The sequence below is a fragment of the Kitasatospora sp. P5_F3 genome (genome assembly GCF_054049135.1).
In genome coordinates this window covers 1-47,156 of sequence record NZ_JBFUMY010000026.1, presented here as the reverse complement: position 1 = coordinate 47,156, position 47,156 = coordinate 1, and the positions used below count along the sequence as shown (strand labels likewise).

Sequence of the window (47,156 nt, the reverse complement as noted above, 5' to 3'; positions counted from 1 at the left end):
CCACCGCTTCGTTCTGCGCTGACCAGCCGTCAGGCGGTCTCGACCTTGAGGTCGCGGAGGAGCTTGGCGACGTGGCCGGTGGCCTTGACGTTGTAGAGGGCGCGCTCGACCTTGCCCTGCTCGTCGACGATCACGGTGGAGCGGATCACGCCGACGTAGGTGCGGCCGTAGTTCTGCTTCTCGCCGTAGGCGCCGTACGCCTCCAGCGTCGCGTGGTCCTCGTCGGAGAGCAGGGTGACCTTGAGGTCCTCGGCCTCGCGGAACTTCTCCAGCTTGGCCGGCTTGTCGGGGGAGATGCCGAGCACGTCGTACCCGGCGCCCGCGAAGACCTCCAGGTTGTCGGTGAAGTCGCAGGCCTGCTTGGTGCAGCCGGCGGTGAGCGCGGCGGGGTAGAAGTACACGATCACCTTGCGGCCGAGGTGGTCGGCGAGGGAGACCTGGTTGCCGTCGGCGTCGGGCAGGGTGAAGGCGGGGGCGGTGTCGCCGGCCTGAAGGCGCTCGCTCATGGTGGGGCTTCTCCTCGTGCGGACTCGTTGGTCGTACCAGCGGCCAACCTACTCCCGTTGGTGGGTGGTGCTGCGCGGGCGGGGCGGCGAGCTGACAGACTGACACCTGTCGTAACGGACGCAGACGGACGCAACCAGTGAAGGGGTGGCCCGAGTGGGCAAGGCCGGGACAGACAAGGCGGCGCGGACGACCGCCCAGATCGAGGCGGACATCACGCGGACCCGCACCCAGCTCGCGACGACCCTGGACGAGCTCGCGGTCCGGGTGCACCCGAGCACCATCGCGGCCCAGACCAGGGCGAGGCTGCTCGGTTCGGTCGAGGAGAAGGCCGGGCGGGCGTACGTCACCGCGAGCGGTGCGGTGGAGCAGCTGAAGGCGCAGTTCACCGACGAGAAGGGGCAGCCGCGCAAAGAGCGGATCGTCCCGGCCGCGCTGGTCGGCGTCGGGGTGCTGCTGCTGGTGGCCTCGGTGCGCAGGCGTCGGCGCGGCTGAGCGGGTTGTACGGGCAGGGGCCGGGCCGGTGGGTCCGGCCCTTCCGTATGCCGGGGCATTGTCACGCGGCCGGGGCCGGGCGGGTACGGTCGGAGGCGTGAACGAAGAGCGGAACGAACAGCACGAGGTGACCCGGCACGACCGGCTGGGCGCGAAGCTGCCGATCAAGATGCTGCACGACCGGGTTCTGGTGAAGACCGAGGGCAGCGAGGGCGAGCGCCGTTCGACCGGCGGCATCCTGATCCCGGCCACCGCCGAGCTGAGCAAACGATGCACCTGGGCGGAGGCCGTCGCGGTGGGGCAGAGCGTCCGGTCCGTGGAGCCGGGGGACCGGGTGCTGTACGACCCGGAGGACAAGCTGGAGGTCGAGGTCCGGGGCGCGACGTACGTGCTGCTGCGCGAGCGCGACCTGCACGCGGTGGCGGCGACGCGCTTCGGCGACGCGGAGGGCTCGACGGGCCTCTACCTCTGAGTCTCAGGCTTCGTCCGGCAGCAGTCCCAGCTGGCCGAGGAACTCCATCTGGTCGAAGTAGAGCCGGTAGCTGACGATCCGCCCGTCCCGGACCGTGGCGAGGTCGCAGCCCCTGAGCCTGACGTCACGCTGGGTGGCGGGCAGGGTGTCGCCGGTGGGCAGCGCCAGTGGTCCGGTGTTCTTCCCGGTGAAGAAGCCCTCGTCGATGGCGGTGTCGTCGACCTCGTACTTGTACTGGGGTTCGAACTCGGCGGTCGGAATGGCGTCGGTCATCTCCCGGAAGTACGTGACGATGTTCCCCCGGCCGCAGATCTCTCCCTGGTCCGGGGTGTAGGCGACGGCGTCCTCCGCAAAGCAGTCGGCGACGGCGTCCAGATCGGCCTTGGTGATCGCCTCGGTGTACCGGTCCATGACCTCACGTGCCTGTCCCATGATCCACACCTCCTGGTCCATGGCGTGACGCTTGCAGCCATTGTCCCACCGGCGCTACGGGCTCGGCAGTGCGGAGCCGCCCGGGCTCGGGCTCCGGCCGGGGGTGGGGGAGCCGCTGGGGGAGGGCGACGGTGAGGGTGACGGGGTGGGGGTCGGTGTCCGGAGCGGTGTCGGGCTCGGGCTCGGGGTAGGGCTCGGGGTCGGGGGCGGGGTGGGGCTGACGGTGGGTGAGGCGGGGGCGCTGGGCTGGGTGTTGCCCCGGCTGGGGCGGAGGTCGAACTGCTGGACCGGGGTGCCGCGGAGGGCGGTGGTCATGTAGCTGGTCCAGATCTCGGTCGGGAAGGCGCCGCCGTTGATTCGGCTGTAGCCGGCGGTGCCGGCCAGCGACAGCTTGGCGTGGGTCTTCGGGTCCTCGCGGAACAGGCCCACCACGGTGGTGAGTTCGGGGGTGTACCCGGCGAACCAGGCGGAGCGGTTGTTGTCGGTGGTGCCGGTCTTGCCGGCCGCCGGGCGGCCCAGGCCGAGGGCCCGGGCGCCGGTGCCGGCGGGGCTGATCACGTCCTCCAGCACGTCGGTGACGGCATCCGCGGTGCCCCGGCCGACGGCGGCGCGGGCCGGGTGGGCGGGGAGTTCGAGCAGGTCGGAGTAGCCGCCGGAGCGTTCCAGCTTGAGCACGGCCCACGGGGTGAACGCCTGGCCGTGGTTGGCCAGGGTGGCGTACGCCGAGGCCAGGTCGATCGCGCTCGGTGTGGCGGTGCCCAGGGTCATCGAGGTGTTGGCCGGGGCCATGCCCGGCACGGAGTCGGGGAGGCCGAGCCGGATCGCGGTCTGCCGGACGTGCTCGAGGCCGGCGTCCACGCCCTCCTGGGCGTAGACCGAGTTGACCGACTTCATCATGGCGAACCGCAGGGTCACCGAGCCGTAGTCGACATCGTCCTCGTTGGGAGGCGCGTACGCGGTGGGCCCGCCGACCACCGGGCGGCGGCTGCTGCCGTCGTACACGGTCTGGGTGGTGATCGGGCGGCCGTCCTGGGTGCTGTGCTCGCCGTCCAGGCCGGCCGCCAGGTCGATCGGTTTGAAGGTGGAGCCGACCTGGTTGTCCTGCCGGAGCGCGTCGTTGTACTGCTGCTTGGCGTAGTCCGGGCCGCCGTAGACCGCGACGATCCGCCCGGTGCCCGGTTCGACCGAGGCGCCGGAGACCCGGACGGCGGTGTCGGTCTCCGGCCGGGCGGCGGGGTCGAGTTCGGCGGTCAGCTCCTGCTGGACGGCCTGCACGAAGGCGTCCTGCCTGGGCTTGTCGAAGGTGGTGGTGATCTTCCAACCGCCGGCCTTCAGGGTGGCGGCGTCCAGCACGTTGCTGCTGGTCAGGTAGTCGTCGGCGATGTCCACCAGGTAGCCCGCCTGGCCGCTCAGGCCGGTGACGGGCTGCGGGTCGATCGGCTCGGGGAAGGTGGTGGCGGCCCGGGTGGCGGCGTCCAGGAAGCCGAGCTGGACCATGCCGTCCAGGACGTAGTTCCAGCGGGCCAGCGCCTTGGCCTGGTTGGCCGGCGTGCTGTTCTTCACGTCGTAGGCGCTCGGCGCCTGCAACAGGGCGGCCAGGTAGGCGCCCTGAGCGGTGGTCAGCCGGGAGACGTCCACGCCGTAGTAGGCCTTGGCGGCGGTCTGGATGCCGTACGCGTTGCGGCCGAAGTAGCTGGTGTTGAGGTAGCCGGCCAGGATCTCGTCCTTGCTCTGCTGCTGGTCCACCTTGAGGGAGATGAACAGCTCCCTGACCTTGCGGGCCACGGTCTGGTCCTGGGTCAGGTAGTAGTTCTTCACGTACTGCTGGGTGATGGTGGAGCCGCCCTGGGTGCCCTTGCCCGTGGCGGACGCGTTTCTGACGTTGTGCCAGGCTGCCCGGACCATGCCGCGCAGGTCGATGCCCTTGTTCCGGTAGAAGGTGCGGTCCTCGGCGGAGACCACCGCGTGCTGGGTGTCCAGCGGGACCTGCCGGATCGTCACGTCCTGCCGGTTGACCGAGCCGGTGCGGGCCAGTTCGGTGCTGCCGTCGGCGTAGTAGTAGACGTTGCTCTGTGCCACCGCCTGGGTGTTGGGGCCGGGCACCGGGACGATCAGGTAGAGCGTGACGAAGCCCGCCAGGGCGAGCAGCACCAGCCCGAGCAGTCCGCCGACCACCATCCGCCAGGTCGGCACCACCCGCCGCCACCAGGGCAGTGACCGCCGCCGGGCCTTGCGGGCGGTCCGCCGGGCCCMGCGGCGGTCACGTCGGGAGCCCTCGGCGCGGTCCTCCCACTCGAGGCTGTCGGGTGCGGGCGGCAGGTCCAGCTGCTGGCTCATGGGGGAATTATGTGGGATCTGATCCGCCATCAGATGGGTTTGACGAGGCGTGGCCACCGGTAATTCGGCTGCGCCAGAACCGGACCGGCGGTACTTTGAAAGGTGACAACCACATAGCGCAGCAGGACAGACGCAGCTCCGCCCGCAGTCCCCGGTACCCCCGGGGGTCAGCCGGTCGGGGCCGTTCGGGGCTGCCCCCGAGGTCTCTTCGGCTGTGCTCTCCGGCCTGCCCAAAAGTCGACAAGGAGACACAATGCAGCTCGCCCAGCGGCTCCGGCCACCAGAACGGAAGGCCGGGACCGGCTCGGTACGGCTCTACCTCGCGGTCGCCTCCGGCTCGTTCCGCCGCTACTCCACCTACCGGGCCGCCACCCTGGCCGGGGCCTTCACCAACACCGTCTTCGGGTTCATCCTGGCGTACACCTTCCTCGCGCTCTGGCAGGCCAGGCCGGGGGTCGGCGGCTACGACAGCAACCAGGCGGTGACCTACATCTGGGTCAGCCAGGCGCTGCTGATCACCGTCGCGGTCTGGGGCGGCGGCTTCCAGGACGACGTCCAGGAGCGGTTCAGGAACGGGGACATCGCCGTCGACCTGTACCGGCCGGTGGACTTCATGGGCTGGTGGCTGGCCGCCGATCTGGGCCGGGCCGCGTTCCACCTGATCGGGCGAGGCGTGGCGCCCACGCTGGTCGGGGTGCTGGCCTTCGACATCCGGCTGCCCGGCCACCCGTACACCTGGGCGGCCTTCCTGGTCTCGGTGCTGCTCGCCGTGCTGGTCAGCTTCGGGCTGCGCTTCCTGGTCTCGCTGACCGGATTCTGGCTGCACGACTCCGAGGGGGTGCGCTCGGTGATGGTGGTGGTCGCGCTGTTCTTCTCCGGGGCGCTCCTGCCGCTCACCCTCTTCCCGGGCGGGCTGGGCGAGTTGGCGCGGCTGCTGCCCTGGTCGGCGCTGATCCAGGTCCCCACCGACGTCTTCCTGGAGCGCCGCTCCGGCACCGCCCTGCTCGGTGCGCTGGGCTTCCAGGCGGCCTGGGCGGTGCTGCTGCTCGCGGCCGGCCGACTGGTCCAACTGCTGGCCACCCGCAAGGTGGTGGTGCACGGTGGGTGACACCTTGACGGTCCGGGCGGCCTGGGCGCTGCGCTCCTGGTGGCTGATGGCCGGGATGTGGACCCGCTCGACGATGGCCTACCGGGCCTCGTTCGTCCTGATGCTGGCCGCCAGCACCACGGTGACCGCGCTCGACTTCGTGGTGCTGCTGCTGATGTTCCAGCACACCGAGCAGCTCGGCGGCTGGTCGCTGGGCGAACTCGGCTTCCTGTACGGGACGTCGAGCTTCGCGCTCGGGATGGCCAACATGCTGGTCGGCAGCGTGGACGCGCTCGGCGAGCGGATCCGCACCGGCACCCTGGACACCATGCTGATCCGGCCCGCCCCGGCGCTCGCCCAGGTCTGTGCCGAACGGTTCTCGCTGCGCCGGGTCGGCCGCCCGGTGCAGGCGGCGGCGATCCTGGCCTGGTCGCTTACCCGGGTCGAGGTGCACTGGACGGCCGACCGGGTGCTGCTGCTGGCCGTGCTGCTGGTCTCCGGCAGCGTCATCTTCGGCGCGATCTTCATCGGCTTCGCCACCGTGCAGTTCTGGTGGGGCGAGGCGGGCGAGTTCCAGAACTCCTTCACCTACGGCGGCGCCACCATGCTCCAGTACCCGCCGACCGTCTTCGCCAAGGAGCTGGTGGCCGGGACGGTCTTCGGGCTGCCGATCGCCTTCGTGAACTGGCTGCCCGCGCTGCACATCCTCGGCAAACCCGATCCGCTCGGCCTGCCGGTGGCGTTCCGGTTCGCCTCTCCGCTGGCCGCCCTGCTCTGCGTGCTGGCCGCCGGCCTGGCCTGGCGGGCCGGACTGCGCGCGTACCGGGGCACCGGCAACTAGAGCTTCCAGAGAGGGAGTTGGACATGGCACTGATCGAACTCGAGGACGTCCGGCGGGACTTCACCATCCGGACCCGGGCCGGACGGCTGCGCCGGGAGAAGCGGGTGGTGCACGCGGTGGACGGGCTGAGCTTCACCGTCGGCGCGGGCGAGTGCGTCGGCTACATCGGCCCGAACGGCGCGGGCAAGTCCACCACGATCAAGATGCTCACCGGCATCCTGGTGCCCACCGCGGGCCGGCTCCGGGTGGCCGGGGTCGAACCGGCCAGGGAGCGGGTCGGGCTGGCCCGGCGGATCGGCGTGGTGTTCGGCCAGCGCACCACCCTGTGGTGGGACCTGCCGCTGCGCGACAGCTACGAACTGGCGCGCAGGATCTACCGCATCCCGCCCGACCGGTACCGGGCCAACCTGGCGCGCTGCGTCGAACTGCTGGACCTGGGAGCCCTGTTGGACACCCCGGTCCGGCAGCTCTCGCTCGGCCAGCGAATGCGCGGGGACCTGGCGGCGGCGCTGCTGCACGACCCGCAGGTGCTCTACCTGGACGAACCCACCATCGGCCTGGACGTGGTGAGCAAGGCGAAGGTCCGGGAGTTCCTGCGCGAGGTGAACCGGGCGGAAGGCACCACGGTGCTGCTCACCACCCACGACCTGACCGACATCGAGCAGCTCTGCGGCCGGGTGATGGTGATCGACCACGGCCGGGTGGTCTATGACGGCAGCCTGGACGGGCTGCACACGGCGGGCCGCAGCGAACGCACCCTGGTGGTCGACCTGGCCGAGCCGCGGCCCGCGATCACCGTGCCGGGTGCCCGGGTGGTCCGGGTCGAGGGCCCCCGGCAGTGGCTGGCCTTCCCGGCCGAGCAGAGCGCCGCCCCGCTGGTCGCGGCGGTGGCCGAGCGCTACCCGCTGGTCGACCTGTCGGTCCGGGAGCCGGCCATCGAGGACGTGATCGCCCGGATGTACGCGGAGGTGGCGATCGGCTGAGCCGGTCGGCCAGGGGTTCGACAGCCGTCACTCGCCCGGGTGGACCCGGTGACTCCGGGGTGTCGTGGACCGTTGACACTCCGGATCACCGGACAGGCTTGTGAGGAGTGCGCGCGGATGGCTCAGCTGGTCGGGGAGTCGGTGCCGACGGCCCGCTCCGGTGCCGGGGTGGCGGGCGCCGGGGTGGTGCCGGTGGCGCGGCCGGTGATCGGGGAGGCGGAGATCGCCGCCGCGGTCCGGGTGCTGCGCAGCGGGTCGGTCGTCCAGGGCCCGGAAGTGGCCGCCTTCGAGCGGGAGTTCGCCGAGCTGGTGGACGGCAGGCACTGCGTGGCGGTCAACTCGGGCACCTCCGCCCTGCAGTTGGCGCTGACGGCGCTCGGAATCGGGCCCGGCGACGAGGTGGTGGTGCCGTCCTTCTCGTTCGCCGCCACCGCCAACGCCGTCCGGCTGGTCGGCGCCGAGCCGGTCTTCGCCGACATCGACCCGGACAGCTTCTGCCTCGACCCGGCGGCGGTGCTGGCCGCGATCGGCCCGCGGACCGCCGCGCTGCTCCCGGTCCACCTCTACGGGCATCCGGCGGCGATGGCCGAGCTGACCCGACTGGCCGGCAGGAACGGGCTGGCCGTGGTCGAGGACGCCTGCCAGGCGCACGGCGCCACCCTGGACGGCCGCCCGGTGGGCTCGTTCGGCGCCGCCGGGTGTTTCAGCTTCTACCCGACCAAGAACATGCACGCCCTGGAGGGCGGCATGGTCACCGTCACGGACCCGGCGCTGGCCCGGAAGCTGCGGCTGCTCCGCAACCAGGGGATGGAGCAGCCCTACCGGAACGAGATCGTCGGGGCCAACCTCCGGATGACCGACGTCTCGGCGGCGGTCGGCCGGGTGCAGCTCGGGCGGCTGCCGGAGGCGACCGAGCGCCGCCGGGCCAACGCCGCCCTGCTGGACCGGGAGTTGGCCGCCACCGGTCTCGGCCTCCCGCCGGTGGCGGCCGGGGCCCGGCACGTCTACCACCAGTACACCGTCCGGGTGCGCGCCGAACGGGACCGGTTCCGGCGGGAGTTGGCCGAGGCCGGGGTGGGGTCCGAGGTGTACTACCCGGTGCCGATCCACCGGTTGCCGCCCTACCCGGGGCGGTGGGAGCTGCCGGAGACCGAGCGGGCGGCGGCCGAGGTGGTCGCGCTGCCGGTGCATCCCACCCTGTCGGAGGCCGAACTGGCCCTGGTGGTACGGGCGGTGCGGCGTGCGGTCTGATGGCAGAGGCACCGGGCGCGGGCGGCCGCKGCGGGCCGGGCTGATCGGCCTCGGCGCGATGGGACGCAACCACGCCCGGGTGCTGGGCGAGCTGGCCGGGGTCGAACTGGTCGGCGTGGTGGACCCGGCGGGCGGCACCGCGCCGGGTGGCGTCCCGGTGCTGGCCGACCTCAACGATCTGCTCGCGCTGGGCGTCGACTACGCGGTGGTGGCCTGCCCGACCGCCCAGCACGAGAGCATCGGCCTCCGGCTGGCCGTCGCCGGAGTGCCCGCGCTGATCGAGAAGCCACTCGCGCACGACGCCCGGGCCGCCCGCCGGCTGGTGGACGCCTTCCGGGGCCAGGTCGCCGGGGTGGGCCACGTGGAGCGCTACAACCCGGCCCTCCAGCAGCTCCGGGCCAGGCTGGCGAGTGGCGAACTCGGCGAGGTGTACCAGGTGTCGACCCGCCGTCAGGGCCCGTTCCCGCGCCGGATCGCCGATGTCGGGGTGGTCAAGGACCTGGCCACCCACGACATCGACCTGACCGGCTGGATCACCGGCCAGCCGTACGCCTCGGTGGCGGCAAGGACGGTGCGCAAGAGCGGCCGCCCGTATGAGGACATGGTGGCCGCCGTCGGCACACTGGCCGACGGCACCATGGTCAGCCACCTGGTGAACTGGCTCAGCCCGCAGAAGGAGCGCTACGTCGCGGTGACCGGCGAGCGCGGCTGCCTGGTCGCCGACACGCTGACCGCCGACCTGACCCTCCAGGTGAACGGCGCGGTGGCCACCGAGTGGGACACCGTCCGCACCTTCCGGGGAGTGACCGAGGGCGACGTGATCCGGTACGCCTTCCCGAAACGGGAGCCGCTGATGAGCGAGCACGAACAGTTCCGCGAGGCGGTGGCCGGGCGCCCGGCCGAGACCGTCGCACTGACCGAGGGCCTGCACACGGTCGAGGTGGCCGAGTCGGTGCTGGCCGCCGCCGGGCGGCAGAGCCTGCTGGGGGTGGTGGCCCGATGAGTGCTGGTCCGATGAGCACCCCCGACGTCACCGTGGTGATCGCGGTCTACAACACCATGCCGTACCTGACGGCCTGTCTGACCTCGCTGGTCGAACAGTCCATCGGCCGGGGCCGGTTGGAGGTGGTCGCGGTCGACGACGGCTCCACCGACGACAGCGGCGCCGAGCTGGCCCGGTTCGCCCGGGAGCATCCGGGGCTGTTCCGGGTCGAGCGGCAGGCCAACTCCGGCGGCCCGGCCGCGCCCACCAACCGGGCGATGGAACTGGCCAGGGGGCGCTACGTGTTCTTCCTCGGCGCGGACGACTGGCTCGGCACGCAGGCGCTGGAGCGGCTGGTCGCGATGGCCGACCGGTACCAGTCGGACGTGGTGCTCGGCCGGATGGTCGGGGTGGGCGGCCGGCAGGTTCCGCAGGGCATCTTCGACCGCACCGAGCCCTCGGTCGACTTCACCGACTCGGCGCTGGCCTGGGCGCTCTCGGACACCAAGCTGTTCCGCCGCGAGCCGCTGGTCCGGCACGGGCTGCGCCGCCGGGAGGACCTGCCGGTCTACTCCGACCAGCCGTTCACCCTGCAGGCGCTGCTGCGGGCCCGGCGGGTCTCGGTGCTGGCCGACTACGACTGCTACCACGCGGTGCTGCGCGCCGACCGGGCCAACGCGACGGTGCGCTCCGGGCACCGGGACCGGCTGCGCGGGCTGACCGAGATCCTGGCCGTCACCGACCGGCTCACCGAGCCCGGCAGTGAGGTGCGCAGGGCCCTGCACCGGCGTCATTTCGGCTGGGACGTACCGCAGTTGCTCCAGGCCGAGCTGCTCGGGCAGCCCGAGGCGGAGCAGCGTCACGTGGTGGCCGAGGTGGGCCGGCTGGTCCGCCAGCACTGCGACGTACTGGCTGAGCTGGCCGAGTCCGACCGGCTCCGGCTGGAGCTGGCCCGGAGCGACCGGTACCGGGCGGTCCGGGGGCTGATCGAGGACGAACTCGGCCGGGGCACACCACGGTTGGGGCTGCCCCGACAGCTCTGGCGCGACCTGGTCCCGGAACGGGCCAGGCGTGAGCTGCGCCGACGGCAGAGCTGGCGCAGGTTCGCCAACCGGATGACCAGGAGCTGACGTTGACGGTGGGACGGACGATCTGTGTGGTCGGTCTCGGCAAGATCGGACTGCCGCTCGCGGTGCAGTGCGCCGGGAAGGGGCACCGGGTGCTGGGTGCGGACACCGCGCCCTCGGTGGTCCGGCAGGTGAACGACGGCCGGCCGCCGTTCCCCGGTGAGGCCGATCTGCCCGAGCGGTTGAAACTCGCGGTCGCCGCCGGGCAGTTGACGGCGCGGACGGACACCTCGACGGCGGTCGCCGAGGCGGCGGCGGTGCTGGTCGCGGTGCCGCTGCTGACCGGTCCCGACGACCGGCCGGACTTCACCCTGCTGGACGCCGCCACCGCCGCCGTGGCAGCGGGTCTGCGCCCCGGCACGCTGGTCAGCTACGAGACCACCCTGCCGGTGGGCACCACCGCCGGACGGCTGGCCACCCTGCTGGCCGAGGGCTCGGGCCTGCAGCCCGGCGCGGACTTCGGGTTGGTGTTCAGCCCCGAACGGGTCTCCTCCGGACGGGTCTTCGCCGATCTGCGCCGCTACCCGAAGCTGGTCGGCGGGATCGACGAGCGCTCCACCCGGCAGGGCGTCGAGTTCTACCGCGAGGTGCTGGACTTCGACCCCCGCCCCGACCTGCCCCGCCCGAACGGCGTCTGGGCGCTCGGCTCGGCCGAGGCGGCCGAGTTCGCCAAGCTGGCCGAGACCACCTACCGGGACGTCAACATCGGGCTGGCCAACCAGTTCGCCCGGTACGCAGACCGGATCGGGGTGGATTTCGCCGAGGTGATCGAAGCCTGCAACTCGCAGCCGTACAGCCACCTGCACCAGCCCGGCGTCGCGGTCGGCGGCCACTGCATCCCGGTCTACCCGAGGCTCTATCTGTCCGGCGACCCGGCCGCGACGGTGGTCGAGGCCGGCCGGGCGGCCAACCTGGCGATGCCCGAGTACGCGGTCGGGCGGCTGGCGGCGGCGCTCGGCGGGCTGGCCGGCCGGGGCGTGCTGGTGCTCGGCGCCGCCTACCGGGGCGGGGTCAAGGAGACCGCGTACTCCGGCGTCTTCCCGCTGGTGGCCGCGCTCCGGGAGGCCGGAGCGCGGCCGTACGTCGCCGATCCGCTGTACGGCGCCGAGGAGTTGACCGCGCTCGGCCTGCCGCCGCACCGGGGCGAGCCGGTCGAGGCGGCGGTGGTGCAGGCCGACCACGCCGAGTACCGCACCCTGGGGGCGGCCGACCTGCCGGGCGTCCGGGTGCTGCTCGACGGCCGGCGGGTCACCGACCCGGCGCGCTGGGCGGGCGTTCAGCGGATCGTGCTCGGCGCGTGACGGGGTCTCACTCCTCGGGGTAGCGCACCCCGACCTGGGCCCGGACGGCGTCCAGCGTCCGCATCACCGCGAGGGTGCCGTCCAGCGGCACCAGCGGCGACTCGGTCAGGCCCGCCCGCAGACAGCGGACCACCTCGGCGGCCTCCAGCCCGAGCCCGTTCCCCGGGCCCCGGTCGAGGGTGAATTTCTGGGCGGGCTTGCCGTCCTGGTGCAGCACGAAGTCGGTGGCGTGGAAGAAGTCGGCGGGTAGCTCGATCCGGCCGGTGCTGCCGTGCACCGAGGCCCGTTGGCTGTACCCGGCCACCAGCGAGCAGCTGAGCAGCGACAGCGCACCGCCGGTATGGCCGAGCACGATACCGGTGTGCTCGTCCACGCCCTCCGGTGTCAGCGTGGCCACCGCCCTGACCTGCTCGGGCTCGCCCAGCAGCAGGTGCGCGAAGGAGACCGGGTAGACGCCGAGGTCGAGCAGGGCGCCGCCGCCAGCCGCCGGGTCGCGCAGCCGGCTGGTGGGGTCGGGCGGGGTCGGGAAGCCGAAGTCGGCGTGCACGGCCCGGACCTCGCCGATCGCACCGTCTCGGACCAGCTCGACGACCTGGCGGACCACCGGGTTGAAGTACATCCACATCGCCTCCATCAGGAAGCGGCCGTGGGCCCGGGCGGCGGCGACCAACTGCTCGGCCTGACGGACGTTCAGGGTGAACGGCTTCTCGCACAGCACCGCCTTCCCGGACTCCAGCATCAGGGTGGTGGCGGCCTGGTGGGCGGAGTGCGGGGTGGCCACGTACACCACGTCGATCCCGGGGTCGGCGGCCAGCTCGGCCCAGGAGCCGTACGCCCGGGGGATGCCGAACCGGTCGGCGAAAGCGCGCGCCGACGGCTCGGTCCGCGACGCCACGGCGGCCACCTCGGCACCGGGGACGGCGAGCAGGTCCGCGGTGAAGGCCGCGGCTATCCCGCCGGTGGCGAGGACGCCCCAGCGGATCGGTCGGTCGGAGCTGGTCATCGTGCGTGACACCTCTCGGTGGTCCGGTTCGAGCCCTGGAAGCGGTCAGTGTCCCTGATCTGTCCCGGAGAAGCACGTGGCATCGTCGGATGATCGGGCCGGGCGGGGCAGACTGTCGGAGTGAGCGTCGATCAGAAGGTCCGGCCGGGGGTCGGCTTGGGTGTGAGCTTCACGGCGGCCGACGAGGAGAAGCGCCTGGGCGTCCGGCGGATGAAGCTGTTCGCCACCGGGCTGCTCGGGCTGGCCACCGTGGTGTTCGGTCTTGCCACCTGGGCCGACGCGGCCGGGGCCGGGCCGTGGGCCGGGTATGTCGCGGCGGCGGCCGAGGCGGGGATGGTGGGTGCGCTGGCGGACTGGTTCGCCGTCACCGCGCTGTTCCGCCGCCCGTTCGGACTGCCGATCCCGCACACCGCGATCATCCCGACCAAGAAGGACGCCTTCGGCCAGTCGCTGGGCGACTTCGTCGGCGACAACTTCCTCTCCGCCCCGGTGGTCCGGGACCGGCTGGCCCGGATCGGCATCGCCCGCAGGCTCGGCGAGTGGCTGGCCGCGCCGGGCAGTGCCGAGCGGGTCACCAGCGAGGCGGCGGCCGCGCTGCGCGGGGTGCTCGCGGTGCTCAACGACGACGACGTGCAGGCCGTGGTGGCCGAGGCGGTCACCCGGCGGGCGGCCGCCACCTCGGTGGCCGAACCGGCCGGGCGGCTGCTCGGCAAGGTGGTCGCCGACGGCGGGCACCACGGGGTGGTGGACCTGATCGCCGTCCGGGTGCACGACTGGCTGACGGAGCATCACCAGGACGTGGTCCAGCGGGTCACCCAGAAGACCCCGGGCTGGACCCCGAAGTTCATCGACCACCAGGTCGGCGAGCGGGTCTACAAGGAGCTGATGCGCTTCGTCACCGACATCCGGGACGACCCGCAGCACCCGGCCCGGGGCGCGGTCGACAACTTCCTGGCCGACTTCGCCACCGAGCTCCAGCAGGCCCCGGCCACCATCGACCGGGTCGAGCGGGCCAAGGCCGAGCTGCTGGCCCGCCCTGAGGTGCAGGAGCTGATCGCCTCCTCCTGGTCGGCCGTCCGCACGCTGGTGCTGACCGCGGCCGAGGACGAGCAGAGCGAGCTGCGCCGCCGGATCAGGGACGGGCTGCGCTCGTTCGGCCGACGGCTGGCCACCGACGACAGGCTGCAGGCGAAGACCGACGGCTGGCTGCAGGACGCCGCCGGGTACGTGGTGAAGACCTACCGGGCCGAGATCACCGCGCTGATCTCGGAGACCGTGGCGGGCTGGGACGCCGACGACGCCTCCCGCAAGATCGAGGCCAACGTCGGTCGTGACCTGCAGTTCATCCGGATCAACGGCACCGTGGTGGGTGCGCTGGCGGGGCTGCTGATCCACACCGTGGCCGTGGCGCTGGGTGGTTGAGAGCGGGTTAGCATGGCGCGTCTGCGTCGTACGAAGGAGAACGAAGTGGTGACTCAGGGCAAGCGTGGCATCGAGGCGTTCATCGCGGGGATGCCCAAGGCCGAACTGCACGTCCACCACGTCGGGTCCGCCTCGCCGCGCGTGGTGGCCGAACTGGCCGCCCGGCACGCCGGTCAGAGCAAGGTGCCGACCGACCCGGCCGCACTGGCCGAGTACTTCGACTTCACCGACTTCGGGCACTTCATCGAGGTCTACCTGAGTGTGGTGGACCTGATCCGCGACGCCGAGGACGTCCGCTCGCTCACCTTCGGGGTGGCCGAGGACATGGCCCGGCAGAACATCCGGTACGCCGAACTGACCGTCACCCCGTACTCCTCGGTCAGCCGGGGCATCCCGGACGTGGCCTTCATGGAGGCGATCGAGGACGCCCGGCTGCGGGCCGAGAAGGAACTCGGCGTGGTGCTGCGCTGGTGCTTCGACATCCCCGGCGAGGCCGGCCTGGCCGCCGCCGAGGAGACCGCCCGGCTGGCCGTCGACCTGGCGCCCGAGGGTCTGGTCAGCTTCGGCCTCGGTGGCCCGGAGATCGGCGTGCCGCGCCCGCAGTTCAAGCCGTACTTCGACCGGGCCCGGGCGGCCGGTCTGCACAGCGTCCCGCACGCCGGTGAGACCACCGGGCCCGAGACGGTCTGGGACGCCCTGCGGGTGCTCGGCGCCGAGCGGATCGGCCACGGCACCCAGGCGGTCAAGGACCCCTCACTGCTGGACTGGCTCGGCGAGCACCGGATCCCGCTGGAGGTCTGCCCGACCTCCAACATCGCCACCCGCGCGGTGGAGCGGATGGAGGACCACCCGATCCGGCAGATGGTCGACGCGGGCCTGCTGGTGACGGTCAACAGCGACGACCCGCCGATGTTCGGCACCGACCTGAACACCGAGTACGCGGTCGCCGCCCGGCTGCTCGACCTGGACGAGTCCGGCGTCGCCGCGCTGGCGCGGAACGCCGTCGAGGCGTCCTTCCTGGACGCACCCGGCAAGGCCCGGATCATCGGTGAGATCGACCAGTACCTTGCCGGGTGGGACCAGGGCTAGGACTCTCCGGCCGGGACCGGTCGGAGCAGCCAGGCCCGTTCGGCCAGTGTCCAGGCGGTGGTGGTGAGCAGGTAGAGGGCGCCGGCCAGCGGCAGCAGGACCGCGAACAGCGCCGTGCCGTACGAGAGGTACGGCATCAGCGCGGCGCCCGGGGCGGTCGGGTCGGTGACGTTCCGGCGGGCCCGGCGGAAGCCGAGCCAGCCGAGGCCCGCGAGTGCCGCGAACAGGACGGCGAACGCGATCAGTTCGGCCGGACCGCTCGCGGCGCTCGGGTGCAGGTCGAGCGGGACACCGAACAGGGTCGCGCCGAGCAGGTCGTTCGGTGTGGTGAAGAGCCGGTACATCACCATGAAGAACGGCGCCTGGGCCAGCATCGGCAGGCAGCCCGCGAACGGTGACGCACCCTCGGTGCGGTACAGCTCGGCGGCTGCGGCACGCAGCTTCTCCGGCTTGTCGCGGTGCTTGCGGCCCAGCTCGGCGAGCTGGGGTGCGAGTCGGAGCCTGGCCCGTTCGCCACGCGCGGCGGAGCGGGCCAGCGGGTGCAGCAACAGGCGGACGCAGACGGTGAACAGCACGATCGCCAGGGCGGTCGGCAGCGGCTGGGCCAGGGCGGCGACGGCGTCGTGCGCCAGGCCGACGGCGGGGTCGAGCAGGGTGAAGACGGACATGACGGGGTGAGCCCTCCGGGGGTCTCGAGTACTCGGGTACGAGAGGTCGGCGGAGGACGGCCGGTGAGCCGGTGTTCGGTGGAGTGGTGCGGCGGGCTCAGGCGGCCGTCAGGGCCGCGCCCGGTGCCCTGGGGCGACGACGGCCCCGGGCGTCCGGATCACGCTGGGGCAGGAAGGCGGACCGGAACGCGCGCCTGCGCAGCGCCCGGTCCCGTACCGCCCGTGGAGCCTGCGCCCCGAGCAGCCGGGCGGTCGACAGCGCAGCCGCCGCCACCCCGGCCAACAGGACCAGGGTGGCTGCGGCGGCGACGACACCGAGGCCGCCGGAACCGGTCAGCTGATCACCCGTCAGCACCCGGACCAGACCGAGGAGTACGGCGAGCAGTGTCATGGCCGGACCTCCTTCGGTGCGGGGCTGAGAGCTTCGGGTCTTCCTACTTCGGGGTCATCCTACGCAGACCGGTCGCCGGTCAGTAGCCCTGGCCGGGCAGCTGCACGGTGCTGCCGATGGCCGCCGAGTTCCGGGCGGCCTCCAGCACGGCGAGGGTGGCGACGGCGTCGCGCGGGTCGACCGGGGGCGGGGTGCCGTCGGCGAGGGCGGCGGCGATGCCCGCGTAGTAGGCCGGGTAGTCGCCGGGGGTGGTGGGGTACGGGGCTGACGACTCGTCGGTGCCGAGCGTGCCGTGCGTGCTGTCCGTGCCCCAGGGGGTGCCGTCGTGCGGGCGGCGGCCGGACCGGAGGTCGGCCTCCTGCGGGTCCATGCCGAACTTCACGTACCCGGCGGTGTCGCCGAGCACCCGCAGTCGGGGGCCGCCGAGGGCGGCGATCGCGCTGGTCCACAGGTGCGAGCGGACGCCGGAAGTGTGGGTGAGGGCGAGGAAGGCGTCGTCGTCCACCGCCGCGCCGTCCCGGCGGACGTCGATCTCGGCGTAGACCGACTCGACCGGGCCGAACAGCGTCAGGGCCTGGTCCACCAGGTGACTGCCCAAGTCGTACAGGGTGCCGCCGACCTCGGCCGGGTCGGCCAGCTCGCGCCAGCCCGCCTTGGGCTTGGGCCGGAACCGCTCGAACCGGGACTCGAACCGGTGCACCCGGCCGAGCGAGCCGTCCTCGACCAGCCGACGGGCGGTCAGGAAGTCGCCGTCCCAGCGGCGGTTCTGGAAGACCGACAGCAGGGTGCCGGTGCGCTCGGCGAGCCGGCACAGCTCGGCCGCCTCGGCGGCGGTGGCGGCCAGCGGCTTGTCCACCACGGTGGGCAGCCCGGCGGTCAGCGCGGTGCGGGCCAGCGGCACGTGGGTGCGGTTGGGGGAGGCGATCACCACCAGGTCGAGCCGGCCGTCGGCGGCCTCGCCGAACAGCTGCTCGGGAGTGTCCAGCGGGCGGGCGCCGGGGTGTTCGCGGTGCAGCTGGGCGCGGCGGTCGGGGTTGGCGGTGACCACCGCGTCCAGCTGCAGTCCGGGGGTGGTGGCGATCAGCGGGGCATGGAAGGCGGAGCCCGCCAGGCCAAAGCCGACGAGGCCGACACGGAACGGGGGTCGGGGCGTGCTGCTCATGCCCTTACTCAACCACGACCCCCGCCCCGGGCGGGTACGGCGCGTACGAGGTGGCGGCCCAGGTCAGCGGGCGGACCGGCCCTCGATCCGGCGGCGGCGGTGCAGGACGGCGACGGCGCCACCGGCCAGCACGAACGAGGTGCCGACGGCGGTCATCAGGCCGGTGGAGCGGTCGGTGCCCGTTTCGGCCAGCTGCTTGGTGGTGGCCGGCGCGGCGGCGGGTACGGCGGCGGCAGCAGCGGGTGCGACGGCCGGTGCGGCCGCGTGGTCGTGGTGCGCGGAGGTGTCCGAGGCGGGGACCACGGCGGCCGGTGCGGCGGCCGTACCGGTGCCGTCGAAGGTCACGTCGGAGCAGGTGTAGAACGCCTCCGGGCTGTCCGAGCGCTGCCAGATCGCGTAGATCATCTGACGGCCGGTCTTACCGGTCGGGACGGTCACCGGGAACGAGTAGTAGCCGTTCACCACCACCGGGTCGGTGAAGCTGGCGAACGGGGTGGTGTCCAGGTTCGACCAGCTCAGCGGCAGGTTCGGGTTGTAGCTGCTGTTGGTCATGAAGAGCTGGAAGGTGCCCCGGTGCGGCGCGGTGGCCCGGAACTTGAACGTGGTGCTCGCACCGGCGGTCAGGTTGGTGGCCGGCCAGTCGTTGCGGGCCAGGTCGAGGCCGACGAACTCGGTGGCGTTGGCGCTGCACAGGCGGCCGTCCGGGATCAGCTGGCGGTGGCGGCCGGCGGCGTCGCCGATCCGGATGCCGTTCCAGTCGTACATGGCCTGGGTGCCGCCGTAGGCGATGGCGGCCTTGCAGGCGGCCGACTTGGGCTGCTCGGGGTTCTCCAGGTAACAGCCGTACACCCGGCTGAGCGGGTTCTGCAGGGAGCCGTGGGCGGTGGCGGTGCCGGTGCCGAGCGCGGTGGCGGCCAGGGCGGTGCCGGCGAGAGCGACGACGACGGCGGTGCGACGAACGGACATGGTGGGGGTACTCCTTCAGCGGTGGGGGTCGCTGAGAAGTACGCTAGCCAGGCGCTGCTTGGCAGTTGACGGACCCTCAGCTCTGTTAGGAAACCTTTAAGACTGTCTTGAGGTGGCCATGAGGATCGATCCGAGAGGCGGAGCGGGCCGTCCGGTGGGCGGGACGTGCTCCCGTCGGGCAGGCGTGCGGATTAGGCTGTGCCCCGTTGGGGCAGCGCAGTATCCCTGGTGGGGCTCTCCGGGGCACCACCGTCACCGCTATCCGCACGACCTCGCACGATTTCGGGAGACACGCACGTGGCAGAGCGCAAGCCCATCGAGTCCTGGCTGACCGACATGGACGGCGTCCTCATTCACGAGGGCACGCCGATTCCGGGCGCGGAGGAGTTCCTCCGTCGCCTGCGGGAGTCCGGCAAGCCGTTCCTGGTGCTGACCAACAACTCCATCTACACCCCTCGGGACCTCAGCGCCCGACTGGCCGGCATGGGCCTGGAGGTGCCGGAGGAGTGCATCTGGACCTCGGCCCTGGCCACCGCCAAGTTCCTCAAGGGCCAGCGCCCGGGCGGCACCGCGTACGTGATCGGCGAGTCCGGCCTGACCACCGCGCTCTACCAGGCCGGCTACGTGCTGACCGACAAGGACCCGGACTACGTGGTCCTCGGTGAGACCCGCACCTACAGCTTCGAGGCGCTGACCAAGGCGATCCGCCTGATCAACGACGGGGCGCGGTTCATCTGCACCAACCCGGACGAGACCGGCCCGTCCCCCGAGGGCGTGCTGCCGGCCACCGGCTCGGTCGCGGCGCTGATCACCAAGGCGACCGGTGTCGACCCGTACTTCGTCGGCAAGCCCAACCCGCTGATGATGCGCGAGGCGCTGAACAGCGCGGGCGCCCACTCCGAGACCGCCGTGATGATCGGTGACCGGATGGACACCGACATCGTCGCGGGCATGGAGGCCGGTATGGAGACCATCCTGGTACTCACCGGTCTGACCGCCGAGGCGGACGTGGAGCGCTTCCCGTACCGGCCGACCCGGGTGGTCAAGTCGATCGCCGATCTGATCGAGCTGGTCTGACGGCTGCTTGCGTTTCGTTTCGGCGCCCCTTCGGTCGGCTGGGTTTCCAGTGACCGGAGGGGCGCTGTCATGTCGGTCCGGGTGTGTAGCGTTCGGGGTGTCATTTCGGGTGTGCGGTGAAAGGCAGTGGGGCTGTGACTGAGCTGGTGGAGACGGTGGCCGGGTTCGAGGTGCCGGAGTCCTGGCAGGGGGCGCTGGCAGGGGAGTTGGCCAAGCCGTACTTCGGCGAGCTGGCGGCCTTCGTGGCCGAGCAGCGGGCCGAGCACCAGGTCTTCCCGCCCAGCGGGCAGGAGTTCGCGGCGCTGGCGGCCACGCCGTACGACAAGGTCCGGGTGCTGGTGCTCGGCCAGGACCCGTACCACGACGACAACCAGGCGCACGGGATGAGCTTCTCGGTGCAGCCCGGCGTGAAGACCCCGCCCTCGCTGCGGAACATGTTCAAGGAGCTGGACGCCGACCTCGGCATCCCCGCCCCCGACAACGGCTACCTGATGCACTGGGCCGAGCAGGGCGTGCTGCTGCTCAACGCGGTGCTGACGGTGCGGGCGCACGAGGCCAACTCGCACAAGGGCAAGGGCTGGGAGAAGTTCACCGACGCGGTGATCACGGCGGTCAGCGACCGGCCGGAGCCCTGCGTCTTCGTGCTCTGGGGCAACTACGCGAAGAAGAAGCTGCCGCTGATCGACACCTCCCGGCACGTGGTGGTGCAGGGAGCACACCCCTCGCCGCTGTCGGCCCGGCTGTTCTTCGGCAGCCGCCCGTTCTCGCAGATCAACGAGGCGCTGACCGGGTTCGGCAGCGAGCCGATCGACTGGCGGGTGCCGGACTTGGCCGAGCAGGGCTGACGGTCGGTCAGGCCGGCGACGGCGGCCGGGCCGCAGACCATCTAGGCTCTGCGGCCCGGCCGTCGTTGCGCGGTACGGGAGTCAGAGCAGCTTCGGGCCGGTGGCGGCCTGCACCTCGTCGAAGGTGTGACCAGGGGCGACCTCGACCAGTCGGAGGCCCTCGGGGGTGACGTCGATGACGGCCAGGTCGGTGACGATCCGGTGCACCACGCCCCGGCCGGTGGCGGGCAGTGACAGCTCGTCAACGATCTTCGGGGAGCCGTCCCTGGCGGTGTGTTCCATCACCACGATCAGCCGACGGGCGCCGTGCACCAGATCCATCGCACCCCCCATCCCCTTGACCATCTTGCCGGGGATCATCCAGTTGGCCAGGTCACCGGTGGCGGAGACCTGCATCGCGCCGAGCACCGAGACGTCGATCCGGCCGGCCCGGATCATGCCGAAGGAGAACGCCGAGTCGAAGTACGCGGCGCCGTCGGCGACGGTGACCGTCTCCTTGCCCGCGTTGATCAGATCGGGGTGCTCCGCGCCGTCGTGCGGGTAGGGGCCGACACCGAGGATGCCGTTCTCCGAGTGCAGCACCACGTGCACGCCGGGCGGCAGGTGACCGGGGATCAGGGTGGGCAGGCCGATGCCCAGGTTGACGTACTGGCCGTCGCGGAGCTCGCGGGCCGCCCGGGCGGCCAGGGCGTCGCGCGGGTCGAGGGTGGGGGTGGTGGCGCGGGTGGTGGCGGTGGTGGTCGTGGCGGCGGTCATGGCTCAGCTCCCCTGGCGGGTGGTGGAGTTGGCGGGCAGGGCCTGGACGGTGCGGCGCTCGATCCGGCGGTCGGCGGGGTCGGCGGCGACCACCCGGTCGACGTAGACGCCGGGCAGGTGGATCGCGTCCGGCGGGAGCTCGCCGGGCTCGACGATCCGGTCCGCCTCGACCACGGTGATCCGGCCGGCGGTGGCGCAGAGCGGGTTGAAGTTGCGGGCGGCGGCGTTGAAGACGCAGTTGCCGTGCCGGTCCGCCACCTCGGCGCGGACCAGTGCGAAGTCGGCGGTGATCGCCTCCTCCAGCAGGTACCGCCGGCCGCCGAACTCCCGGACCTCCTTGGGCGGTGAGGCCAGCGCGACACTCCCGTCGGCGGCGTACCGCCAGGGCAGGCCGCCCTCCTCGACCTGGGTGCCGACGCCCGCCGGGGTGAAGAAGGCGGGGATGCCCGCGCCGCCCGCCCGCAGGCGCTCGGCCAGTGTGCCCTGCGGGGTGAGCTCGACCTCCAGTTCGCCGGACAGGTACTGCCGGGCGAACTCCTTGTTCTCCCCCACGTACGAGGAGGTCATCCGGGCGATCCGGCCGGCCCGCAGGAGCAGGCCGAGACCCCAGTCGTCCACCCCGCAGTTGTTGGACACCACCCGCAGACCGGAGGTGCCGGCACCGACCAGGGCGCCGATCAGCGTGCTCGGAATGCCGCAGAGACCGAAACCGCCGACGGCGAGTGTCGCGCCGTCGGGGATGTCCTCGACCGCGCGGGCGGGGGAGTCCAGGACCTTGTCCAAGTCAGTCACCTCATGAGGGGGTTGGGACGGTGCCGCGGGAGCGCCGGGACCTTGCTGCGCCCACCACCTTCTCCGCAGCCGACCGGGGCTTCCATGGCGGCCGTGGCCATGGGGGTGGCCGGTCTCATGTCGATCAGGCACATGAGCCGGGGCGATGGCCGGGGATATGGCTGCCCGGCACATATCGACAGCTGACGCTGCGTCGTCCCGTCACATGTCGCCGGCCCGGTGCCGCACCTACGGTTCCGGAATCCACCACCGCCGTGTCGTCAGGAGTCGGCCATCATGCGCAGTTCGACCAGCACCCCCAGACCCGCAGCTCAGGCCGCGCGACCGACCGTTCGCCGAGGGAGCCGGCGCCTGCTCGCCGCTGCGCTGGGTGGCCTGCTCGCGGTATCCGTGGTCGGCTGCGCCAAGGCCGGCACGGCGGGCACCTCGTCGGACACGGCGGCCGACGCGGGCGGCAGCAAGGCCCCGGTGAAGGTCGGCCTGGTGTACTCGAAGACCGGTCCGCTGGCGGCCTACGGCAAGCAGTACCTGGAGGGCTTCAAGGCCGGTCTCGACTACGCGACCAAGGGCACCGGCGCGGTGGACGGCCACAAGATCGAGATCGCCGAGCAGGACGACGCGGGCGACCCGGCCAAGGCCGTCTCCGCCGCCAAGGACCTGATCGGCAAGGGGCACAAGATCCTGGCGGGGTCGACCGCCTCTGGCGTGGCGCTTCAGGTGGGCCCGATCGCGGCGCAGAACAAGGTGCTTTTCATCAGCGGCCCGGCCGCCACCGACAAGGTCACCGGGTTGAACAAGTACACCTTCCGCTCGGGCCGGCAGTCGTACCAGGACATTCGTACGGCGGCCTCGTTCATCGGGGACGCCAAGGGCAAGAAGGTCACGGTGCTGGCCCAGGACAACGCCTTCGGGCAGGGCAACGTGGCGGCCGTCAAGGCGGTGCTGGGCGGTCAGGGCGCGACGGTGGAGTCGGTGCTCGCGCCGCCGAGTGCGACCGACCTCACCCCGTTCGCCACCCAGGCGAAGTCCGCCAAGCCCGACCTGCTGTACGTCGCCTGGGCGGGGGAGACCGCCTCCGCGCTCTGGACCTCGCTCAGCCAGCAGGACGTCTTCGCCTCGACCAAGGTGGTGACCGGCCTCGACCTGGCGGCCTCCTACCCGCTCTTCGGTCCGGCGGGCGAGAAGATCTCCTTCCTGAACCACTACTTCGACGGCGCGGCCGGCACGGAGGCCGAGAAGGCGATGGCTGCCGCCGTCGGCAAGGCCGGTGCCAAGCCGGACATCTTCACCCCCGACGGCTTCACCGCCGCGCAGATGGTGGTGCACGCGATCGAGGCCAACAAGGGTTCGGCCGATGACGCCGACGCTCTGGTGAAGGCGCTGGAGGGGTGGAGCTTCGAGGGGGTCAAGGGCAAGCTGACCGTCCGGGCGGAGGACCACGCACTGCTGCAGCCGATGTTCCAGGTGAAGCTCACCGGGACCGGCGCGGCCGCGAAGCCGACGGTGGAGAAGAGCCTTCCTGCTGACCAGGTGGCACCCCCGGTCACCCCGATCGCGGGCTGATCCGGATGTCGAGCCGTGCAGCCGCAGCCGCAGTCGCCTCGGTGGGTGTGGTGGGAGCCTCGGCGGCAGCCTCGGTCGAATCGGTGCTGCGGCTGCGCGGGGTGGGCTGGTCCGTCCGTGGGGTGCCGATCGTCGAGGACGTCTCCTTCGACGTGCACGAGGGTGAGTTCATCGCCTTCATCGGCCCGAACGGTGCGGGCAAGACCTCCTTGTTCAATCTGATCTCCGGGATCTACCCGGTGACGCATGGGGCCATCGAGCTCGACGGTGCGGACATCACCACCGAGTCGGTGCACGGCCGGGCCCGCCGTGGCCTGGGCCGCACCTTCCAGACCTCCTCCCTGTGGAGCGGGATGACGGTGGCCGACCACGTCCGGCTGGCCGCTCAGGCGGCGGCCGGGCCGAGCGCCTCGTACCGGATCTGGCGCCGGGCCGGCCGGTACACCGGGCAGGTCGCCGAGACTCTGGAGCGAACCGAACTCGCCCACCGGGCCGACACTTTGGCGAGCGCGCTGTCGCACGGCGAGAAGCGCAAGCTCGAGCTGGCCGTCCTGCTGGTCTCCGATCCCCGGCTGATCCTGCTGGACGAGCCGATGGCCGGAGTCAGCGCGGAGGAGGTCCCGGCCCTGACCGCGCTGATCCGCTCGGTGCACCGGGACCTCGGCCGCACCGTGCTGATGGTGGAACACCACATGGACGTCCTGCTCGGCCTCGCGGACCGGCTTGCCGTGATGCACCACGGCACGCTGCTCGCGCTCGACACCCCTGCTGCGGTGATGGCGGACGCCACCGTGCAGCAGGCCTACCTGGGAGAGGGACTGTGACGGACTCCTCCTTCCTGACCACCGGTCAGACTGTTGACGCCGGTGCCGGTGCCGGTGCCGGTGCCGGTGCCGGTGCCGGTGCCGCTGGCGCCGTTGGTCCGGAGCCGTTGCTGACGGTCCGTGATCTGCGGGTGGTGATCGACGGGCTGCACATCCTGCACGGGGTGGACCTGGACGTCGCGCCGAGCGGGGTCACCGCCCTGCTCGGGCGCAACGGCGCGGGGAAGACCACCACGGTCAAGGCGATCATGGGGCTGGTGCCGCGCACCGGGAGCCTGCGGTTCGCGGGCGCCGAACTGGTCAAGTTGCCGACCCATCTGGTGGTCCGTCAGGGCATCGGCTATGCCCCGGAGGACCGGGGGATCTTCGCCGGGCTGACGGTGGCCGAGAACCTCCGGCTGGCCGAACGGGACGGCTCCCCGGAGTACGACCTGGTCCACGAGCTCTTCCCGGAACTCAAGCAGCGGGCCGGGCAGTTGGCCGGGACGCTGTCCGGCGGTCAGCAGCAGATGGTGGCGATCGGGCGGACCCTGCTCAACGGCAATCGCCTGATCATCGCCGACGAGCCGACCAAGGGACTGGCGCCGAAGATCGTGGCCGAGGTCGCCGACGTACTGGAGCGGGCCGCCGCGACGGTGCCCGTCCTGCTGGTCGAGCAGAACCTCGCCCTGGTCCGCCGGCTGGCCGGCACCTGTGCCGTGCTGGCCGACGGCCGGACCGCCCACCGTGGTGGCACGGCCGAGCTGCTCGCCGACGAGGAGGCCGCCCGCCGACTGCTCGGTGTCGGCCGGCCCTCGCCTGCCGCTACCCCTGTCCCCGGCCCGGCGCCCACGCCGACCGTTGCCGTACCTCCTCCCGTCGCTCCGACTGCCGCTGTCACCACGGAGGTGGCTCCCTGATGGACACTGTCGTCCTCCTCACCTGTACCGGTCTCGGACTGGGTGCGCTGTATTTCCTGGTCGCCTCCGGGCTCTCGCTCATCTTCGGTCTGATGGACGTGCTCAACTTCGCCCACGGGGCGCTGCTCTCGGTCGGCGCCTACGCCACCTGGTGGGCGGGCACCGAGGGAGGGATGGGCTTCTGGTTGGCGGTGGTCTTCGGCACGGCGGTCGGGACGGTCGTGGCCGTCCTGCTCGAACTGGTGTTGATCCGTCCTCTCTACAACCGGCCTCGGGACCAGATCCTGGCCACGGTCGGTGTCGGTCTCGCGGTGCCCGCGCTCCTGATGGGGATCTGGGGGGCGGACTCCCGTCCCTTCCCCCAACCCGCCGCGCTCTCCGGCACGGTGGGGTTGTTCGGCGCGATCGTCCCGGTCAATCGCTTCGTCCTGCTCGCGGCAGCGGCCCTCGTGCTGGTGGCGCTGCGGCTCTTCCTGAGCCGGACCCGGTACGGCTTGGTGGTCCGGGCCGGCGTCGAGGACCGCGCGATGGTCACGGCCCTGGGTATCGACGTTCGCAAGGCGTTCACGCTGGTCTTCGCGATCGGCGGCGCGGCCGCCGCACTCGGCGGGGCGCTGAGCGGCCTCTACTTCGGCTCGGTCCACCCCGGCCAGGGGACCAGCCTGCTCATCTTCGCCTTCGTCGTGGTCGTGATGGGAGGCATGGGCTCCGTCACCGGAGCGGCCGTGGCCTCCGTCGCGGTGGGCCTTGTCCAGCAGTTCGCCAACTACTACACCGCTGCCGGGCTCGGCGACCTCTCGGTCGTCGTGCTGCTGGCCGTACTGCTCCTGGTACGACCGCGCGGACTCACCGGGAGGCTCGCGTGAGCACAGACACCTCAACCACGAGCACCGGAAGTGCCGCTGACGGCAAGTCTGCTCCAGGGAGTGCAGATCGCGCCATCCCTCGAACAGGTGAATCAATCACGGAACGCTCGACACTCATACACAGAGCGCTACGCTGGTGGCCGATCGCTCTGCTGATCCTGTTCCTTGTCGCCCCATACAGTGCGCTTCCGCTCCCTGGCCTGCTCGACGGCCCGCTCGGCAGTCCGGGAAGCCTGCAACTCATCGCCCTCTGCCTGGTCTACGGGGCACTCGCCACCGGCTACGACCTCCTGCTCGGCCGCACCGGTCTGCTCTCGTTCGGGCATGCGCTCTACTTCGCCACCGGTCTCTACGCGACCGACCTCGCGATGCTCGAACTCCAACTCCCGTTCGCCGCCGCCGCACTGTTCGGCATCGGCTGCTCCATCAGCCTCGCGCTGCTGCTCGGCTCGGTCAGCCTGCGGGTGACCGGGATCGGGTTCTCCATGGTGACGCTCGCGTTCGCCCAGGCCGGTTCGATCCTGGTCCAGCGCAACCCCGGCGGGGTGACCGGCGGGGAAGAGGGGCGAGCCGCGCCGGTCGAGATGCTGCCCGACAGCCTGGTCGGGATCGAGAACACCGCGAACCTCTACTGGATCGCACTCGGCTACCTGGTGCTGACCCTGGCCGTCGTCCAGTGGACCGTCAGCTCGCCCACCGGCCGGATCTGGGAGGGCATCAAGGAGAACGAGCGCCGGGTCGAGGTGCTCGGCCTGCGCCCCTACGGCTTCAAGTTGGTGGCCTTCGTCATCGCCGGCGGCCTGGCCGGCGCCGGCGGGGTCGTCTACCTGCTGCTGACCGGTGGCGCGACGCCGCAGGCAGCCACCTCGGACGCGACCCTCGCGCTGCTGGTGATGGTCGTGCTCGGCGGTTCGGGCACTCGGTGGGGCCCGTTGCTCGGCGGTGTCCTCTACACCTGGGCGGGTCACCGGCTGGGTGATCTGGCGAACTCCTCGGCCATCGCGGACCTCCCGGCTGTGCTCCGAGTACCGCTGTCGCAGCCGCTCTTTTTGCTCGGTGCACTGTTCGTCGCGGTGGTCTATCTGCTCCCGGGTGGCCTGGCTAAGCTGCCAGCTCGTATCCGGGCCGGCCGTTCCAAAGCCGACCAGGTCGGAGTTCCCGGCCCGGCCCACTCCCTGGAAGGTGGCACCACGTGAGCTCCGGACCTGCCCAGTACGAAGAGCTGACCGTCCCCGTCCCGGGCGGCGATCTGACGGTGCTTCGGTGGCCGGCCACCGACCCCGATGCCCCCACCGTGCTGGCTCTGCACGGCATCACCGCGAACGCCCTGGCCTGGAGCGAGGTGGCCCGCTGCCTGGCCGGCCGGGCCACCCTGATCGCGCCCGACCTGCGCGGCCGGGCAGCCAGCCGGACGGTCACCGGGCCGTACGGCCTGGCCCGGCACGCCGACGATGTGGCCGCCCTGGTGTCCGCGCTCGACCTCGGCCCGGTCCGGCTCACCGGGCACTCGATGGGCGCCTGGATCGCCGCGCTAGCCACCGTCCGGCACCCCGAGCTGGCGTCCTCACTGCTTCTCGTGGACGGGGCGGTCAGCTTCCCGCTGCCGGTCGGGGTGACCGAGGACGCCGCGCTGGCCGCCGTGCTCGGTCCGGCGCTGGCCCGGCTGTCGATGACCTTCCCGAGCCGGGACGCCTACCGGGCGTTCTGGCAGCAGCACCCGTCCTTCGCCGGAGCGTGGACGGCCGAGCTCGAGGCCTACATCCAGCGGGACCTGGTCGGCACCGAGCCCGAACTCCGGTCCTCCTGCGTGCCGGAGGCGATTCGGCAGGACGGCGGCGAGGTCCTGCTCGACAAGGACGCCGCAGGCGCGGTCCACCGCCTGCCGCTGCCCGCGGAACTGCTGTGGGCCGAGCGCGGCCTGATGGACGAGCCGCAGGGGCTGTACGACGTGGAGCGGATCGCGCTCGCGGGGCTCGACCTGGAGCGGGTCAGCGCCACCCTGGTGCAGGACACCAACCACTACACGATCGTGGCCGGCCCGGTCGGAGCCGAGCAGATCGTGCTGCGGCTGCTCGCGGGCTGACCCGGTCGGAGCCCGGTCGGAGCCCGGGGTACCTGCGGTGACGAGATGTCAGCTCCGCCCGAGCAACGCCTCGGGCCCCTCCGGAGGAAGTCCGGAGGGGCCCGAGGCAGCAGGGGACGGGGAGGCGGCAGGTCCGCGTCGGGGTCAGACGCTCTCGGCGCCGAGACGCTCGGCCATCCGTCCGGCGAAGACATTGCCGACCGCGATACCGACCGTGATGGCGGCGGAGAGCATCACCGGCCCCAGCCAGACCATGGTCTCGACGGGGAAGACGTAGGCGCCGATGATCTTGGCCGCGCACTCGACGAGCAGGACGGTGCCCCAGGCGAGGGAGAAGCTCCGCTCGTTGCGGCGGAAGACGTCGTCCCCGGCGGAGAGCCGCAGCCAGGCCGCCTCCCGGTCGGCCCTGTTCTTGACCAGGAAGGGCCGCAGACCGGCGCTCATCGCGGGCCGGCCGAGCAGCGCCGAGATCACGATGGCGCCGCCGATCACGCTGGAGACCGCACCGTCCTTGGCGATCATCAGTCGGGCGTCACCCGCCACGGCGGACAGGGCGATTCCCGCCACGTTGACGGTCAGCATCAGCAGCGCGAGCGCGTTCACCGGACGCCGCCGCACCAGGCTCGCCACCGTCCGGACAGCCGGCACCGCACTGCCGAGGCCGAGTGCGGTGACCAGCGAGAGCCCCAGCAGCGAGTGGGCCGTGAAGTACACGGCCAGCGGCAGCGCCACGTCGACGGCGAGCGGTGCGAGCCCGGCGATCCTCGGGTCCACCCCGGTGCCGCGTGCGTCAGTGGCCGCGGAGTCGGTCCGAGTGCCGCCGTCGGTACGGGCGCTGCCGTCGATCCGAGTGCTGGTGGTCAGTGCCATCACTGTCTCCCCTGTCCGATGATTCCCCGGCGGCTGTCTGCTGCCTCCATGAGAATCCCGCGACAGGGGTACCGCCCGGCAGTGCCGCCGGTGATGACATCCGGATGACGGATGTCATGGTCTGACTCACCGTCAACTGTCCGTCTTCACCGCGGCGGCACTCGCCGGGAGGAACCCCCGGGCGTCAGCCCGCCGAGCCGAGGAAGGAGGGCCAGCCCTCCGCGGGAGCCTTCCCCACGCCGAGGGTCCGCAGCTTCCGCAGTGTCGACTGGTCCTGGACCTCCAGCCACTCGACCAGCTGACGGAACGACACCAGCCGGACCTCGGGCTTGCCCGCGATCACCTTGAGCGCCTCCTCGACGGCGTCCATGTAGATGCCGCCGTTCCACTGCTCGAAGTGGTTGCCGATGAACAGCGGCGCGCGGTTGGAGTTGTAGGCGCGGTCGAAGCCGGCCAGGTAGGCGTCCTTGGCCTGGGTGCGCCAGGCGTCGTACTTGGCCGGGTCACCCTTCGTGCTGCCCGCGGACTGGTTGGCCAGGATGTTGTAGTCCATCGAGAGCACCTGGAAGCTGTGCCCGGGGAACGGGATGGACTGCAGCGGGAAGTCCCAGATCTTCCCGTCCTGCACCTTCTGCGGCCAGATCTGCAGGCCGCCCGGCGAGCTGGCGTCGTACTTCCAGCCCAGCTTGACCGCCGTCGGCAGCAGCGTCTTCTGGCCCTCCAGACACGGGGTCCGAGCGCCGATCAGCTCCTTCTTGTAGTCGAAGGGGAGCGGGTCGACGTCGGTGAAGCCGGTGTTGGTCTTCCACTGGGTGACGAAGGAGACGGCCTGGTCGATCTCGCTCTGCCAGTCGTCGGGGCTCCACTTGTTGACGCCGTTGCCGTCGGAGCGGGTGGAGCAGAAGTGCCCGTTGAAGTGCGTGCCGATCTCGTGCCCGGCCAGCCAGGCCTGGCTGATCAGCTTGATGGTGCTCTTCACCGCGTTGTCGGAGAGGAACGGGATGTCGGACGCGCCGACCGAGTGCTGCGGCGGGTGGTAGAGGTTCGACTTGCTCTTCGGCAGCGTGTAGATGCCGGAGAGGAAGAAGGTCATGGTGGCCTTGTACTGCTCGGCCAGCTTGAGGAACCTCGGGAACTGGTTGTCGTCGGTGCCGCCGGCGCCGTCCCAGGAGAAGACCACGAACTGCGGCGGACGCTCACCGGGCTTGAGCTTCTCGGGCTTCGGCTGGTTGGGCTGAGCCCCGGTGTCCGATGCGGAGCCGTCCCCGATCGGCTTGCCCTTCACCGGCGCGGTGCTCGAACCGCCGCTCGCCGCCGGGCTGCCCGGCTTGGACGTGTCGGCTCCCGAACCGCCGGTCCCGGAGCCACTGTCACCACAGGCGGCCACCGCTCCGAGGGCGGCGGTGGCCGCGGTGGCGCTGAGCACGGTCCTGCGCGAGATGCTGCCCATGGTCTCCCCAGCCGTAGTGCATCCGACAGTCCACGCGGAGAAATCGGATATTGATGGATATTTCATCGCCAGCATGCCATGCGGGATGAGAGCACTTCAAAGCCCCTTCACTGCGGGACAACACGCAGTCAAGGGGCGTCCGGCTCCACGATAGGAGCACTGTTGCAGTCTTGGGACAGTTCTCCGGAACACCACCCGAGGGGAGACGGTCGGCGGAAGCCCGGCCGGCGGGAAACCCGCCCGGAGCGTCGAACTGGGGGAGTGTCAGGTGAGCGCGAGCTCGCGGCGCCGACGGCGTACCAGCCGGGCCACCGTGGTGCTGATCGCGGTCGCCGCGACACAGGAGACCGCCAGGCTCAGCCAGTCGGTGTTGAACCAGTGGCTGTTCAGCCAGCCCAGACTCACGATGTACGAGGCCCAGATCAGCGCGGCCAGCGCCGACATCCGGAGGAAGCGGCGCGAGGAGGAGGCGGAGTGGCCGACGGCCAGGTCGAGCACGGTCCGCCCGGCCGGGACGAAGCGGGCCACGATCACCACGGCGGCGGCCGTCCGACTGGTCTGCCCGCTGAAGTACTGCTGCAGCCGTTCGACGCTGGCCGCCAGTTCGGGGCGGTCGTCGAGCCGACGTTGCACCCGGGGCGAACCGCGGCGGGCGAGATTCAGCAGAACGAAGTCGCCCAGGAAGGAAGCCACCGCGACACCGGCCGCGAGCAGCAGCGGTGCACCGTCCACCTCGGCGGTGTTCAGGACGGCCAGGATCACCAGGGTGCCGCTCGGGAGGAAGGGCAGGAAGGCGTCACCGAGTACGGCAAAGAGCGCGAGTACGCAGATCCATACCGGCCCTACCAGCGCTGCGGCGTCCAAGGCGATGCTCCCTCAACAAGTCTCCGGGAGGTGTCCCAGTGACTACGGGGGTAAACGCTAGCGGGTTGACGTTTCATGCCCTGAAGCACCCCCGTGTGTCGGGTGTCACGATATGGCCCCGGGTGAGCCGGCAGCCGCCCGGGGAGCGCGTCCGGATTGGCGTGAGCCCCTGAGGCGGGGTGCCGCTCCAGGGGCTCACAGGGGTCCAGCGGAACTGGTCCAGCCCGCCGACCTTGCAGGTGGGAGTGGGCGTGCTGATGCACTGCCCCACTGATCGGAAAGCCTGCCCGAAGGGATTGCGGCGGCGCGAGTCCTACGGCTGGCGACTTCTCGCGCTGGCGTCAATTCGCCACCCCTAATTCACCACCTGGTGAAGGGTGCTGTCGGATCGTCAGCTCACCAACGGGTGGTGGGCCGGAGGATCGGTGACTCCCGGCCCGGCCCGGCCGACGGCGGTCGAGCCCGCCCGCCGGGAACAGGAGGCCACCCGGCTCGGTTGGTTGAGTCCCGACGGCAGGAACGGATACCCCGCACCTGTCAGAAGGGAGAACCCCGGCATGACCTCCGAGGACGAGCCGCAGGCGAGCACACCGCCGGCCCCGCCCGCCGACCCCATCCGTGGCGTGGCCCGGGGCACCGCCCCGGCCCCGCTCTCCATCCTCGACCTCGCGACGATCGGCGTCGGCTACTCGTCCAGCGAGGCACTGGGGGCCACCACCGAGCTGGCCCGCAACGCCGAGCGCTGGGGCTACCACCGCTTCTGGGTGGCCGAGCACCACGGGATGCCCGGAGTCGCCAGTTCCACCCCGGCCGTGCTGCTGGCCCACCTCGGCGCGCACACCCGCACCCTTCGGCTCGGTTCCGGCGGAGTGATGCTGCCCAACCACGCGCCGCTGGCCATCGCGGAGCAGTTCGGCCTGCTGGAGTCGCTGCACCCGGGCCGGATCGACCTCGGCCTCGGCCGGGCGCCCGGCACCGACCCGGCCACCGCCCGCGCGCTGCGCCGGGGTGTGGCGGACAGTCCGGACGACTTCCCGCAGCAGCTCTCGGAGCTGCTGCACTTCATGGACGGCGACTTCCCGGACGGGCACCCGTACGCCAGGCTCAGCGCCGTACCCCAGGGGGACGGGCGACCGCCGGTCTGGCTGCTCGGTTCGTCCGGCTTCAGCGCCCAGCTGGCGGGGCGGCTCGGCCTGCCGTTCGCCTTCGCGCACCACTTCAGCGCGGCCAACACCGTCCCCGCGCTCGACCTCTACCGCTCGTCCTTCCGTCCCTCGGCCGTCCTGGACGAGCCGTACGCGCTGATCGGGGTGAGCGCGGTGGCGGCCGACGACGAGCGGCAGGCCAGGCGGCTGGCCCGGTCGGCGGGGCTGGCCATGCTCCGGCTGCGCCGGGGCACACCGGGACTGATTCCGACCCCGGACGAGGCGGAGCAGTACCCGTACAGCCCGGCCGAGGCCGAGTTCCTGGACGCCTGGCTCGCCAATGTCGTACTCGGTGCCCCGGGCGAGGTGGCCGACGGGTTGGAGGCGCTGCGCAAGCGGACGGGTGCCCAGGAGCTGATGGTGACCTCGCACATCCACGGTCACGAGGCGCGGCAGCGCTCGTACGGGCTGATCGCGGAGGCGTACGGGTTGAGCGATAGCTGACGGCCGGTAGCCACGACGGCCCGTCAGGCCGAGCGGACGCGACCCTCGCGCAGTATGGCCGCGATCCGCTCGGCCTCGCCCGGCCGGGCGAAGTACCAGCCCTGGGCGGTGTCGCAGCCGGTGAGCCGTAGGCGTTCGGCCTGGGAGGCGTTCTCGATGCCCTCGGCCGTCACGGTCAGGCCGAGCGCGTGTGCCAGCTGGACCATCGCGCCGACGATCTGCTCGTCCGCGTCGGTGCGCCGGAAGCGACTGTCCGGGCGCCCGCCCGGAGCCGGGTCGCGGAAGCCCTCGATGAAGCTGCCGTCCAACTTGAGCACGTGCACCGGCAGCCGGGACAGGTAGGCGAGGTTGGAGTACCCGGTGCCGAAGTCGTCGATGGCGATCCGGATGCCCATGTCCGCCAGCGCCTGGAGCGCCTGGACCGGGCGGCCGCCGGGGCCGAGCACCGCGCTCTCGGTGATCTCCAGCTGGAGCAGCCGGGCGGGCAGGCCGGTGAGCTTCAGTGCCTGGGCGACGTCGGCCACCACGTCGGAGTCCCAGATCTGACGAGCCGCCAGGTTGACGCTGACGAAGGTCTCGGCGTCGGGGAACTCCAGCAGCCAGCGCTTGGCCTGCCGGCAGGACTCCTCCAACACCCACTTGCCCAGCGGCACGATGGCGCCGGACTCCTCGGCGAGCGGGATGAAACGGTCGGGGGAGAGCGTCCCGTACCGGGGGTGCCGCCAGCGGACCAGCGCCTCGGCGCCGTGCACGGTGCCGTCGGCCAGTCCCACCAGCGGCTGGTACTCGACGGTGAACTCGCCGCGCTCCAGTGCCGGTCGCAGCGCGGTGGCCAGCCGCTGCCTGGTCAGCTGGTGGGCGCCGCGGTCCGGGTCGTAGAGCGTCCAGCGGGCCCGGCCGTCCGCCTTGGACCAGTAGAGCGTGGCGTCGGCGTCCTTCAGCAGGTCGGTGGGGGTGGTCTCGACGATCCGACGCTCGACCACCCCGACGCTCGCGGTCACCACCAGCTGCTGGCCGGCCACGTCGAACGGCTCCTCCAGCTTCTTGATCAGCTCGGCGGCGAGCGTGGTCAGCTGCTCGCTCCCGTCGCTGTCGCAGACCAGCACGGCGAACTCGTCGCCGCCCAGCCGGGCCACCAGTCGGCCGTCGCCCCGGGCGAAGCCGTGCTCCAGCCGGGCGGCCACCGCCACCAGGAGCTCGTCGCCGACATGGTGCCCGAGGGTCTCGTTGATCGCCGCGAAGCCGTCCAGGTCCACGTAACAGAGACCGACCCGCTTGCCCTGACCGGAGAGCCCGGTCAGCTCGGGGAGCCCGTCCGGACCGTCCGGCCTCGCCGAGCCGTCCAGCTCGCCGGGACCGACCGGATCGGGCACGGGAACATCAGCGGAATCGGGAGCCTCGGTGGCTTCGGCGAGCTGACCGGGCCCGAAGAGTGCGTTGAGCCGCTCGAAGAAGAGGGTGCGGTTAGGCAGTCGGGTCAGCGGGTCGTGCATCGCCTGGTAGGCGAGCTGGTCGCCGAGCAGCCGCTGCTCGGTCACGTCCTCGACCATGGCGAGGGTGTACATCGGGTGCCCGGCGCCGTCCCGGATCAGCGAGATGGTCACGTTGCTCCAGACCACGTGACCTTCGCGGTGCTTGAGCTGCTTCTCCACCCGCAGTCGGTCACGCTCGCCGCGGAGCAGCTCCAGATAGAGCCGCCGGGGAGTGTCCTCGGGGTCGATGATCTCGTGGATGTGCGTCCGCACCAGGTCAGGTGCCTCATGGCCGATCATGGCGGCGAAGGCCGGGTTGGCCTCGATGATCCGGTCGTCTGAGCCGATCAGGGCCATGCCGATCCCGGCGTCGGCGAAGGCCGCGCGGAAACGGGATTCGCTGGCCTGGAGCGCGTCGACGAGTGAGTCCGGGCCGCTGTCGCCCAGGCCCAGTGGTCCGGAGCAGACCGGGCAGAAACGGTCGGTCCCCTCGTTCCGACCCGGCACGGCATGCTCCCGTCCGCTGCTGATGCTGCTCCCGCCGACCGCACCGCAGTGGCCGGCTCACCGCTCTGTGAGGCCCTCGACGTTCGGTCGACGTTCGGTGCGGAGAACGCGGGTGGATGGCGTTCGGCAAGGAAGCAGGGCGCTGCCGTGATCATAGGACGCGCGCAGTTGCAACGGCGACCGCCGCCAGGGTGATTCGTCAGGTTTCGCGGCAACCGTGCCGGTACGTGACGGCGCCCCCTTCCGTCCCTCTCGTCAGACAGCATTACTTGTCGGACGGAGAGTCAGGGAGCGGTGTGACGGCGAGCAGCGTCAGGCGAGCGTCGCGGTCAGCGTGATGGTGGTGCCGGTCATCGCCTTGCTCACCGGGCAGTTGACCTTGGCGTCCTCGGCGGCCTTCACGAAGGCAGCCTCGTCGATGCCGGGGACCTGGCCGACGACGGTCAGGTGGATGCCGGTGATCCCGGCGCCCGGCTGGAAGGTGACGTCGGCCTGGGTGTCCAGAGCGGTGGGCGGGGTGCCCGCGCCTGCCAGGGCGTGCGAGAGGCCCATCGAGAAGCAGGCCGAGTGCGCGGCCGCGATGAGCTCCTCGGGGCTGGTCCTCCCGTTCGCCGCCTCATCCGTGCGGGCGGGCCATGAGACCGGGAACTTGCCGATGGCGGAGGAGGCGAAGGTGACCTCGCCCTTGCCTTCGAGCAGATTGCCTTCCCAGGCGGTGCGCGCGGTACGGGTGGCTGCCATGTTCAGGTACCTCCTGTGCTGGGGGACTGATGGTCCGTCAGTTCCGGTCATGCCGCGTTCAGCCTACGTGTCGAACACCACACGAAGTCCTGAAAGCCGGTTAACCGGTCCGCCGTCGTGTCCACATGGCGGACGAAGGTGACACACTCCGGGCTGGTCAGGTGGCCGCACTGTTAGATTGCGAGAGCCCAGTCAGCTAGCTCCGGAGCCACCCCGATGACGGATCAGTCCACGAACTCCGCCGCCACCCCCGCCGGTTCCTCGGCCGGTTCCAAGGCCAGTTCCACGGCCGCCACCGGCGCCGCCGCCGACGGGAACGGTGGGATCGCCGAGTCGGTCCGGGCCGAGCTGGTCAGCCTGCGCGAGAGCATCGACAACATCGACGCCGCCGTGGTCCACATGCTGGCCGAGCGGTTCAAGGCGACCCAGCGGGTCGGCCGGCTCAAGGCCGAGCACAAGCTGCCGCCCGCCGATCCGGCCAGGGAGCGGGCGCAGATCGCCCGGCTGCGGGAACTCGCCGCAGGCGCGCACCTGGATCCGGTGTTCGCGGAGAAGTTCCTGAACTTCATCATCGCCGAGGTGATCAGGCACCACGAGGCGATCGCCCAGTCCTGAGGCGGCCCGGGCCCGTTCCTGCGGCCCGACAAACCCCGCGAGCCACCCTAATCTGTCTGCGGTGGCTAAATGTCTGATTTCGCGACAGTTCCTGTGCGGCGTTAGCGTGCTGTTCTCCCCCGGACCTCCGGAAAGGCAGTACAGCGCGATGGCCAGGAAGTCCCAGCCCCAAAAGCCCCAGTCCAAGCAGCAGGACGGCACCAGGCGAGCGGCGTTGGCCGCGCCGACCGAGTCCGCACCGGGCTCCGGCCCGCAGGCGGCCTGATCCGTGACCCTTCCCCAGTCCGGCCCGGTGGTGGAGACGTCGACCCCCGCCGCCGAGCACAGCGCACAGCACCACCTCACCGGGACCGGCGGCAAGGCCAGGACCAAGGCCAAAGCCAAGGCCGACGGACGTCGCCGTCGGCTGCCCTGGTGGGTCGAGTTCCCCGCGATGATCGTGCTCGGCCTGGTGATCGCGCTGGCCATCAAGACCTGCCTGTTCCAGGTGTTCAGCATCCCGTCCGGTTCGATGGAGAACACCCTGCGGATCGGTGACCGGGTCGCCGTCAACAAGATGGCACCCCTGCTGGGCTGGGAGCCCAAGCCCGGCGAGCCCGTGGTGTTCAAGGACCCGGGCGGCTGGCTGCCGAGGCAGCCGACCGCCGACAACGCGTTCTCGGACGTGGTCGGCAGCACGCTCAGCTTTGTCGGCCTGCTGCCGCCGAAGGACGACAACTACCTGGTCAAGCGGGTGATCGCGACCGGTGGTGAGACCGTCCGGTGCACCGGCAAGACCCTCACGGTGAACGGCGCACCGGTGTCCGAGCCGTACCTGCACCCGGGCAACGACTCCTGCTCCGGTCTGGACTTCGGCCCGGTCACCGTCCCGAAGGGGTATGTCTGGGTGGAGGGCGACCACCGCAGCGACTCGGCCGACTCCCGCTACCACCAAGGCGGCCCGGGGGCCGGTGCCGTCCCGGTGTCCGACGTGGTCGGCCCGGCGTCGGCGGTCGTCTGGCCGCTGGGTCACCTGGACTGGTTCGGCTGGGTCGGCAAGTGACCTTCGTCCGGTAGCCGACGCCTGACCAGCCCCCGAAGCCCGAGCCCCGAAGCCCGAGCCCCGAGCCCGGCTCCCGAGCCCGAGCCCCGAGCCGGCGTCAGCCCCGGCGGCCCGCCACGCTGCGCTCGGCGGGCGGCTGCGCCGTCTCCGGGGTGAGCTCGGCGGGCCGGCTGGTCTGGGCGGTGAAGGCGCCGATCAGCACCAGCACGCCGCCGGCCAGCTGCCAGCCGCCGAGCCGTTCGCCGAGCAGGAACCAGGCGGCCACGGTGGCGACCACGGCCTCCAGATTGGCCACCACGGCGGCCACCGCCGGGGAGAGGAACTGCACCGAGACCACGCCGGTCAGGTACGCGAGCACGGTGGCGATCAGCACCATCCAGCCGGCGGCCAGGGCGGCGGGCAGCACCCGCCCGTTCATCACCACATCACCGCCGAGCACGCTCCAGTCCGCCGTCCACGGCTGGGTGAACGCGGTCAGGGCGACGGCACCGATCAGCAGGCCGTACGCGCTGATCGCCATCGGGTCGACCGGGCTGTCGCCCTGCCGGCCGGCGTCGGCGAGCAGGAAGTAGCCGACCTGACAGCAGGCGGCGCCGAGCCCGAACAGGACGCCGAGCGCGTCGAACGCCAGCCCGTGCCAGACCTCGACCACGCAGGCCAGGCCCGCCACCGCGACCCCGGCGCCGATGGTGGCGGCCCGGGAGACCGGCTTGCGCTGGACGAACTTGAGGTAGCCGAGCAGCAGCAGCGGCCCGAGGTACTCGATCAGCAGCGCCACCCCGACCGGGATCCGGGAGATCGAGGCGAAGTAGCAGGCCTGCACCCCGGCCACCGCGAGCAGCCCGAAGCCGATCATCAGCCGGGGCCGGCGCCGCACCGCGTCCCGGTGCTTGTACGCGAGCGGGAGCAGCACCACCGCCGCACCGGTGACCCGGAGCCAGACCACGTGCAGCGGGGAGAGCCCCGCTTCGATCAGCGGTTTGGCCGCCGTGCCGGAGCCGCCGAAGGCGAGCGCCGAGATCAGGGCGAGCGAGAGGCCGAGCGACCGGGGGGAGAGCCAGGAGACCTGAGGGAGTGGCGATGAGGAGCTGTGCACCGACGCATTGTGCCAGTCCGACCCACTGTCGGGTAAGGGGTGTCCATGCCCGACGGTCCTGCCAGGCGTGGAGCGACGGTCAGCCCGTCGGCACCGCCTTGGGTGAGGCCGCGCCGTCGGTCGTCGGCTCCCGGGTCGGGTCCGGCGGAGTCGGGGAGGGCGACCGGGTCGGCGTGGGCGTCGGCGTCGGGGTGGGCTTCGGCGTGGGGGTGGGTGTGGGCGTCGATGTCGGGCTGGACGGGTCAGGGTCGACCGGGGTCGACGGCTGCTCGGCCGGGATCGAGGGCGTGCTGCTCGGGGTGCTGGACGGCGTCGAGGACGGGGTCGAGGAGGGTTCGGTGGACCAGCTCCGGCCGCCCGTCGGCTCGGGGAACTCGGTGACGGGCTGTCCGTCCAGCGCCGCCGTCATGTAGGCGGTCCAGATCCGGGCCGGGAAGTTGCCGCCCGCCGCACCGGCGGCGCCGCCGGTCCCGTCCAGCGAGACCTGCTTGCCGCTGACCGGGTCCTGGCCGAACAGGGCGACGGTGGTGACCAGTTCAGGGGTGTAGCCGGCGAACCAGACCGACTTGAGGTCGTCGGTGGTGCCGGTCTTGCCGGCGGCCGGCCGGTCGAGTTCCTTTGCTCGGTACCCGGTGCCGCCCGGGTCGCTCACCACGCCCTGGAGCATCGAGGTGACGGTCCTGGCGGTCTCCTCGCTGATCGCCTGGGTGGTCTTGGGTGCGGGCAGCGCGACGTTCTCGCCCTCGTGCTCCAGCGACTTCACCAGCCAGGGGGTGGTCTGCTTGCCGCCGTTGTCCAGGGTGGCGTACACCCCGGCCATGTCCAGCACGCTCGGCGTGGAGGTGCCGAGCGAGATCGAGGAGAGCGCCTTCAGCTCGGGGGTGTCGGCCGGCAGGCCGAGTGCGACGGCGGTCTCCCGGACCTTCTCCAGCCCGGTGTCCTGGGCGAGTTGGGCGAAGGCCGAGTTCACCGACCAGTCGGTGGCCTGCTGCAGGGTGATCTGCCCGTAGCTCTTGTTGCCGTCGTTCGGCGGCGCGTACGGCGTGCCGCGACCGCCCACCACCGGCCGCTTGCTCCGGCCGTCGTACACGGTCTGCGGGGTGACGGTCTGTCCGGACTGGGTCTCCGCGCCGGAGTCCAGCGCGGCGGCCAGCGCGATCGCCTTGAAGGTCGAACCGGCCTGGTAGTCCTGCCGGGTGGCGTTGTCGATCCAGTGCTTGGTGGCGTCCTGCCCGCCGTACAGCGCGACCACCGCCCCGGTCTTCGGGTCCAGCGAGACCGCACCGGCCTGCGCGGCGGCGTCCACCGGCCGGCTGTCCGGCTTGAGCCGGTCGGTGAGCTGGCTGCGGACGGCGGCGTCCAGGTCCTGCTGCCGCTTCGGGTCCACGGTCAGCTTGATGGTGTAGCCGCCCTGGGCGAGCTGGGCGTCGGTGAGCACGTTGTGCGCGGTGAGGTACTCGGTCGCGGCGGTCACCAGATAACCGGCCTGGCCGGCCAGACCGGGGGCGCTCTTCGGCTCCTTCACCTCGGGGAAGGTGATCGCGGCGCGGTCGGTGGCGGAGAGCCAGTTCTCCTGCACCATCGCGTCGAGCACGTAGTTCCACCGGTTGGTGGCGTTCTGCTTGCCGGTGGGGGTGGCGGTCGAGACGTCGTACGCGCTCGGCGCGTTGAGCAGGGCGGCCAGGTAGGCGCCCTGCGCGGGGTTCAGCTGGGTGGCGTCGATGCCGTAGTACGCCTGGGCGGCGGCCTGGATGCCATACGCGCCGCGACCGTAGTAGGAGGTGTTGAGGTAGCCGGCCAGCACCTCGTCCTTGGTCTCGGTGGCGTCCACCTTGAGCGCGATGAACAGCTCCTTCACCTTGCGGGTGACGGTCTGCTTCTGGTTCAGGTAGGTGTTCTTGACGTACTGCTGGGTGATCGTCGAGCCGCCCTGGGTGCTGCCACCGGTGGCGGTGTTGAACGCCGCCCGGGTCAGGCCCTTCAGGTTGACCGCGCCCTCGTGGTAGAAGTTCCGGTCCTCGGCGGCGAGCGCGGCGTGCTGGGCGTCCTGGGAGATCTTGTCCAGGCCGACGTTCTGCCGGTTGGTCTGCCCGGTCCGTGCCAGCAGGGTGCCGTCCTGGTAGAGCCAGGTGTTGCTCTGCGCGGTGGCCTGCGCGTGCGCGTCCGGCACCTTCACCAGCGTCAGCCCGAGCGCGAACAGGCCGACCCCGAGCACCGTGCAGACCAGCGTGCCGACCAGGGTGAACCGCCAGGTCGGTATCAGCCGACGCCAACCGGTCCGGCGGGGACGGGAGCCACCGGGCTTCCGGGGGCGCGGACGGGGACCGTTCGGGGCAGTGCGGGGCAACGGGAGGCCTTTCCTGCGAGACCTGTGACGGTTGCTCACGCGGTCGGATTCAGACGATCCGTCCCAGCCTGCCCCGAACGGTATGGGAGATGTTAGGGACCTTTGTCCCGTTTTTTCTTACGCCGGGCTTACCGTCCGGGGAGCTCGCCCTCCACGCTCAGCTCGGCGACGGTGTCGTAGAAGCAGATGTACCCGGCGATCGCCGCCACCGAGTCCAGTGGCTCCGGGTAGTACCAGGCCACGTCGGCCCGGTCGCCGAACGACCAGTAGGAGGCCTCGCCCTTGAACGGGCAGGTGGTGTGCGTCACGCTCGGCTGGAACAGCGTCAGATCGACATCCTGCGGCGGCAGGTAGTAACGGACCGGCAGGCCGGTCTCGAACAGCGCCAGCGGGCGGCTCGACTTGGCGACCTTGGTGCCGTCGATCCGTACCGTCACGGTCTGCTCGGGGTGGACCAGGTCGATCCGGTGGCCCTGGGCGGGGTTCGGCATGGGGTGTGCTCCTCTGCTGGGGTGGCCCCTGTTCTGCTGGGCCGCTGTCGTCCATTGGACAGGCCGACCGCCCGCTCCGGAGCGGAAACGCCGGAAGGCCCCTCACCGAAGTGAGGGGCCTTCCGACCGTCTGTGCGCCGCCAGGGACTCGAACCCCGGACCCGCTGATTAAGAGTCAGCTGCTCTAACCAACTGAGCTAGCGGCGCCTGTCTGACCCCGAGAACAATACACGGTCCGGCGGGAAGCTCCGAATCGGTTCCGGCGCCGGTCGGTACCGGCCCGCGGCGGTGATCAGGCCGGCCCGGTGCCCAGCTCCGCAGCCCGCCGGCCCGGCCGGCCACCTGCTGATGCAGGACCGGCCGGCCGAGGTGGCCGCCGCCGTACCGGACGGCCCCGGCGAACAGTCGCGACCGAGCTGAGGGCTGCCACATCCCGTACGGGATGAGGAGGCGTCAGCTGGTGAGCGAGGTCCAGAGCGTCAGTGCCCGGTCGGCGACCGCCTCCTGGTCCGGATGCCCGGCGCCGCTCTTGATCGAGATGATCCGGTACCTGTCCTGGTGGAACACCCAGAACAGGCTGAACCCGTTGACCAGTTGCATGTCCGGCAGGGCCAGGAACTCGTCCACCCTGCTGATCCCGGCCAGCGACTGCCAGAGCGAGATCGAGCGGTCACCACGCTCGATCAGGTCGGTGTGCGCACTGCCGTCGGCGATCGAGATCAGCCGGTAGACCTGCTGGCCCATGAAGGTGTGGAAGACCCAGTACCAGCTCTTGCCGTTCTCCCGCTGCTGGTCGGGCACCGGGAGGAAGGCGTCCACCTGCTGGATGCCGTCGAACGAGGCCCAGGCCGTGATCGGACGGTCACCCCGGTCGACCGTGCCCGCCTGGTCCGGCGGCAGGCCGGACTCGGCCCGGTCGGCGATCGAGATCAGCCGGTAGACCTGGCGGCCCTCGGTGGTGTGGAACAGCCAGAACCGGCTGCGGCCGTTCTTCCGCTGCTCGTCCGGCACCGGGAGCACCGCGTCCACCCGGTCGACCCCGGTGTAGATCTGCGGCCAGGTGGAGAGCGGCCGGTCGGGCCGCTCCACCTTGTCGTGGTGCTCGGCGCCGTCGGCGATCGAGATGGTCCGGGCGACCGGGCCGGAACTGCCCGTCCCGTAGGCCCAGAACCAGCTCTTGCCGCCCTGCCGGTAGAGGTCGGGAACGGCCAGGAAGGCGTCGGTCGGCCGGACGGTGCTGGGCAGCTTGTCGGTCAGCCGCCCGTCGCCGAGCAGTCGCAGGGTGGTCAGCGAGGGCGCGAAGCCGTACACCGAGCCCTCGGTGGTGACGAACTGGTTGAACGTCAGCTCGGTGGAGGCGCCGGGCGACTCCCAGCTGACCGTGCCGGTCGGGCCGACGTCCGGGTCGGGGCCCGGCTTGTTGGGCCGGTTCGGCGGGAAGTCCACGTTGTTGATCCAGGCCTTCTGGATGAACTCGAACTGCTCGACCAGGTCGGACTGGTAGCTGACGAACAGCAGCCCGCGCGGGTCGTCGGGGCCGCCGGGCCCCTCGGAGGCCGGGTCGAAGGGCGCGCCGTACGGGGAGCCCCGGCGCATGATCCGCCGACGGTCCATCACCGGGTTCTCCGGGAACGGCTCGGAGCCCGGGCGCTCCTGCAGACCGTCCCGGGGGTTGGTCTTGCGCAGGTGGGAGAAGAGCGGGGTGGTGAAGCCCTCCGGGTCGTTCCGGAAGCCGAAGTCGTTGTCCTCGCCGGACATCGAGTTGAACGGCCGGTCGGCGTTCGGGCACTTGGCCACCGGCGTGCCCGACCGCCAACGGCCGACCACCCGGGCGGCCAGCCACTCGGGGGTGGCCTCGTCCGGCACCACCTTGGCCTTCTTCAGCACCTTGAGCTGGGCGGAGATCTGGGCCCACCAGCCGGGGACGTCCTGGGCCAGCCGGCGGACCACATGGAAGCTGCCGTTCTCGGTCCAGTCCGGCATCGGGTCGTACGGGATACCGCCGATCCGGGGGTGCCCGACCACGAACTCGCCCGCCGGGATCAGCCGGGTGCCCGGCTTGCCCTTCTCGTACTCGGGCTTCTCCGGGTCGGGTTCGTCGAAGCCCTGGACGGCGGGCTCGCTCACGCCGTCCTTGAAGCCGAAGTGCTCCTTGCCCCGGCGGGTGCCGGTCAGGGTCGCGCCGTTCTGCTGGAAGACGATCACGATCTTGGCCTGGGCGGTCGCCTCCCGCTGGGCGGTGACGGCGGCCTGCAAGTCCTGGAGGGTGTCCGAGGCGATGGTCAGCACCGCGTGCACGGTCTGGCCCTTGCCGTCGCCGAACAGCCAGTTGGCCGGGGAGCTGTCGCCGACGTCGCCCAGCGTGCGCTTGTCCGAACCCTGCTTGAAGGCCTCCAGGGTGCCGCCCGCGGGCACCGAGGGGAGCGGCTCCTTTCCGGTGAGCTGCTTGAGGCCCTCGTAGGTGAAACTGACGTTCATCCAGGTCGCTCTGAGCTTCTGCGGATCGTCGCCGCCCGAGGCCTGCCTGGCTCTGCGGAACGCCGCGTTGAACGCGGCGACCTGTCTGGTGGTGGAGATCTGCGGCTCCAGCTGCCGCACCCACGTCCGGGCCCTGGCCGCGTCCTCGAACTTGAGGAACAGCAGGGTCATCTGGTCCTTCTTGAAACCGGCGATCACGTCGCCCTGGATGTCTTCGCTCTCACGCAGCTTCAGCTCAGTCGGCATGGTGCCTCCCGGTGGTCAGGTGGTTACACGGAGCAACGGAGACGCTACGGTATGCATGCGAACGGCAATAGGGCTTCGGCCCGGAATGACTCGACCGGCCGAATGGTCGGACCGGCTCACCCGGGAGCGCGTTCCGAAGTGACAGTCAGTCGTGAACGAATCAACACTGAGTGACGGTGCGTCCGCTCCCGCCGGCGCCTCGGCTCATCAGTCCCAGCTTCGCTAGGAGTCCCATGTCCCGCAGGAATCCGCCCGTCCCCCGGCGGCTGCTCGCGGCCGCGGTGGCGGTCTGTGCCGCCACCGCGCTGACCGTCTCGGTGGCCGGTCCGGTCGCCGCCCATGGCAACGACCCGACCGCCGGCACCCACGCCGACTCCCACGCCGACACCCCGGCCGGGGCTCCGGCTGCCGCCCCGGCCGGCAGTAAGGCCGACGGCAAGGCCAAGGCCGATCCGGACGAGGCGGCGGTGCTCGGCGAGGAGCACGCCCAGGAACACGCCCTGACCAGGAAGATGCTGGCCGCGGTCGGCGAGTACCCGCAGTCCACCCGGACCGAACGGCTGAAGGCACTGGGGGAGTCCCAGGCCGCCGCCAACCTGGGCTTCGACCCCAGTGAGTCCGGGCAGTTCCGGGAGTACTTCCAGTCCCCCGACTTCGCCGCGCACATCGCCCAACTGCCCACCGGCAAGGTGCTGCTGTTCTCCTTCGAGCGGATCGAGAAGAACCCGCAGAAGGAGCCCGCGCCGACCGACACGATCGGCAAGGAGAACGCCGGCCGGGCGTACCTCTGGGACCCGGCCAAGGGCACCGGCACCGGCGCCTTCACCAAGGTCACCCCGCCGGTGGTGAACATGCCGGACGGGCTGAACCAGCCGCGCCCCGCGCCGTTCTTCTGCGCCGGGCACTCCTTCCTGCCCAACGGCATGCTCGGCGTCTTCGGCGGCAACCTGGGCGGCAACGGCGGCTCCGGTGCCAAGCTCTCGCTGGTCTTCGACCCCTGGCAGGAGGTCTGGTACCAGAACAAGGACATGGCGGTCGGCCGCTGGTACCCGAGCGTGGTGACCGGCATGGACGGCCGACAGCTCATCATGTCCGGCCAGTCCGAGCTGGGTTGGGGCACCCCGACCGCGATCGTCGAGCGCTTCCCGGCTCTCGACAAGGCGGTGCCGGTGGCGAAGACCGACAAGCCGGAGAGCTGGTCGATCGGGAAGTTCAAGGCGGACGCCCCGTTCAAGCGGGACTACCCGCACCTGTTCTCGCTGCGCGACGGCAAGATCTACGGGCTCGGCCGCAGCCCCGACCAGCAGTGGGTCTTCGACATCAACTCCGAGACCAGGACCGCCCTGCCGGCCCGACCGGACAACCCGCCGGCGCCGGGCGCGATGGCGCCGCCGCAGGGCTTCGGCCGTAACTACGGCTCGGCCGTCCCGCTGCCGGCCGGCTTCCGCGGCCCGGACTCGGTGCTGGTGCTCGGCGGTGACCGCGACGACCCGAACACCTACCAGCTGGTCGGCGGCCAGTGGAGCAAGCAGCAGCCGCGCGCCTTCGGCCGTACCCAGGACGACACCCTGCTGCTCCCGGATGCCACCCTGCTCACCGTCAACGGCGCCTTCGACATCCGGGACTACGGCAACGGCACGTACAACCCGAACGCCGACCTGAAGTACCGGCAGACCGAACTCCGGGACGAGAACGGCAACTGGAAGCTCGGCCCGGCCCAGCGGCTGCCGCGCGGCTACCACTCCAACGCGGTGGTGCTGCCGGACGGCCGGGTGATGGTGACCGGTGACGAGCTCCAGCAGCTGGCCAACGACCCGGACGTCAGCGACGACATGAACGGCAGCATCGAGATCTACGAGCCGGCCTACCTGCACCAGGGCAGCCGGCCCAACCTCGGCATGGTGTTCAACCCCTCGGTCACCTACAACGAGAAGATCACCGTCAGCAGCAGCACCCCCAACGACGTGACCCGCGCGGTGCTGCTCGCCCCGACCACCGCGACCCACTCGGTCAACACCAGCCAGCGCCACCTGGAGCTGCGGATCAAGAGCCGCGGGGGCAACTTCCTGGAGCTGCAGGCGCCGCCCTCGGCGGCCGCCGCGCCGCCCGGCTACTACATGGTCTTCCTGCTGAACGAGGAGGGTGCGCCGAGCACCGCGGGCTGGGTCCAGCTGAAGCCCGCCTCGGGCGGTCAGACCCCCTGACCCGGCACCGGAATGCGCGGCCCGCCGTCCCCGACGGCGGGCCGTCGCCGTGCGGTCCGAGTGTGATCTGCATGTGATCTGCGCCCAAAAGGCCACGTGAAAGGCCCAAATATGGTAGCCGATCAGTCTGTTGAGGACCCGTCAGGGTGATCCGAAAAACCGGCTATGCTACTCCCGCCCAGCCGCGCCCACCCCGTGTCCGTCAAGGTGGGCGAGGACCGGAAAGGCCCTTCCAAGGCCGGTACGCGGCTCGTATGTCCGTACACCTTCCGACAGTTGAGGACGCTGATGCTTGGTGCTGGAGAGACGCCCGGAGATCTGCGCCCCGCGCGCGCGCTGGGATGGCTCCTGCCCACGGTGTTGACCGCGGCCGCAGCCGTTGTCGCCACCTTCCTGATAGCCAAGGAGGCCCGGCCGGCCGTTGGTTGGTGCGGTGCGGTGGCCACCCTGGCGGTTGCCCTGGTGGCGACCGAGGCGGCCCGCCGAGGCCGCGCGCTGACCGCCCTGCGCGAACGCGCGGCCCGCCAGGAGGCGGAGCTCAGAGGCCAGTTGGCCGCCCAGGAGGCGGAGACCGTCCAGCTCGCCGAGGTGCTGCCGCTGGCGGTGGCCCGGCTGCAGGCCGGTGAGTTCCTGGACGACGTGCTGCGCGAGCTGTCCCCCGGCGCCGACTCGCCCGGCTTCCAGCAGGCCAGGCAGGCCGTGCTGCGGACGGTGCTCGAAGCGGTCGACGCCGAGGAGGGGCTGCGCGAGTCGGCCCAGCGGGCGTTCGTGAACATCGCCCGCCGGGTGCAGGCGATCGTGCACCGGCAGGCCCAGGACCTGCGCGAGATGGAGGACCGGCACGGCACCGACCCGGCCGTCTTCGA

Annotated in this window: 42 protein-coding genes, 1 tRNA gene and 1 pseudogene; 24 read left to right on the top strand and 20 right to left on the bottom strand. The window is 71.5% G+C overall.

Going from position 1 to position 47,156, the window contains the following annotated elements:
- Window positions 1-29: 29 nt before the first annotated feature.
- Window positions 30-506, bottom strand: coding sequence for a thioredoxin-dependent thiol peroxidase (gene bcp / locus ACXJMZ_RS17490; protein WP_457030960.1), 477 nt, complete (start codon window positions 504-506; stop codon window positions 30-32).
- Between the two features lie 154 nt (window positions 507-660).
- On the opposite strand from bcp, the gene ACXJMZ_RS17485 reads away from it, so the two are divergent.
- Together ACXJMZ_RS17485 and ACXJMZ_RS17480 are read left to right on the top strand one after the other, a co-directional pair.
- Window positions 661-999, top strand: coding sequence for a DUF3618 domain-containing protein (locus ACXJMZ_RS17485; protein ID WP_457030959.1), 339 nt, complete (start codon window positions 661-663; stop codon window positions 997-999).
- 169 nt (window positions 1,000-1,168) lie between these two features.
- Window positions 1,169-1,471 (top strand): GroES family chaperonin, encoded by a 303-nt coding sequence (locus ACXJMZ_RS17480; protein ID WP_457030964.1) that lies wholly within the window; start codon window positions 1,169-1,171, stop codon window positions 1,469-1,471.
- Between the two features lie 3 nt (window positions 1,472-1,474).
- On the opposite strand, the gene ACXJMZ_RS17475 is transcribed toward ACXJMZ_RS17480, so the two are convergent.
- Window positions 1,475-1,903 carry an ester cyclase gene (locus ACXJMZ_RS17475; protein ID WP_457030958.1) on the bottom strand — a complete coding sequence of 143 codons (429 nt, stop codon included), beginning with the start codon at window positions 1,901-1,903 and terminating at the stop codon, window positions 1,475-1,477.
- Between the two features lie 54 nt (window positions 1,904-1,957).
- A complete protein-coding gene (locus ACXJMZ_RS17470; protein ID WP_457030957.1) occupies window positions 1,958-4,240 on the bottom strand; it encodes a transglycosylase domain-containing protein in 2,283 nt (760 codons plus the stop codon).
- Window positions 4,241-4,493: 253 nt separating this feature from the next.
- On the opposite strand from ACXJMZ_RS17470, the gene ACXJMZ_RS17465 reads away from it, so the two are divergent.
- The 7 genes from ACXJMZ_RS17465 to ACXJMZ_RS17435 all read left to right on the top strand — a co-directional run bounded on the left by ACXJMZ_RS17465 (window position 4,494) and on the right by ACXJMZ_RS17435 (window position 11,812).
- Window positions 4,494-5,348, top strand: coding sequence for an ABC transporter permease (locus ACXJMZ_RS17465; protein WP_457030956.1), 855 nt, complete (start codon window positions 4,494-4,496; stop codon window positions 5,346-5,348).
- Window positions 5,341-6,168, top strand: coding sequence for an ABC transporter permease (locus ACXJMZ_RS17460; protein WP_457030955.1), 828 nt, complete (start codon window positions 5,341-5,343; stop codon window positions 6,166-6,168). The genes ACXJMZ_RS17465 and ACXJMZ_RS17460 overlap by 8 nt, the downstream gene beginning before the upstream one ends.
- 23 nt (window positions 6,169-6,191) lie before the next feature.
- Entirely contained in the window at window positions 6,192-7,151 is a 960-nt protein-coding gene (locus ACXJMZ_RS17455) for an ABC transporter ATP-binding protein (RefSeq protein WP_457030954.1), read from the top strand.
- Between the two features lie 117 nt (window positions 7,152-7,268).
- Window positions 7,269-8,402: a DegT/DnrJ/EryC1/StrS family aminotransferase gene (locus tag ACXJMZ_RS17450; protein ID WP_457030953.1), complete on the top strand. Its 1,134-nt coding sequence runs from the start codon at window positions 7,269-7,271 to the stop codon at window positions 8,400-8,402.
- A 58-nt stretch (window positions 8,403-8,460) separates the two neighbouring features.
- Window positions 8,461-9,405 carry a Gfo/Idh/MocA family protein gene (locus tag ACXJMZ_RS17445; RefSeq protein ID WP_457030952.1) on the top strand — a complete coding sequence of 315 codons (945 nt, stop codon included), beginning with the start codon at window positions 8,461-8,463 and terminating at the stop codon, window positions 9,403-9,405.
- Window positions 9,406-9,416: 11 nt separating this feature from the next.
- Window positions 9,417-10,514 (top strand): glycosyltransferase family 2 protein, encoded by a 1,098-nt coding sequence (locus ACXJMZ_RS17440; protein WP_457030951.1) that lies wholly within the window; start codon window positions 9,417-9,419, stop codon window positions 10,512-10,514.
- Window positions 10,515-10,522: 8 nt separating this feature from the next.
- Window positions 10,523-11,812, top strand: coding sequence for a nucleotide sugar dehydrogenase (locus ACXJMZ_RS17435; RefSeq protein ID WP_457030963.1), 1,290 nt, complete (start codon window positions 10,523-10,525; stop codon window positions 11,810-11,812).
- Between the two features lie 7 nt (window positions 11,813-11,819).
- Here ACXJMZ_RS17435 and ACXJMZ_RS17430 read toward each other — a convergent pair whose 3' ends face one another.
- Entirely contained in the window at window positions 11,820-12,815 is a 996-nt protein-coding gene (locus ACXJMZ_RS17430; protein WP_457030950.1) for a Gfo/Idh/MocA family protein, read from the bottom strand.
- A 120-nt stretch (window positions 12,816-12,935) separates the two neighbouring features.
- Between ACXJMZ_RS17430 and ACXJMZ_RS17425 the strand changes: the two genes are divergently transcribed.
- A complete protein-coding gene (locus ACXJMZ_RS17425) occupies window positions 12,936-14,237 on the top strand; it encodes a DUF445 domain-containing protein (RefSeq protein ID WP_457030949.1) in 1,302 nt (433 codons plus the stop codon).
- A 45-nt stretch (window positions 14,238-14,282) separates the two neighbouring features.
- On the top strand, window positions 14,283-15,326 hold the full coding sequence (locus ACXJMZ_RS17420; RefSeq protein WP_457030948.1) for an adenosine deaminase: 1,044 nt from the start codon (window positions 14,283-14,285) through the stop codon (window positions 15,324-15,326).
- Here ACXJMZ_RS17420 and ACXJMZ_RS17415 read toward each other — a convergent pair.
- From ACXJMZ_RS17415 to ACXJMZ_RS17400, 4 genes are all read right to left on the bottom strand, one after another.
- Window positions 15,323-15,994: a YidC/Oxa1 family membrane protein insertase gene (locus ACXJMZ_RS17415; protein WP_457030947.1), complete on the bottom strand. Its 672-nt coding sequence runs from the start codon at window positions 15,992-15,994 to the stop codon at window positions 15,323-15,325. The two genes, ACXJMZ_RS17420 and ACXJMZ_RS17415, sit on opposite strands and share 4 nt — an antisense overlap.
- A gap of 97 nt (window positions 15,995-16,091) precedes the next feature.
- Window positions 16,092-16,385: a DUF6412 domain-containing protein gene (locus tag ACXJMZ_RS17410; RefSeq protein ID WP_457030946.1), complete on the bottom strand. Its 294-nt coding sequence runs from the start codon at window positions 16,383-16,385 to the stop codon at window positions 16,092-16,094.
- Window positions 16,386-16,464: 79 nt separating this feature from the next.
- Window positions 16,465-17,547: a Gfo/Idh/MocA family oxidoreductase gene (locus tag ACXJMZ_RS17405; RefSeq protein WP_457030945.1), complete on the bottom strand. Its 1,083-nt coding sequence runs from the start codon at window positions 17,545-17,547 to the stop codon at window positions 16,465-16,467.
- A 63-nt stretch (window positions 17,548-17,610) separates the two neighbouring features.
- Complete coding sequence (locus ACXJMZ_RS17400) at window positions 17,611-18,513, bottom strand: lytic polysaccharide monooxygenase auxiliary activity family 9 protein (protein WP_457030944.1); 903 nt, start codon at window positions 18,511-18,513, stop codon at window positions 17,611-17,613.
- 297 nt (window positions 18,514-18,810) lie between these two features.
- Here ACXJMZ_RS17400 and ACXJMZ_RS17395 point away from each other — a divergent pair, with 297 nt between their 5' ends.
- Both ACXJMZ_RS17395 and ACXJMZ_RS17390 read left to right on the top strand, forming a co-directional pair.
- Window positions 18,811-19,590 (top strand): HAD-IIA family hydrolase, encoded by a 780-nt coding sequence (locus tag ACXJMZ_RS17395; RefSeq protein WP_457030943.1) that lies wholly within the window; start codon window positions 18,811-18,813, stop codon window positions 19,588-19,590.
- A gap of 134 nt (window positions 19,591-19,724) precedes the next feature.
- Window positions 19,725-20,435, top strand: coding sequence for a uracil-DNA glycosylase (locus ACXJMZ_RS17390; protein ID WP_457030942.1), 711 nt, complete (start codon window positions 19,725-19,727; stop codon window positions 20,433-20,435).
- 81 nt (window positions 20,436-20,516) lie between these two features.
- On the opposite strand, the gene ACXJMZ_RS17385 is transcribed toward ACXJMZ_RS17390, so the two are convergent.
- Together ACXJMZ_RS17385 and ACXJMZ_RS17380 are read right to left on the bottom strand one after the other, a co-directional pair.
- A complete protein-coding gene (locus ACXJMZ_RS17385; RefSeq protein ID WP_457030941.1) occupies window positions 20,517-21,191 on the bottom strand; it encodes a 3-oxoacid CoA-transferase subunit B in 675 nt (224 codons plus the stop codon).
- A gap of 3 nt (window positions 21,192-21,194) precedes the next feature.
- Window positions 21,195-21,974, bottom strand: a complete 780-nt coding sequence (locus ACXJMZ_RS17380) for a CoA transferase subunit A (RefSeq protein ID WP_457030940.1) — start codon at window positions 21,972-21,974, stop codon at window positions 21,195-21,197.
- A gap of 285 nt (window positions 21,975-22,259) precedes the next feature.
- Here ACXJMZ_RS17380 and ACXJMZ_RS17375 point away from each other — a divergent pair, with 285 nt between their 5' ends.
- From ACXJMZ_RS17375 to ACXJMZ_RS17350, 6 genes are all read left to right on the top strand, one after another.
- Window positions 22,260-23,546 carry a substrate-binding domain-containing protein gene (locus ACXJMZ_RS17375; RefSeq protein ID WP_457030939.1) on the top strand — a complete coding sequence of 429 codons (1,287 nt, stop codon included), beginning with the start codon at window positions 22,260-22,262 and terminating at the stop codon, window positions 23,544-23,546.
- 5 nt (window positions 23,547-23,551) lie between these two features.
- On the top strand, window positions 23,552-24,370 hold the full coding sequence (locus tag ACXJMZ_RS17370; RefSeq protein WP_457030938.1) for an ABC transporter ATP-binding protein: 819 nt from the start codon (window positions 23,552-23,554) through the stop codon (window positions 24,368-24,370).
- Window positions 24,371-24,495: 125 nt separating this feature from the next.
- Window positions 24,496-25,269, top strand: coding sequence for an ABC transporter ATP-binding protein (locus ACXJMZ_RS17365; protein ID WP_457030962.1), 774 nt, complete (start codon window positions 24,496-24,498; stop codon window positions 25,267-25,269).
- Window positions 25,269-26,135, top strand: coding sequence for a branched-chain amino acid ABC transporter permease (locus ACXJMZ_RS17360; protein ID WP_457030937.1), 867 nt, complete (start codon window positions 25,269-25,271; stop codon window positions 26,133-26,135). Before ACXJMZ_RS17365 ends, ACXJMZ_RS17360 begins: the two co-directional genes overlap by 1 nt.
- A 74-nt stretch (window positions 26,136-26,209) precedes the next feature.
- Window positions 26,210-27,331, top strand: coding sequence for a branched-chain amino acid ABC transporter permease (locus ACXJMZ_RS17355; protein ID WP_457030961.1), 1,122 nt, complete (start codon window positions 26,210-26,212; stop codon window positions 27,329-27,331).
- A complete protein-coding gene (locus ACXJMZ_RS17350; RefSeq protein WP_457030936.1) occupies window positions 27,328-28,218 on the top strand; it encodes an alpha/beta fold hydrolase in 891 nt (296 codons plus the stop codon). The genes ACXJMZ_RS17355 and ACXJMZ_RS17350 overlap by 4 nt, the downstream gene beginning before the upstream one ends.
- Window positions 28,219-28,362: 144 nt before the next feature.
- Here the strand turns inward: ACXJMZ_RS17350 and ACXJMZ_RS17345 are convergent, their stop codons facing one another.
- The 3 genes from ACXJMZ_RS17345 to ACXJMZ_RS17335 all read right to left on the bottom strand — a co-directional run bounded on the left by ACXJMZ_RS17345 (window position 28,363) and on the right by ACXJMZ_RS17335 (window position 31,402).
- Window positions 28,363-29,088, bottom strand: coding sequence for a VC0807 family protein (locus ACXJMZ_RS17345; protein WP_457030935.1), 726 nt, complete (start codon window positions 29,086-29,088; stop codon window positions 28,363-28,365).
- Window positions 29,089-29,272: 184 nt separating this feature from the next.
- Window positions 29,273-30,538, bottom strand: a complete 1,266-nt coding sequence (locus ACXJMZ_RS17340; protein WP_457030934.1) for a hypothetical protein — start codon at window positions 30,536-30,538, stop codon at window positions 29,273-29,275.
- Between the two features lie 264 nt (window positions 30,539-30,802).
- Complete coding sequence (locus ACXJMZ_RS17335; protein ID WP_457030933.1) at window positions 30,803-31,402, bottom strand: DedA family protein; 600 nt, start codon at window positions 31,400-31,402, stop codon at window positions 30,803-30,805.
- 557 nt (window positions 31,403-31,959) lie between these two features.
- On the opposite strand from ACXJMZ_RS17335, the gene ACXJMZ_RS17330 reads away from it, so the two are divergent.
- Window positions 31,960-33,051, top strand: coding sequence for an LLM class flavin-dependent oxidoreductase (locus ACXJMZ_RS17330; protein ID WP_457030932.1), 1,092 nt, complete (start codon window positions 31,960-31,962; stop codon window positions 33,049-33,051).
- A gap of 23 nt (window positions 33,052-33,074) precedes the next feature.
- On the opposite strand, the gene ACXJMZ_RS17325 is transcribed toward ACXJMZ_RS17330, so the two are convergent.
- Both ACXJMZ_RS17325 and ACXJMZ_RS17320 read right to left on the bottom strand, forming a co-directional pair.
- The gene (locus tag ACXJMZ_RS17325; protein WP_457030931.1) at window positions 33,075-35,030 is read right to left on the bottom strand and encodes a putative bifunctional diguanylate cyclase/phosphodiesterase; all 1,956 of its coding nucleotides are present in this window, start codon (window positions 35,028-35,030) and stop codon (window positions 33,075-33,077) included.
- Window positions 35,031-35,342: 312 nt separating this feature from the next.
- Window positions 35,343-35,771, bottom strand: coding sequence for an OsmC family peroxiredoxin (locus ACXJMZ_RS17320; protein WP_457030930.1), 429 nt, complete (start codon window positions 35,769-35,771; stop codon window positions 35,343-35,345).
- A 324-nt stretch (window positions 35,772-36,095) separates the two neighbouring features.
- On the opposite strand from ACXJMZ_RS17320, the gene ACXJMZ_RS17315 reads away from it, so the two are divergent.
- On the top strand, window positions 36,096-36,386 hold the full coding sequence (locus ACXJMZ_RS17315; protein ID WP_057237840.1) for a chorismate mutase: 291 nt from the start codon (window positions 36,096-36,098) through the stop codon (window positions 36,384-36,386).
- 268 nt (window positions 36,387-36,654) lie between these two features.
- Window positions 36,655-37,428 carry a signal peptidase I gene (gene lepB, locus ACXJMZ_RS17310; protein WP_457030929.1) on the top strand — a complete coding sequence of 258 codons (774 nt, stop codon included), beginning with the start codon at window positions 36,655-36,657 and terminating at the stop codon, window positions 37,426-37,428.
- 97 nt (window positions 37,429-37,525) lie between these two features.
- On the opposite strand, the gene ACXJMZ_RS17305 is transcribed toward lepB, so the two are convergent.
- From ACXJMZ_RS17305 to ACXJMZ_RS17285, 5 genes are all read right to left on the bottom strand, one after another.
- Window positions 37,526-38,524: an EamA family transporter gene (locus tag ACXJMZ_RS17305; protein WP_457030928.1), complete on the bottom strand. Its 999-nt coding sequence runs from the start codon at window positions 38,522-38,524 to the stop codon at window positions 37,526-37,528.
- Window positions 38,525-38,603: 79 nt separating this feature from the next.
- Window positions 38,604-40,871, bottom strand: a complete 2,268-nt coding sequence (locus tag ACXJMZ_RS17300) for a transglycosylase domain-containing protein (protein WP_457030927.1) — start codon at window positions 40,869-40,871, stop codon at window positions 38,604-38,606.
- Window positions 40,872-40,999: 128 nt separating this feature from the next.
- Complete coding sequence (locus ACXJMZ_RS17295) at window positions 41,000-41,362, bottom strand: DUF427 domain-containing protein (RefSeq protein ID WP_457030926.1); 363 nt, start codon at window positions 41,360-41,362, stop codon at window positions 41,000-41,002.
- A gap of 133 nt (window positions 41,363-41,495) precedes the next feature.
- Window positions 41,496-41,569: transfer RNA gene (locus ACXJMZ_RS17290), tRNA-Lys, on the bottom strand.
- Window positions 41,570-41,815: 246 nt separating this feature from the next.
- Window positions 41,816-44,086, bottom strand: coding sequence for a Dyp-type peroxidase (locus ACXJMZ_RS17285; protein ID WP_457030925.1), 2,271 nt, complete (start codon window positions 44,084-44,086; stop codon window positions 41,816-41,818).
- A gap of 233 nt (window positions 44,087-44,319) precedes the next feature.
- Between ACXJMZ_RS17285 and ACXJMZ_RS17280 the strand changes: the two genes are divergently transcribed.
- Both ACXJMZ_RS17280 and ACXJMZ_RS17275 read left to right on the top strand, forming a co-directional pair.
- On the top strand, window positions 44,320-46,290 hold the full coding sequence (locus tag ACXJMZ_RS17280; RefSeq protein ID WP_457030924.1) for a galactose oxidase-like domain-containing protein: 1,971 nt from the start codon (window positions 44,320-44,322) through the stop codon (window positions 46,288-46,290).
- A 357-nt stretch (window positions 46,291-46,647) separates the two neighbouring features.
- Window positions 46,648-47,156 (top strand): annotated as a pseudogene (locus ACXJMZ_RS17275) (ATP-binding protein); the annotation flags it as partial.

What these genes read in the sequence shown, in the direction of transcription:
- ACXJMZ_RS17400 (WP_457030944.1), bottom strand. Translation starts at nt 18,513, where the DNA reads ATGTCCGTTCGTCGCACCGCCGTCGTCGTCGCTCTCGCCGGCACCGCC.
- ACXJMZ_RS17445 (WP_457030952.1), top strand. Translation starts at nt 8,461, where the DNA reads ATGGGACGCAACCACGCCCGGGTGCTGGGCGAGCTGGCCGGGGTCGAA.
- ACXJMZ_RS17410 (WP_457030946.1), bottom strand. Translation starts at nt 16,385, where the DNA reads ATGACACTGCTCGCCGTACTCCTCGGTCTGGTCCGGGTGCTGACGGGT.
- ACXJMZ_RS17285 (WP_457030925.1), bottom strand. Translation starts at nt 44,086, where the DNA reads ATGCCGACTGAGCTGAAGCTGCGTGAGAGCGAAGACATCCAGGGCGAC.
- ACXJMZ_RS17280 (WP_457030924.1), top strand. Translation starts at nt 44,320, where the DNA reads ATGTCCCGCAGGAATCCGCCCGTCCCCCGGCGGCTGCTCGCGGCCGCG.
- ACXJMZ_RS17450 (WP_457030953.1), top strand. Translation starts at nt 7,269, where the DNA reads ATGGCTCAGCTGGTCGGGGAGTCGGTGCCGACGGCCCGCTCCGGTGCC.
- ACXJMZ_RS17415 (WP_457030947.1), bottom strand. Translation starts at nt 15,994, where the DNA reads ATGTCCGTCTTCACCCTGCTCGACCCCGCCGTCGGCCTGGCGCACGAC.
- ACXJMZ_RS17320 (WP_457030930.1), bottom strand. Translation starts at nt 35,771, where the DNA reads ATGGCAGCCACCCGTACCGCGCGCACCGCCTGGGAAGGCAATCTGCTC.
- bcp (WP_457030960.1), bottom strand. Translation starts at nt 506, where the DNA reads ATGAGCGAGCGCCTTCAGGCCGGCGACACCGCCCCCGCCTTCACCCTG.
- ACXJMZ_RS17330 (WP_457030932.1), top strand. Translation starts at nt 31,960, where the DNA reads ATGACCTCCGAGGACGAGCCGCAGGCGAGCACACCGCCGGCCCCGCCC.
- ACXJMZ_RS17345 (WP_457030935.1), bottom strand. Translation starts at nt 29,088, where the DNA reads ATGGCACTGACCACCAGCACTCGGATCGACGGCAGCGCCCGTACCGAC.
- ACXJMZ_RS17370 (WP_457030938.1), top strand. Translation starts at nt 23,552, where the DNA reads ATGTCGAGCCGTGCAGCCGCAGCCGCAGTCGCCTCGGTGGGTGTGGTG.
- ACXJMZ_RS17475 (WP_457030958.1), bottom strand. Translation starts at nt 1,903, where the DNA reads ATGGGACAGGCACGTGAGGTCATGGACCGGTACACCGAGGCGATCACC.
- ACXJMZ_RS17385 (WP_457030941.1), bottom strand. Translation starts at nt 21,191, where the DNA reads ATGACCGCCGCCACGACCACCACCGCCACCACCCGCGCCACCACCCCC.
- ACXJMZ_RS17430 (WP_457030950.1), bottom strand. Translation starts at nt 12,815, where the DNA reads ATGACCAGCTCCGACCGACCGATCCGCTGGGGCGTCCTCGCCACCGGC.
- ACXJMZ_RS17480 (WP_457030964.1), top strand. Translation starts at nt 1,169, where the DNA reads ATGCTGCACGACCGGGTTCTGGTGAAGACCGAGGGCAGCGAGGGCGAG.
- ACXJMZ_RS17405 (WP_457030945.1), bottom strand. Translation starts at nt 17,547, where the DNA reads ATGAGCAGCACGCCCCGACCCCCGTTCCGTGTCGGCCTCGTCGGCTTT.
- ACXJMZ_RS17440 (WP_457030951.1), top strand. Translation starts at nt 9,417, where the DNA reads ATGAGCACCCCCGACGTCACCGTGGTGATCGCGGTCTACAACACCATG.
- ACXJMZ_RS17375 (WP_457030939.1), top strand. Translation starts at nt 22,260, where the DNA reads ATGCGCAGTTCGACCAGCACCCCCAGACCCGCAGCTCAGGCCGCGCGA.
- ACXJMZ_RS17340 (WP_457030934.1), bottom strand. Translation starts at nt 30,538, where the DNA reads ATGGGCAGCATCTCGCGCAGGACCGTGCTCAGCGCCACCGCGGCCACC.
- ACXJMZ_RS17295 (WP_457030926.1), bottom strand. Translation starts at nt 41,362, where the DNA reads ATGCCGAACCCCGCCCAGGGCCACCGGATCGACCTGGTCCACCCCGAG.
- ACXJMZ_RS17465 (WP_457030956.1), top strand. Translation starts at nt 4,494, where the DNA reads ATGCAGCTCGCCCAGCGGCTCCGGCCACCAGAACGGAAGGCCGGGACC.
- ACXJMZ_RS17360 (WP_457030937.1), top strand. Translation starts at nt 25,269, where the DNA reads ATGGACACTGTCGTCCTCCTCACCTGTACCGGTCTCGGACTGGGTGCG.
- ACXJMZ_RS17455 (WP_457030954.1), top strand. Translation starts at nt 6,192, where the DNA reads ATGGCACTGATCGAACTCGAGGACGTCCGGCGGGACTTCACCATCCGG.